We start from the raw sequence: 57,671 nt of genomic DNA, 5'->3' as shown, positions 1-57,671 counted from the left end.
GGCATTAGCTGAACACCCTCTGTCCAACCTGGGATTACACGGTTAAGTGGGAACGTTGCAGGTTCACCACGATCGTATGAGCTGTCGAACTGAGTACCGTCGATCAGAGTACCTTTGTAGTGTACTTGAACCGTATCAGTGTCTTTTGGCTTCTCACCTTCAGCTGGTGTCATTACTTGGTATAGAAGACCTGTATCTGTCTTCACTACGCCTTCTTGCTTCTCAAACTCAGCACGGAAATCATCGCCAGCTTTTTTCGCTTCAGCTGCTTTCTCAGCCGCTTGTGCTTGCATCTTTTCTGCAACACGCTTGTCTAGAGATTCTAGTGCTGCACGTGTTTCTTCTTCATTCAATTCAGCATTGCCTTTGAAGACGTCTTCGATACCTTTTAGTACCAAATCTTTGTTAAGATTAATGCCGATTTCGCTTGGCTTGTCGATGCTTGTGCTTAGGTAGTTAGCAAATGAAACACCGATTGCGTATGCCGCTTTGTCGTCGTCGGTTTTAAAGTGAACCGCTTTGCCGGTTTCTGCTTGAACTTGTTCTGCTTGAGGTGCGGTTTCTGTTTTAGTTTCTTCTTTCTGACAACCTACCGCTAGCATAACTGTTGCAGCAAGTAGCGACACTTTTAAAACTGATTTCATTAAATTCTCCCAATAATGGCTCTGCCATTGGTTGTTGTGCACAAATCTTCTATGAGACTAGTGAAGACAATCGTTATACCAATATACTAGCTATATGTCTTAAGACACAAACCGGATTATTAGATGTGATGCAAAGAATTTTTCATTTATTCCTATATTTAATTGTCATCACCACGTTAAATGGTTGCTTTTTCGCCGAGCGTGAAGTGCAGCGTTGGCCGATAGAACCTCAAGGTGCGACGAGCTTCGCACTTAGCAGAGATGGACGGTTTGCTCTGCTCTATTCTCAACAACGTCATTTGATGTTGTGGGACCTAGAGCAAAATGAACAACTAGCCAATCTGGGTGAACTCGATGCCGATGCCAATGTGGTTTCCCATATCCGCATATCTGACAATGGTCGCTACGCAATTACAGCAAGCCAAATGAACTTCGCAGTTTGGGACCTAGGCTGGACGCAATCCGAAGGCCTTTGGTCTATCTCTGATGCGCTCATTCGCGACGTTGATATCACCAGTAATGGTGAACAAGTTCTGCTTGGGTTATCCAACGGTAAAGCAATTTATGTCAACTTAGTCACCGGGCGTCGCATGGAGTTCCTTGCGCATCGTGAAAAAGTCAATTCCGTGGCCATTTCTCCTAATGGGCGCTTCGCCCTAACCGGAGGTAATGACTATAAAGCGTATCTGTGGGACACCGAAACCGGACAAGTACTACGAACCTTCGAACATGAACAACGAATTGTTCGCGTGGCCCTGCAAAGAGATGGAAAATTAGCAATGACATCTGATGGCGGAAACCAAGCGATTGTTTGGGATTTAAAAACTGGACAAGAAGTCACACAGTTGAGCAGTTGGTCACGCCAATTAATTTTCTCTACCGCACGATTTTCTGACGACGGGACTCAACTAGTCACAGGAAGCCCTTCTGGCCGTGTGTCAATATGGGATACTCAAACCGGAAAACGAATGAGTGGATTTGAAGTGGAGCCCAAAAAAGACACTCGCCCTCCCCGTGCGGTCGTGTATGATGCAGCCTTTGATTCAAAACAACGCGTAATTACTGCTACTTCAGCAGGTATTGCCCAAGCTTGGCAGTTAGAGAACGGATCATGACAGAAAAAATCATTCAGCAATTGGAAGCACGCATTAATGACTTAGAATGTCAGCTTGCGTTCCAAGAACAGACTATTGAAGATCTGAACGGCGCTTTATCGCAGCAACAACTGCAAATTACCAAGATGCTCGATCAGATGAAATATGTGGTAGGTAAAGTAAAAAATATGGACTCGTCGAATTTAGCCGATCCGTCAGAAGAAACCCCACCACCGCATTATTAAAATGCAGGCTCAAATAGCATAAAGCCCAGAACATGTTCTGGGCTTTGTTGTATTAATTACTTAAGAAGGTACTCAAGAGGAAGCTATTCGTCGGCGTAGATTTTAACGCTCAGCTCGCCTTGCGTATTAATGCCTGCTCGGTACATGCCAGAACTGTTCATCGCAAAGTGCATCTCACCTTTAGCATCAATGGCAATCAAACCGCCCTCTCCGCCCATCTGTTTGAGATCACCTTGGATAATGTGTTCACAAGCCGTATGAATATCTTCTTGTAAGTAACGCATACGTGCTGCAACGTCTTCCGCAACACGTTTACGAATAAAGAACTCACCGACACCCGTAGTGGAAACTGCCACAACGCCATTTTCGGCCACCGTACCACAACCAATCAGAGCCGAATCTCCGACTCGGTTGTATTTCTTATTCGTCACGCCACCCGTACTGGTGGCAGCGGCTAAGTTGCCTTGTTGGTCCAATGCCACCGCACCAACCGTACCGTGCTTACGGTCATCTGGGTAACGAGATTCCGACAAAGCAAACAGTCCTTTCTCACGCATAGACAGCAACTGCTCATAACGGCGATCAGTAAAGAAGTAATCTTGCTCGGTGTACTCATGGCCTTGCTCAAAAGCAAACGTCTCTGCGCCCTCACCCACCAACAACACATGATTGCTGTTTCGCATCACGTCACGAGCGAGTTCAATTGGGTTTCTGATATGACGAACACCTGCGACCGCACCTGCTGCAAGGTTTCGCCCATCCATCACAGAAGCGTCCATTTCAACCATTTCGTTGTTGGTCAGCACTGAGCCTTTACCCGCATTAAAGTTAGGAGAGTCTTCCAATACTTTCACTGCCGCTACGACTGCATCTAAGGCTTCACCGCCCGTTTCTAGAATTTGATGTCCCGCTTTTACCGCAGCTTCTAAATCCGCCAAGATGGATTGTTGCAGCTCATCGCTCATCTGTTCACGCAAGATGGTGCCTGCACCGCCATGAATGGCAATCGAGAAAGGTTTCGTCATCGCTTTGTCCAACTGTTATTCCTTGTATGGTTGGCACTACACCTTAGATAAACAAAAAGCGCAAGTTGAAACTCAACTTGCGCTTTTCAAAGCTTTGCTAGATAAGATTATCTAGTGAAGGAGCTTATGATTAGTGAGAACCACAGCTACCGCCGCCACAGCAGCCGCCTTCTTCTTCGTGATCGTGGTCATGATCGTGACCACCACAACAGCCACCACCTTGGTGGATGTGACCGTGTTCGATCTCTTCTGCTGTTGCTTCACGTGTAGACATAACTTCTACTTCGAAAGTTAGTGTTTGACCAGCTAACATATGGTTACCGTCAACAACCACTTCGTTGCCGTCAACTTCTGTTACTTCAACAGGGATTGGACCTTGGTCAGTGTCAGCTAGGAAGCGCATGCCCACTTCGATTTGCTCAACGCCTTGGAACACGTCCGCAGGAACGCGCTGTACTAGCGCATCGTTGTGCTCACCGTAAGCTTCTTCAGGAGCTACCGTAACTGAGAACTTGTCGCCAGCCACTTTACCTTCAAGTTCTTTTTCAAGACCTGTGATTAGGTTGTTGTGACCGTGAAGGTAATCTAGGGGTGCTTCTGCTGTTGATTGATCAACAACGACACCGTCTTCCATCATTACTTTGTATGCAAGGCTTGCAACAACGTTCTTTTCAATTTTCATACTAACTCCAGGGAGATTAATTGACTTAACCTGAATGGGGTTAAGTACTGAGATATCTGGGTGTATTATGGGGATCAATTATCGAAGTTCAATTACTCCGGCTTAAAAATTCCGATCATTTCCTGATCTGAGTGTTTATTTTTCTCTACAGATTGTGGTTTACGCTGCTCTGTAAACTCACACTCGACACACTCAACTAATTCGATGTTATTTTCAATCCACCAGCGCAGGGTATCTTGCTGGCTGCAATTTGGGCAGCTAGCGCCGGCAATAAAACGTTTCTTGATTTTCACGCTATTTCCTTAGCTTGAGTCTTGGCTCAAGTACTACTTCCAATGATTAGGTGACTGATGGTCGCTCTCCATTTCACGACCAAATATTTCTTCTAGCTCTTTGCGGGCCTCTTTCGCCCTTTGAGCTAATTTCTTATCTTCATTGTGTTGAGGCAATAAGTCCTTAAGCATAGCATTATCCAACTTGCGAAAATGTGCTTCTGCCCGCTTTGCTTGATAAGGATGCATACCCAGTTCTACGAGCGCTTGGCGACCGAGATCTAGCGCCCCTAAAAATGTTTCACGAGAGTAATTCTCTACACCATGACTCATTAACTGGTAAGCCTCGACACGGCTTCTTGCTCGAGCTAACAACTTAAGTTTCGGGAAGTGCACGCGACAAATGTCCACGATGGCCATCACCTCATCAGGTGAATCAGTACAAATAACCAATGCTTCCGCTTTATCAGCGCCAGCTGCCCTCAATAGGTCAATTTGTGTAGCATCGCCATAAAACACTTTGTAACCATACTTACGTAATAGGTGGATTTGGCTGGCATCACTTTCTAATACTGTCACTTTGATTTTATTGGCATACATTAAACGTCCGACGACCTGACCGAAACGTCCAAAGCCTGCAATGATAACGCGTGGTCGGCGATCCACGACTTTCGTGGTCATGCCCTCTTCTTCTTGATTCAGGGTATGAGCAAACCACTTCTTTTGTCCCATCAGCAAAAGAGGAGTCGTCACCATGGATAGACTGACCACCACCAACAGAAACGCCACTTGCTCTTTGGACAAAATGCCCTCTTGGCTCGCCGCGGTAAATATGACAAAGGCAAACTCACCGCCTTGGCTCAAAATTGCAGCCATACGGCTTCTCGCTTTGGCTCCGACACGGGCAGCTCTCGCCAATGCATACAAAACCAAACCCTTAACCACGACCAAAGCCACCACCGCACCGAGAATCTCTAAAGGGTGTAATGCCAATAACCCCAAGTTTACCGCCATGCCCACCGCAATAAAGAATAACCCCAACAACAGACCTTTAAATGGCTCGATAGCGATTTCCAGCTCATGGCGATACTCACTCTCTGCAAGCAAAACGCCTGCTAAAAAAGTCCCCAATGCCATCGAAAGGCCGAGCTTTTGCATCACGACCGAAATGCCAAGCACGACTAAAAGTGCAGCAACGGTAAAGAGCTCACGAACGCCGCTCATCACGACAAAACGAAATAGCGGACGTAGTAAAAAGTGACCACCAATCAACAGTGCTACCACACTGCCTAAAATAGTGAAGACATCCAACCAACTTCCACCACTATGCCCGCCTGCTAGCAAGGGCAACATCGCCAGCATCGGGATCACTGCAATATCTTGAAAGAGCAGCACCGCAAAACCAGATTGCCCCGTTTCGGTACCATTAAGCCCTTGCTCTTCAATGACTTTAAGCGCAATCGCCGTCGAGGACAGCGCCAACCCCATCCCGATCACCAAACTCACTTGCATGCTTACGCCAAACATACTGACGACACTACCAATCACGGCGGTCGTGACCACAACCTGCGCACCGCCTAAACCTAAAATCGGCCCTCGCATCTGCCACAATTTTTTAGGGTTTAATTCCAGCCCTATCAAAAACAGTAACAACACAACCCCAAGCTCGGCAAAATGCAAAATGGCATCAACGTCGCTAATTAAGCCAAGCCCCCATGGGCCAATCAACACACCAGCGAGTAAATAACCTAAAACCGAGCCAAGCCCAAGGCGCTGAGCAATCGGCACCGCAATAACCGCAGCCGAAAGAAAGACCACACTGCTTTGAAGAAACTCACTGGTGATCGCCATACTGACCTCCTCGATCTGCCGCTTGCCAGTTTTCAAGTGGGTTACTCAGCCATCCACGGTATAACTCGGCATGTTCGTAGCGTTCAATATCCGAAACATTTCTTGACCAATACAACACCAGAGGTTCAATCCAGTGCATTTGGCATAGAGCTGCCGTCAGTTCAAACGGTTGCAAGATTTGCTCAAGTGGGTATTTGTTGTACCCCTTCGCACTGAAGGCTTCTTCTTTACCACCTGTTGTAATGACACTGCGCCAGTATTTTCCTTCTAGCGCCGCACCTCCGCCAAACGCAAAGCCTTTACCTAACACTCGGTCTAGCCACTCTTTTAACAGGGCTGGACATGAATACATATAAAGTGGGTGGTGAAATACAATCACATCGTGAGCGAGTAACAACTCATGTTCGTAATTCACATCAATAAAGAAATCAGGATAAACACCGTAAAGATCGTGCACAGTGACGTGATCAAGCGACTGAGCTTTTTTTATCATCACTTGATTGGCAATCGAGTTATGTGGCTCTGGATGAGCATAAATGACCAGAACTTTTGGGAGAATAGACGGTGCAACAGCCAAATGGTCGTCCTTGTGGTTATTTTTATCCGTTATCAAATTGTTATACTTTTTTGTACAGCATAATGCAATTAAAGCGAATCAATCGACTTTTCCGGCCAATACCCCTACTATTCACCGCTAGATATATACCCAAGTGGCTTTAAAAACGATTGAAACCACTTCGCTATGTAACCAAGCAACGCGCACTGCGCAAAGTGAATGAAAACTTTATGATTACCTTCTCTGATATTCAGTTACTGCGTGGCGGTAAACCTCTTTTAGACCAAGCTTCTGCGACTATTCACCCTGGCGATAAAGTCGGTCTTGTGGGCAAAAACGGCTGCGGTAAATCAACGCTGTTTGCCCTACTGAAAGATGAACTGTCAATTGATGCTGGCTCATTTAGCCAGCCTCAACACTGGGAGTTGGCCTGGGTCGCACAGGAAACGCCTGCGCTAGAGCGCACTGCACTGGAATACGTCATTGATGGTGATCGCGAATACCGCGCTCTCGAAAAGCAGTTAGCAGAAGCAGAAACGCAGGACAACGGAACCCTAGTTGCCGAGATACACGGTAAAATTGAAACCATTGGTGGTTACAGCATTCGCGCTCGCGCGGCAGAACTGCTCGATGGTTTAGGGTTCAGCCAAGAGCAAATGAGTTGGAGTTTGACCCAATTCTCGGGTGGTTGGCGTATGCGTCTTAACTTGGCTCAAGCGCTATTGTGTCGTTCTGATCTACTGCTACTCGACGAACCAACCAACCACTTGGATTTGGACGCGGTAATGTGGTTAGAGCGTTGGCTACAAAACTACCCTGGCACGCTGATTCTGATCTCGCACGACCGAGACTTCCTTGATCCAATTGTTGGTCGCATCATTCACATCGAGAATCAGCAGCTGAACGAATACACGGGTAACTACTCGTCATTCGAAAACCAACGCGCACAAAAGATGGTGTTACAACAAGCGATGTTTGAAAAGCAACAGAAGCAGATGTCGCACATGCAAAGCTACATCGACCGCTTCCGTTATAAAGCATCAAAAGCACGCCAAGCCCAAAGCCGTATCAAAGCTTTGGAGCGCATGGAAAAAGTACTGCCAGCTCAATTCGATAACCCATTTAGCTTCCAATTCCGTGAGCCAGCTGCGCTGCCAAACCCAATCATGATGATGGATGAAGTATCTGCAGGTTACGGTGACAACCTCATCTTAGAGAAGATCCGCTTGAACTTGGTTCCTGGCAGTCGTATTGGTCTACTCGGCCGTAATGGTGCGGGTAAATCGACCTTAATCAAGCTGCTCTCTGGTGAACTTAACGCGCAAGGTGGTGACCTAACTTACTCACAAGGCGTGAAAATTGGTTACTTCGCTCAGCACCAGTTAGAAACGCTTCATCCTGAAGAAACGCCGCTGCAACACATGATGCAAATCGCACCCGATCAAACCGAACAGCAGCTACGTGATTACCTAGGTAGCTTTGGCTTCCAAGGTGACAAAGCACTAGAAAAAGTTGCGCCGTTTTCTGGTGGCGAAAAAGCCCGTTTGGTATTGGCTTTAATTGTGTGGCAAAAGCCAAACCTGTTGCTACTTGATGAACCGACCAACCACTTAGACTTGGACATGCGTCAGGCATTGACGATGGCACTGCAAACATTCGAAGGTGCGATGGTGATTGTTTCGCACGACCGCTATTTACTGCGCGCTACGACCGATGACTTGTATTTAGTGCATGATAGACAAGTTGCTCCGTTCGACGGTGATTTAAATGACTATTATAAATGGTTAACCGAACAACAAAGAGCGGAACGCAAAGAAGCGCAGGCTGCGCAGCCAAGCAAAGATACGGCCAACAGCGCAGCTGCGAAGAAAGAGCAAAAACGTCGCGATGCAGAGTTTCGAAAACAGACAGCGCCAATTCGCAAAACGCTGACACAACTAGAAAATAAAATGGATAAGTTAGGTGCTGCACTGGCCGAAGCTGAAGAACAATTGGCGGACAACTCACTGTATGCGGCCGAAAATAAAGCTAAACTTAACCAAGTGCTGGCACTTCAAGCTTCTAGTAAGGCTGAGCTCGAAGAAATTGAAATGGAATGGATGTCTGCTCAAGAAACATTGGAGCAGATGGAGCTAGAGTTTAATCAATGAGTAATCAACACGCTGAATACACACTCACCCTAGAACACCTTTGGCAGTTTAGTCTGCAATTTTATGGTGTGCGAGAAGTGAAAGAGGCGTGTTTATCATTACAGAACAATTATCACGGTAACGTGAACCTACTCCTGCTGCTCAGATGGCTCGATGAGCAGCAACTCATTTTCCAAGAAAAAGACTGGCCCTTGGTGCAAGACTGTCTAGGTAGAAGCGAAACTTTACTTCACTCCTTTCGCGACCTTCGTCGCCACCTTAAGTCTCAAGTCAATGACGCTTTGTATCGTGAGACCTTGCAGTTTGAGCTGCAACTAGAAAAGCAGCAACAAGCGGATTTGGTGGACTGCATTAACTCACTTGCACTACTCAAAAATGATGGTGACCCACTGACGTTGAGATACTGTCGTCAACTCGGTGGGGAGCATTTGCAGCAAGCCTTTGCTATTCCGGTGCCAAACATTCAACCACCAAAACGCCCATAAATCTGTAGAATACCTATAATCTTTATAAAGGATTATATTAATAAGTTCTTCAACGGACACCGAAGGACCGCATAAGAGCAGTTAGGTATGACACAATTTTTCGCAGCCGCCGGGATCAAAAACCCGCATCTCCAAACGCTTTTGCCGCGTTTTATTCGCAAAAAAGCGTTGTTTACGCCGATTTGGCAAACCCTCGATACATCCGATGGCGACTTTCTCGATCTCGCGTGGAGCGAGGACCCAACCCAAGAGCCTGCACAAAAAAAGCCGATTTTTGTTTTATTTCATGGGTTAGAGGGGTGCTTCTATAGCCCTTATGCCAATGGGTTAATGAATGCATTTGCTCAATCTGGATGGCTGTCGGTGATGATGCATTTTCGTGGCTGCAGCGGTAAACCAAACAAAAAAGCACGAGCTTACCACTCGGGTGAAGTGACGGATGCTCGTTACTTCCTAGAGCACCTTGAACAACGTTTTCCTGATAACCCCAAAGTTGCGGTTGGTATTTCTCTTGGCGGTAACATGTTGGCGAATTATTTAGCCCAATATAAAGACCACCCTATTTTGAATGCAGCGACTATTATCTCAGCGCCTTTAGACCTAGCGGCGTGTGCAAACCGTATTGAACAAGGCTTTTCAAAAGTGTATCGCCGTTACCTGCTTTCTTCACTGAAACGTAACGCGTTACAAAAGCATCATCTACTGCATGGTGAGCTTGCGCTGTCCTACAACTCAATAAAACGTGTCACACGGCTGTATGAATTCGATGATTTGATTACCGCACCATTGCATGGCTTTAAAGACGCACAAGATTATTACGACCAATGCTCTGGCTTAAGTAAACTACAGCAAATCACGCTACCCACACTGATCATCCATGCCAAAGACGATCCGTTCATGACCGATGATGTGATACCGAAGTTTGTTCTGCCAGATAATATTGATTACCGTCTCTTTGAGCACGGTGGCCATGTTGGCTTCCTGACAGGAACAGCGTTAAAACCTAAGTTTTGGTTGGAGGAAGCGCTGCCCGCGTATTACGAAAGTATCGCCGCAGATTACCTTTCTGCTGTATCCAAGCAACGAACGCAGTAAACTAGCCGCTCATCATAAAAGTTAGAGGTATTTATGATCATTCCATGGCAAGACATTGCGCCGGAAACATTGGAAAACTTAATTCGTGAATTCGTCTTACGCGAAGGAACGGATTACGGAACCGTCGAGGTTTCTTTGCATGACAAAATTGATCAAGTTAAAGCTCAATTGGAAAAAGGTGAAGCGGTTATCGTGTTCTCTGAGCTACACGAAACCGTCGATATTCAGCATAAAACAAAATTTTAGACCCTTCACATTTTACCGTATCCCACTCGATGACAAGGTATTGTTACGTGCTATAGTGGGATATCGACCGTGCAGTAGTAACTCTACTGCACATTACAGGTAAGTAATTTTCGACAAGGTTTGTCATGTCAGCTAAACACCCAATTATTGCGGTTACTGGTTCGTCCGGTGCCGGCACGACCACTACATCTGAAGCCTTCCGTAAAATGTTCAATATGATGAACGTTAAACCCGCATGGGTTGAAGGCGATAGCTTCCATCGCTTTACTCGCCCAGAAATGGACATCGAAATCCGCAAAGCCCGCGAGCAAGGTCGACACATTAGCTACTTTGGCCCACAAGCTAATGACTTCCCGGGATTAGAAGAGTTTTTCCGTAAGTTCGGGCATGACGGCACTGGCAGCGTGCGCCGTTATCTGCACACGTTTGACGAAGCGGTTCCCTACAATCAAATGCCAGGCACGTTTACACCGTGGCAAGACTTACCCGAAAACAGCGACGTTCTGTTTTATGAAGGGTTACATGGTGGCGTGGTCGATGGCGATGTTAATGTTGCTCAACATGTGGATTTCTTAATTGGCATGGTGCCGATTGTGAACTTAGAGTGGATACAAAAATTCGTACGCGACACTCGCGATCGCGGCCATTCGCGTGAAGCGGTAATGGACTCAATCGTGCGATCCATGGACGATTACCTCAACTATATCACTCCGCAGTTTTCTCGTACTCACATCAACTTCCAGCGCGTACCGACCGTTGATACTTCCAACCCACTTAATGCAAAAGGCATCCCTAGTTTGGATGAGAGTTTTGTGGTGATTCGCCTACGCGGTATCAAGAATGTCGACTTCCCATATCTGCTGGCCATGATTGATGGCTCATTCATGTCACGCCACAACACGATTGTCGTACCCGGCGGTAAGATGAGCTTTGCAATGGAGCTCATAGTTCGGCCTATCCTACAACAGCTCATCGAAACAGGGAAAATTGGCTAAAAACCTGCCTGCGAAGATGTTTACTTTTCATACCGTGATCATGTGCACAGTTTTGCTTACAAAATCTCAATCATGGCACGATTAAAATCAAGAAATCGTTTTCGAAAAAGGATACTATTTCTTACCGAAACACAAGAGAGCTTGCAGCATATAAAAAGTGCTCTTATTCTAGTAGGCCTAATTCAGGCTTAGCTAAAATATGGATAGCGCAAGCGTACCCTGCAGAGGAAGTGAGATATTATGGTTCTAGGTAAACCTCAAACCGACCCAACATTAGAGTGGTTTCTTTCACACTGTCATATTCATAAGTACCCTTCAAAGAGCACGCTAATTCACGCGGGCGAAAAGGCAGAAACTTTGTACTACATCGTTAAAGGTTCTGTTGCGGTTCTTATCAAAGACGAAGAAGGTAAGGAGATGATCCTTTCTTACCTAAACCAAGGAGACTTTATTGGTGAACTTGGTCTATTCGAGGAAGACCAAGAGCGCACAGCTTGGGTTCGTGCTAAATCTCCTTGTGAAGTTGCTGAAATTTCTTTCAAGAAGTTCCGTCAGCTTATCCAAGTAAACCCAGACATCCTAATGCGTCTTTCTGCGCAGATGGCTCGTCGTCTTCAAGTAACTAGCCAAAAAGTGGGTGACCTGGCGTTCCTAGACGTAACTGGTCGTATCGCTCAGACGCTTCTGAACCTTGCAAAACAACCAGACGCAATGACTCACCCAGACGGCATGCAAATCAAGATCACTCGTCAAGAAATCGGTCAAATTGTTGGCTGTTCTCGTGAGACAGTAGGTCGTATTTTGAAGATGCTAGAAGAGCAGAACCTAATCTCTGCTCACGGTAAAACCATCGTGGTTTACGGTACTCGTTAATCTCAAACTAGAGTGACACGAACAAAATTATAAAAGCCACCAATGGAAACATTGGTGGCTTTTTATTTGCTCATGACCAAATGAGATAGGGTGCAGCGAACACTAATGAGTAAGCTTAACAGGTTAACCCTAAAACTTAGCTATTCGTACTTTCAAAGATTTTGTCAGCTGAAGCGGCCACGAAACCTGGGTACAAATCACCATTTTCCATCGGATAGCGCTTAGCAAATTCATAAAACCCGCCAGGGATAATTTCAGTGCCTTCGCTAAAACGAACCGCTACTTTATCTGCCATGGTCGATGACTGCTCTAGCAACACCTCAGGAGTGCCCTTCACTTCACCACCATTTTCATTAATGGTAAACCCAGCGGTACGCAGATGATCGTTTACCTGCTTCACTTCTTCATATTCATTGAGCTGGTTAACGCTCACCGTGAAGTGGTTTGCTCCGTAACCATGCGCCGCAAGCCAAGATGCGTACTCACTTTCTTTAGCCAACGTTTGGTAATCAGCAAAGCTTAAATCCCACAAGCGTCCACCATGTAAGAATGCGCTATCATTCAGCTTGTCAGCATCGACTTGTGCCACCAAATTTTTCACAATCTCTTGTAGCTCAGACGAGCACTCTTCAACTTTTAGCTCACTAATAAAGACTTTAGGTTGCTTCGGATCTGGGTGCTCATAGTGCTTAGCAACCAGCTTTTTGCTTTCGAAAACGTAATCACCACACGCCTTGTAACCAATAGCTACAAATGGCTTAGCTAGAGTTTCAATACCAAGAGGCGCGATATTGAAGGTACGTAAAGCTATATGATCATTAATCAGAGGCTCATCTTCTTGAAGCAGCTGATGCACTTTAGCAGCCGAAGGGCAAAGACGTTGAATGTAATCTTGCCATAGCGATTCAAATAACACATCGGGCGTCATAACGACTCCTTGTTACGAGATGTAGAGTTTAAAGGTAAGCGGAAGTTGGCTGCTCGTTCACAACAAAAGTTGTCCAGAATAATGAACGAGCAACCATCAACCTGTGACGGTAAATGCCAGTCAGTCAACACGCTTTTCCGAGTCTTTGCTCACTTTTCGTGTTCTGCCAACGATCACTACAACCCATACCTAAATGATGCGCCGGCAAGGTGAGCCGCAATGCATAGTTGCGACTCTATTATTAAAACTTATAGCGCTACACCTGGACTCAATGTTGCAGGCAAGACAGTCTCTTGACCTTCCATTGATGCCATTGGGTACGCACAGTAATCTGCTGCGTAGTAAGCGCTTGGGCGCAAGTTACCCGACGCCCCCGGACCACCAAATGGCGCATCACCGCTTGCACCAGTGAGCTGGCGGTTACGGTTCACGATACCTGCACGAATGTGGTCAACGAAGTATTCCCATTCTTGGTCGTCGGTTGAGACCAAACCAGCAGATAAGCCAAAGCGCGTATCGTTTGCTAGCGCCACGGCTTTGTCTAACCCTTCGTAACGCACCACTTGCAGAAGTGGGCCGAAGTATTCTTCATCTGGTAACTCAGCAATGTTCGTTACATCAATGATGCCAGGAGAAACAAACGCCGCCTCTCCTGCTTTCGCTTCAATCAAGCTTTCACCGCCAAGAGACTGTAGATTAGCTTGTGCATCAAGAATAAACTTGGCTGCCGCGACCGAAATTTGCGGTCCCATAAATGGCGCAGGTTCTGCAAATGGTTGGTCTACGCGAATATTGCGTGTCGCTTCAACGAGCTTGGTGATAAGCGCATCGCCTTTTTCACCCAATGGCACATACAAACGACGAGCACACGTACAACGCTGCCCAGCACTGATAAACGCTGACTGGATGATGGTATAAACCGTGGCATCCAAATCACCATATTTATCAGAGATCACCATCGGGTTATTACCACCCATTTCTAGTGCGAGCATCTTGCCCGGTTGACCCGCAAATTGACGGTGTAATACATGCCCCGTATTTGCGCTACCCGTAAACAGTACGCCATCGATGCCTTTTGCGTCAGCGAGCGCGATACCAGTTTCTTTCGCGCCTTGAACAAGGTTAATCACGCCTTTCGGTAGACCGGCTTCTTCCCATAGCTTCATTGCCAATTCACCCGTCCATGGCGTTTGCTCAGACGGTTTGAAGACTACCGTGTTACCAGCCAGTAGCGCAGGCACAATGTGACCATTTGGTAGGTGGCCTGGGAAGTTGTAAGGACCAAACACCGCCATCACGCCCAATGGGCGGTGGCGCAATACGATTTGGTTGCCTGCTGCTTCACGGCTCGCCTCACCAGTGCGGTCATGATAAGCGCGAATCGAAATGGCAATTTTACCTGCCATGGCTGCAGCTTCAGTGCGCGTTTCCCAAATTGGCTTACCAGTTTCTTTGGCAATGACTTCGGCGATTTTTTCGCTGTTCTCTTTTACTTTCTCCGCAAAAGCCAACACGATTGCCTCACGCTCTGAAAATGGGCGCTTTTTCCAGTCAATAAACGCTTCACGCGCTGCAGATACCGCCTGGTTCACCTGCTCTGCCGTTGCACCTTTGCCTTGCCAGATCACTTCTTGGTTGTACGGCGACAGAGACGTAAATGCTTCACCCTGACCTTGTACCCATTCACCTGCAATCCAATGTGTCATTGTTTCTATCCTTAAATTCTGTCGTCTGTTACTGCGGAAGAAGGCGAACGAAATCCCCTTCTTCAACCGAAAGTGCATCCGCAACGTCTGGTGCAATCATCACGCTTTGTGTTTCTGCGTCATACGCCGCTTTAGTGACTGTCGCACGGAAGTTCTCGAAAGATGAATTACACATCAAGAAGTCTTGTGTGCTGGAATGTTCAGAGATTTTGACTTGCGCACGGAATGAATGACGTACCGACTCAATATTACGCAGATCACACTCAACCGTTGGACCACCGTCGAAGATGTCGACGTAGCCTCGGTTGGTAAAACCTTCACGCTCAAGCAGCTTCAGCGCTGGACGCGTGTTGTCATGTACTTGACCAATCACGGCTTGCGCTTCTGGGCTGAGCAGATTGATGTAAATAGGCAGTTTCGGCATCAAGTCGGCGATAAAGCCTTTCTTGCCGATACCTGTTAGGTAATCTGCAAGCGTGAAATCGATAGAGAAGAAATGCTCTTGGAGCCATTGCCAGAATGGTGAATTACCCTCGTCGTCTGAAACGCCACGCATCTCCGCAAAGATCGTTTCAGAGAAACGCTCTGGGTGCTCTGCCATCATTAGGAAACGACACTTCGACATTAGACGACCATTCAGACCTTGGCGGAATTTCTCACGCAAGAACAAGGTACAAATTTCGCTGTTACCCGTGTAGTTATTACCAAAAGTAAGCAGTTTAACGACGTTGTTAACGCCAAGCTTTGGCGACGAGTGCACAACTTTACTAATGTGATATGAGTAAAATGGGACATCCCAGCCGATAGATGCTTCGATTCCGGTGGTACCCGCAACCTCACCCGTTTCAGAGTCAAAGCCAACCATCAGGTAGCCTTCATCGCCTGGTTCTGCCACATCTGGCTTACCAAAGCTGTACTCTGAATGTTTGATTCGATTGGTTAACAGTTCTTCGTTAACCGGTAGAGATGTAAATCCGTGACCAGACTCCACCGCACAAGTGTGCAGTGCGTCGTAATCCGACATCGCGATAGGGCGAACTACTAGCATCAATACTCCCTCCAGATGCAAGAAGATCCTAACTATATTGTAGGAACAATTCCCCCATCAGAGATCCTTGACGGGGGTGTCTGCGTTGACGTTTAAACTGATATCGCGCTTAAACTAAAGTCGCAATCGCTTTATCCAGTTTCGCCAAGCCTTCTTCAATTTCTTGTTGTGTGATAACGAGTGATGGTGTGAAACGTACGACATTGGCACCCGCAACCAATACCATGAGACCTTGTTTACCTGCAGCAACTAGCACGTCACGCGCACGGCCTTGCCATTCTTCATTTAGTGCAGCGCCAAGTAATAGGCCTTGACCGCGCACTTCTGAGAAGATGTTGTACTTCGCATTGATCTTCTCTAGACCTTCACGGAACATTGCTTCGCGTTCTAGCACGCCAGCCAACACCTCTGGCTTAGTAACTTCATTTACAACCGCTTCTGCAACCGCACACGCTAGTGGGTTACCGCCATATGTAGAACCGTGAGTGCCCACTTTCATGTGCTCTGCCAATTTTGCTGTCGTTAGCATTGCACCGATCGGGAAACCGCCACCAAGTGATTTCGCAGTACTTAGAATATCTGGCGTGATACCTAAACCTTGGTAAGCGTAGAAGTTACCTGTTCGGCCATTACCAGTTTGCACTTCATCGAAGATCAGTAAGGCGTTGTGTTTGTCACACAGCTCGCGAACCGCTTGAGCGAACTCAGGCGTTGGTGGCACGATGCCGCCTTCACCTTGTAGTGGCTCCATCATGACCGCACAAGTACGATCAGACATGTGTGCTTGTAAAGCTTCGATATCGTTGTAAGGAAGGTGTGTCACGTCGCCTGGCTTAGGACCGAAACCGTCAGAGTATGCCGCTTGGCCACCAACCGTTACGGTAAAGAATGTACGACCGTGGAAACCTTGTTTGAATGCAATGATTTCAGATTTCTCAGTGCCATGAACGTCTGCTGCATAACGACGTGCCAGCTTCAAAGCGGCTTCGTTTGCTTCTGCGCCAGAGTTAGCAAAGAACACTCGCTCAGCAAAACTCACTTCTGTTAGCTTTTTCGCCAGACGAAGGGCTGGTTCGTTCGTCATAACGTTACTTAAGTGCCAAAGCTTGTTAGCTTGCTCTGTTAGTGCGTTTACCATTACTGGATGACAATGGCCAAGACAGCTCACTGCAATACCACCAGCAAAGTCGATGTATTCATTACCTTCCTGATCCCAAACACGTGAACCTTCACCTTTAACAGGGATCATTTCCATCGGGTTATAGCAAGGTACCATTACCTCATCGAATAAACCGCGCTCTACTTTAATTTCCGTTGTCATTGCACATTCCTTCTTGATACCGCATGCGTAGCAGATAAGCGAATTTAACCGGCTCTCTTTGCCAGCAAATAATGTTTTGCATTTAAGCTATTGCGGCATTGTATTTACATTTAATTAACCATTTCAATAGTGATTTATTCTTTTCGTTCTCGAAAGTAACTTCCATTAATCACTGCTTATGACTATTTATGCATCAAGAAAGTAAAATAGAGAAGGGATTTTTTATAAATGTTATGTAATACAGGGGATAGAAGGTTTAAAAAGACATGAATAGACAAAGAGACTCGAGAGAATCGCATAGTTTTGCAATCCGCTCACCTCAGCAAAAAGATGAATGATTTGTTAAGAAAAGTGATCGCGATCAGATCGCTTTGCGTGCTAAAAAGTTCGCAAGCAACTCGTGACCTTGCTCAGTTTTGATTGATTCTGGGTGGAACTGCACCGCATCAATTGGCAAGGTTTTATGTTGGTAACCCATTATTTCATCCATGCTTCCGTCAGGCAGTTCTGTCCATGCAGTCAGTTCAAACACGTCGGGTAAAGTACCGTTTTTCACCACAAGAGAGTGATAACGGGTTACCGTGAGTGGGTTATTCAGATTTTTAAACACACTACGACCGTTGTGACGAATTGGTGAGGTCTTACCGTGCATCACTTGTCGTGCACGTACCACTTCGCCCCCAAACACTTGCGCTATCGCTTGATGGCCAAGACAAACACCCAATATTGGAAGCTTACCAGCGAAGTGTTCTATCGCTTTCAGTGAAATACCTGCTTCGTTCGGCGTACATGGCCCTGGCGAGATCACCAAATGAGTTGGGTTGAGCGCCTCAATGCCTTGGATATCGATTTCATCGTTACGCACCACCTTTACGTCTGCACCAAGCTCGCAGAAGTATTGGTAAAGGTTGTAGGTAAAAGAGTCGTAGTTATCGATGATCAACAACATAAAGGGTCGGTTGCTCCAATCCGTTTTGGCAATGCTTACGTAGTGAATCGCCACGTTCGTGACAATCAAGGGCGGTATTTTGCTATACCAAGCAAGAAAGGCAAGTTTTTGCTGAATAAAAAGGCCAGCATAGGCTGGCCTTTGGTCTTTACAGCTATTTAGGAACTGTTTGTCAGAAAGTAAATTCGCTTAGCGGCGACGACGGAATAAGCCGAGACCTAGCAGCGCAAATAGCGCGCCAAAACCAAACGAACCACCATCTGAATCCTTCGACCCTTCTGTTCCAGTTTCAGTTTGCGTCATTGAAACATCACGAACAGAGCTAAACTTCACGATATTACCTGTCGAGTCAGTCACTTTCTCTTCTAACTGATAATTACCTTGCTCTGGCGTTTGTTCAAACTCAATATTCACGCTACGCGCATCAATATCAGCTTGAACTAAGGTTTGGCTAGCCGAGTAAGCTTTCGTATCGCTGCTTGCCGCAGCCGCTTGTGTGGATGGCGTTAAGTTCACCGTAACAATATCACCTACAACCGCCGTTGGTGGTAAACGGACATCGACGGCTAAGTTGTCACCTGCTTTCGGTAAATCGATGTCATCATCTGGTAAATCAATCGCGATGATCACTGGATCGTGGTCAGAGGCAGAGAACGCATCTTTGTACTTCGGCATATCACCTGTGTACTTGCTGCTGTATTCGAACAAGTTACTCTCTAGTGAGTTGATGTGCCAATCTTCAATTGCTACCACTTTTTGCGCTAGGCTACTGCTTGCCAATGCGTGGTCCAAATTACCCAGCTCGCCCGAATAGGTGTAAGAAAACGTATCAGTGCCGTGCAGCAACGTGTTTAAGTTGTGCAGACCGTAACCTTTTTCAATTTTGGTCTTCTCTACTTGAAGTTCACCATCACCAATGGTTGTGTAAGCAGCAGTATAAATGTCACGGCCGTATTTCTCTTTCGAGTAATCAGTCAGTGTCAGAAGTGGGTCTTCCATGCCATAAGCATTGAGGTCGCCCATGAGCAATACATCGCCTTTCACCTCTTTCAACGCTTCACCCACTGCGTGCGCAGCAGAAACGCGGAAGTTGTTACAGTTGCCTTGCAGATCCTCTGGCTCAGAATCTTCTACACCAGCAATCCACTCTTCAATACACTCAGAGCCTTTCGACTTAAAGTGGTTTACGACAATAGACAAATCTTCACCCGTCTCTTTCACCGTAAAGGTCTGAAGTAGACTGTGGCGTTGGTACTTATCGTAAGCAGGGTTACTTTCTGTGCCCTCTTTACGAGTAATTGTGTTTTCTGCAATGTGCTGCTCTGGCGTGATGATCACTTTTGCAGCGTCTTTTGGCGTTACTGCGTTAGCACGATATAAAATCGCCACCATGATCGCATCACTGCCAAAGTATTCGTCTTGGTATTTGTCTTGCTCTTCGATTTCGACATACGTGTAATGATCTTCAGCGTCATCAATCTCAGCATTTAGGGCATCAACTAAGTTTTGGATAGCACTGCCATCACCAAAGCCGTTGTTTTCCACTTCCATCAAACCAATAACGTCTGCGTCCATCTTGTTCATCGCCGCAACGATTTTCGCTTGCTGGATCAGGAATTCGTCTAGATTAGTCGCACCACGGTTTTGTCCGGTTGGGTTTTCATGACCACTGTCAGCCACGGAGTTGAAGTAGTTCAGTACGTTGAAGCTTGCAATACGCAAATCTGAGTCCGCAATCGCTGGGGCATCTTTACGAGCCACGTCGAAGCCTTCACCTGAAGTCACGAAGTTGGTGTTATCAACTTCATTGGTCGCAATCAGGCGGTATTCGTTGTAGCTGTAAGCCACGACGCCCTGCAGACCCTCTACTCGCGAACCAAGGCGAATGTGCTGCTCAGAAGAGCCATCTTGGTCTGCATCTTTTGCAAAATCTGGGTAGTAAGGGATTTGGCCGTTTGGTGCTTTGCCATCAGATTCTAGGTATACGCGGTTCGCTGCGTTGTCTTTTGCTAGCTCAAAGGCTGCATCGCTCTCTGCTGCGTGCAATTGAGTCGGCTTAAACAATGGCGCTTCATGAGACAACATCATGTTGTTACGACGTGAATCGTAGTCGTAAGAGAAGTTGCGAGTTACAAACAAGTCACTTGCCGAAGTTAGTTCAACTTGCATGCCTTCATGACGCTCTAGCGCATCACGTAGTGTTTCACCTTCTTTGATAACAAGATCGGTAACTCGAGGAATATCCGATGTGCCTGTTTTCACATAGCTGTTAGCATCAGAAGCTAGCTGAGTATTGCTGTAGTACTCTTGAACTTTACCTTTCACACAAACAACGTCACCAGCTTTCAGCGCCATGTCTGCCGCGTCAGTATGAATGAACAAACCTTCTGAGGTCTTGTCGTTGTTGTCGCTTTCTAATGCTTGTAGGTAGAAACCTTTGGTTAGGCCAGTGGTAACAGCAGTCACGACACCAGTTACGAAATGATCTTCGTCAGTAATGTATGGGTAACCATCAATGAATGGAGACGTATCGCCTTCACCTTGAATATCTTGGATGGTAGTGAAGTTAGGTTGCTGACCGTCGACTTCACAAGCGAATGGTGCTGGTGGCTCAGTCGCATTTAGCTCACCAAGGCCGTCAATGTTGTCTTTCTCAAATGCCGTCCACTGAGATGCATCATAAGTAGCAGAAGGGGTTAGTGCATCACTGTTACGAACTAATGTGGTGTCTTTACCAAAATCTACGTCACCCATCACACCGATGATGTCGTGCACTTCACCATCTTTAAGCAGTGCGATCGGGTCGTCACCGTTAAAGTTCGCAACGCTTTTATCTGTGATATCCGAGACAGCTTTGATGGTATCGCTCGCGTCACCATGCGCCAGTACATACACTTGGTTAGCTTGTAGCGTCACTTGGCTAAGGTCGAATGTGCTACCCCAAGTACCACCACCGTTTGATGATTTCGCCAACTCGTAGCCAGTGAGTGTCACCGCAGTATCACCCGTATTAGCGATCTCTACCGCTTTATTATAAGCGCCGCCTTCTACGTATTGGGAAATAATAATCTCTGCGTTCGCGTTTGCACTAAGTGCACTGGCGATGGTTAATGCGAGTATTGAGGGTTTGATTAACGTGTCCATTGTCGTACCTGATATTTATGTAAATGCAAACTTAGCTCTGATTAGAGCCTGCCATTTGCGTCTACTATCAGGTTTATTTATGAAATAAATAAGAATGAGTAATTAAAGCCGTGAAATGAATCACATGTGAATATAAGAAAATATGCCAGAGCATCCCATTCAAACATTTTTTGTAATAAATACAGAGCGCTATTGATAAACAAGTCAGAATTTAGATTGATTACTCAGTTTACTTTTTCACTTCATGTTAAGGAGTAGAAAATACATCACTTGTTGAGTGGCTTATTAACCCAACCGTTCCTATTACAAATAAAAAATATAATTAGTCACTAATTTAGAATGCTTTAATTTTCACTTGCATCACTGTTCAAGCCCAAGAATCTATTACTCGCTTCGCTCTCTCTTATACAGGCCCCTCATACTTCAAAGTTTTCATGATTTATTCAATAACTTTTCATTACTCACTAGCTAAAAACATACACAAAAGATATAACACCTGCGCGAGACAATAAGATCTCATTAGCTGTAAACCCAGGAACGACAAATGAAAAAAATTCAACGCAGTGTGCTAGCTCTCTCCCTACTTGGCTTGATAGCGGGGTGTCAGTTGACCGCCAGTGAGCCACTTCAACCTACGGCGAATCAAGACATCATCGAATCAGCCAAAAATGAACTGGATGGTATTGAAGAGCTAGAAGTCAGTGACGAGGGTGTTATTACCTTTACTCAGCGTCTAAGAACGCCAGGAACCTACTGGATTCCAGCGAGAATTAAAGAACTCAGCTACGATATATCATGCGTACAGCTTAGTTACTTCATTGATAGAGGCATGGTTGTGAAGTCTGCCTTTCTAGGGGCTCGAGGACGTGTTGAATATTACGACATGGAACGCTGTATGAAAGACACACCATTTCAGTAATACAGGCATAAAAAAAGCCCCACCAAAGTGGAGCTTTTTCGTATTCGTTCTTAGCAACTATGGGCGAGCTACAAAACCTACTGCTTCGTATGCTTTCTTAAGCGTTTCAGCCGCTCGTGCCGAGGCTTTCTCAGCGCCTTGCTGCATTACCTCGTCCATGTAAGCACGATCAGCGCGAATACGGTGATATTCTGCTTGAATTGGCTCAAGCATTGCTACAACTGCCTCACCAACATCTTTCTTAAATGGGCCATACATTTCTACGCCTTGGTACTTCGCTTCAATCTCTTCGAAGCTCATGCCTGTCGCCGCGGAGTACAGACCCATTAGGTTAGCAATGCCCGCCTTGTTCTCGATATCATGACGGATACTTGGTGGCGTTTCGGTATCGGTTTGCGCTTTGTTGATCTTCTTAAGGATCGACTTAGGCTCTTCCAGCAGCGTGATAACGTTCTTACGGTTGTCATCAGATTTAGACATCTTCTTCGTTGCATCTTGAAGGCTCATTACACGCGCATTTACTGTCGGAATGTAAGGCTCTGGAACTTGGAAGATTGGCTGCTCTGGCGAGTAAATATTGTTGAAACGCGTTGCGATATCGCGCGCTAATTCTAGATGTTGCTTCTGGTCACTGCCTACAGGTACTTGGTGTGCACCGTAAAGCAAAATGTCAGCCGCCATCAACACCGGGTAGTCAAATAGACCGACGTTTACGTCATTCGCGTAACGTGCCGATTTGTCTTTAAACTGAGTCATACGGCTCAGCTCACCCATTTGAGTGTAGCAGTTAAGAAGCCAACCTAATTGAGCATGCTCTGGTACATGTGACTGAACAAATAGCGTGCTCTTCTTCGGGTCAACACCAACTGCCAGACAAATTGCCAGTGCGTCTAGAGTTGCTTCATGCAGCGCTTTAGGGTCCTGACGAACCGTAATCGCGTGAAGGTCTACCACACAATATTGGCAATCATAATCGTCTTGCATCTGCTGCCATTGACGTAGAGCACCCAAGTAGTTACCGATACTTAGTTCACCTGAAGGTTGAACACCACTCAATACAATGGGTTTGCTCATTAGAATGATTCCTTTGACTTCTTAATCTAATTAAATGAAAAAAACCGTGCAGTAATAGGTGCACGGTTTACTCAGTGTACTCATTAACGAGTATTTTGGAAGCTCTTTTGTAGCCGTTATGCAGAAACCGCTACAACGTCCAATAATTCTGCCAAACTGTCAGCGACGAAATCTGGATTTGATGCTGAAATAGGTTCACCGTGGTTGTAACCATATGTCAGACCAAATGAGGCACAGCCTGCATTCTTTGCTGCGAGAATATCGTTTTTCGAGTCGCCAACCATCAGCATTTCACTTGGTTGGATTTGGTGCTTTTCCATTAGCCAGTTCAATGCTACTGGGTTTGGTTTTTTCTCTGGGAATGCATCACCGCCAAGGACATCAACGAAGTATTTTGCGATGTCGTGCTTTTCCAAAACGTCAGGCACAAACTTTGAAGGTTTGTTGGTCACCAACGCCATAACAAAGCCCGCTTTGTGCAGCTCTGCTAGTGTCTCTTTTACCGTTGGGTAAAGATGACTTAGCTTGTGACCGCTTTGCTCGTAGTAATCATCAAACAATACACGCGCTTTAGCACGAAGCTCTTCACTCAGCTCCGGGTTGATGGTCAGGCTTTGGCTTAATGAGCGACCAATAAGCACGTCTGCGCCGTTACCCACATAATCACGAACTTGTTCTTCTGAAACCGATGGAAAGCCAAGCGCCTGTACCGCTTGGTCTGCCGCGACAGCTAGATCTGGCACGCTATCAAGCAAAGTACCATCTAGATCGAAGGCGATGAATTTAATGTCTTGTTGAGTCATAACTTCCCTGAGGATTTTTATTTATAAATAGGTGAAAACGACAAAGGATGGCACCCCATCCTTTGTTTTTATCATTATGTCTGATTCTACAGTAACTGTTTGTTTCGTCGTTACTTTGCAGCAATACGCTGACGAACTGCCTCAAACAAACAGATGCCGGATGCCACAGATACGTTCAAGCTTGAAACGCTACCAGCCATTGGGATCTTAATCAAATCGTCGCAGGTTTCACGAGTCAGACGACGCATACCATCACCTTCTGCCCCCATTACGATAGCAAGGGGTCCAGTCAGTTTTGCTTGGTAGATGTCGTGCGTTGCTTCGCCCGCAGTACCAACAAACCAGATGCCTTTCTCTTGCAATGTACGCATAGTACGAGCCAAGTTAGTCACTCGGATCAATGGCACGACTTCAGCTGCACCACAAGCCACTTTGCTTACGGTTGCGTTCATCGGTGCAGAACGATCTTTCGGTACGATGATCGCCGCAGCACCTGCCGCATCTGCGTTACGTAAACACGCACCAAGATTGTGTGGATCGGTCACTCCGTCTAACACTAATAGCAGTGGTGATTCGTGCTGCGCCAGGATGTCATCTATATCGTTCTCATTCAGCTGCTTCGCTGGTTTCACACGAGCGATGATGCCTTGGTGATTTGCACCGCGCGCTTTGTCATCCAAGGTTTTACGTGTCATCTGCTGAATAAAAACACCACAAACCTGAAGATCATTTAGGATTGGCATTAGGCGATCATCTTGACGACCTTTTAAAACGTACGCCTCGATAAAACGCTCTGGTTCGCGCTCCAATACCGCCTTCACTGCGTGAATGCCGTAGATAAATTCGTTACTCATTGTTTAACCTGTTGTTCTGGTCGTATTGCCTGCGCCAACCAAGTTTGAACTAAGTTGGCGCTTCAACCTACTGCGCTTCTTTTTTAGTGCGCTTGGTTTTCTTCGGCTTACTGTGCGGCTTCTTTTTACGTGCTTTTTTCACTTTAGGCTTCTCGTTGCCTTCAGCGTCACCACGTTTTGGGCCATTACGCTTACTCGTTGCGCCCGTTTCTTCTGGGCGTTTAGTTGGCTCTATCGCAGGAACTGCACGAGCCGCGCCACCTTCCTTCGATGAAGAGCGAGTCGCAGCGCGTTTTTTATCTTTCGCTTTGCGTTTTGCTTCCGCTGCGCGTTTCTTCGCAGTCTTACCTTCGCCGCGTAGCTTACGACTTGTTTCGACCAATTCAAAGTCAATTTGCTTATCATCGAGGTTAACAGCCAGTACTTTTACTTTTACTGCATCACCTAAGCGGTAGATGTTACCGAAACTTTCACCAATAAGTCGTTGACCAATCGGGTCAAATTGATAGTAGTCGTTCGCAAGGGTAGAAATATGTACCAAACCATCGATGTGCAAATCCGTTAAACGTACAAAGAAGCCAAAGCTAGTGACATTAGCAATAACACCGTCTAGTTCGTCACCGACGTGGTCTTGCATATATTCACACTTCAGCCAATCCGCAACATCACGTGTTGCATCATCAGCACGGCGCTCTGTCATCGAACATTGTTCGCCGTAAAAATCCATGTCGTCAAACGAGTAATGATAGCCACCTGTTGGTGTCCAGCGATCTTGATTACGACCTTCTTCTTTAGCAATCAGATACTTGATTGCACGGTGAAGTAACAAGTCAGGGTAACGACGAATTGGCGACGTAAAGTGTGCATAGCGTTTCAATGCCAACCCAAAGTGCCCCGCGTTATCTGCGTTGTATACCGCTTGCTTCATTGAGCGTAGCAGCATGGTCTGAATCAACTCTTGATCTTGACGCCCGGAGATTTGACGTGCGAGATCAGCATAGTCCGTTGGTGAAGGCTCTAAACCACCTTTTAGCTCAAGACCAAGTTCACTTAAGAAGTCACGGAAACCTTGCAGACGTAATTCACCTGGAGATTCGTGGATACGATAAAGCGCGGGCTCTTTCGTTTTTTCTACCAGCGATGCCGAAGCAATGTTGGCTAAAATCATACATTCTTCGATGATCTTATGCGCGTCATTACGAATTACTGGCTCAATGCTTTCGATTTTACGTTCCGCATTGAAAATAAATTTGGTTTCAACGGTTTCAAATTCGATTGCACCGCGTTGATCTCGTGCTTCTTTCAGCACTTTGTACATCTTGTGCAACTCTTCTAGATGAGAAACAAGCGGCTGGTAGCGCTCACGTAGTTCTTCATCCCCTTCTAGAATCGCGCTCACTTTGCTATATGTGAGACGAGCGTGCGAGTTCATCACCGCCTCGTAATGCTTGTAACCAGACAGCTTACCTGTATCGGAAATGGTCATTTCGCACACCATACACAAGCGATCTACTTGCGGGTTAAGCGAACATAGACCGTTCGACAGTACTTCTGGCAACATTGGCACAACTTGCGAAGGGAAATATACTGAGTTACCACGATTGATCGCTTCTTTGTCCAACGCAGAGTCAGGACGAACGTAGTAACTGACGTCAGCAATCGCTACCCATAAACGCCAACCACCTTCTTTGTTCTTTTCACAGTAAACGGCATCATCAAAGTCTCGTGCGTCTTCGCCGTCAATGGTCACTAGTGGCAAATCACGTAGATCCACACGACCAACTTTCGCTTCTTCTGGTACTTCTTCGCCTAAGTTTTCGATTTGTTTATCGACGGCTTCTGGCCATTCGTGAGGGATTTGGTGTGTACGAATCGCAATTTGTGTTTCCATACCTGGTGCCATGTTTTCACCAAGGACTTCAACCACTTTACCCATCATGCCGCGTGAGCGTGAGCCACGATCAGTAATTTCAATTACGACTACGTTACCCATGCGTGCACCCGCTTTGTGCTCATTTGGGATCAGGATATCTTGGCTGATACGCGAGTCATCTGGGACAACATAGGAGTATCCATATTCAAGGAAGAAACGACCAACGATTTGATCATTGCGCTCCTCTAGCACACGCACCAAACGTCCTTCACGGCGGCCGCGCTTGCTGTTGTCTGTCGGTTGCACTAAGACAAAATCACCGTGGATGATGTTCTTCATCTGATGGTGCGGTAACAGAATATCATCATCCTTGCCGACGCTGCCTTCTGGACGTACCCAACCATGGCCATCACGATGACCAATCACGTAACCTTTCACCATTTCAAGTTTTTCAGGCAATGCATAGCACTGACGGCGGGTAAACACCAGTTGGCCATCTCGCTCCATCGCACGTAGCCGACGACGCAACCCTTCGTATTGCTCTTCGCCCTCAAGCTTTAGTGCCTCAAACAAGTCGTTACGATTCATTGGAACGCCCGCTTGCTCTAGAAACTCGATGATAAACTCTCGGCTTGGAATTGGATTTTCGTAATTTTTGGATTCACGCTCTGCAAAAGGATCGTTTGGAATATTGTCTGACATAGGCACGCCTATCTAGCAAGGAAGGTATATGGCTAGTATATCTGAGTCTCTCGATAAGCTACAGAATTGCTTTGAAAAAAGAATGATCGAGATCGACTCTAGGCATGCAAATGAGTTAAGGACGAGCCAGCAAGATCAAAAGTTCAGAATTGTCACTGAGCAAGGATTCAATCGTGCAGTCATCCAACTCCGCCAGAAAGGCACTTTTTGCTTTCGCCAATTTATCTTTGAGGCGGCAAGCAGGGGTAATATGGCAAAAATCCACACCACAGTTGACTAAATCTAACGGCTCTAAATCGCGCACAACACCACCGACTGTGATTTCAGACGCTGGCTTCATCAGCCGGATACCACCGTTTTTTCCGCGCACGGTATGGACATAACCCAACTGCCCTAACCGATTGATAACTTTAACCATATGGTTGCGCGACACACCAAATAAATCCGTCACTTCGGTAATGCTGGTTAACTCATCTTCCGGCAACGAAGCCAAGAAAATTAAGGTTCTCAACGCATAATCAGTGAAACTAGTTAACTGCATATTCTCTCCCAAAGTGCGACTCAATAACCCGCTGGTGATGCTAAAACCCCAAACTTGAGCTATCGATAAAAGTGTAAATCTTTTCTTGATCGAAAGATACATTTGAGATACAACTTTAAACATGCATTATAAATACAACTTAAAGTAGGAAGCCCTTATGCTCAGCAATCAAACTATCGAGATCGTCAAAGCGACCGCACCACTCATCGCCGAAACAGGACCAAAACTGACCGCGCACTTTTACGAGCGTATGTTTACTCATAACCCTGAGTTGAAAGATATTTTTAACATGAGTAACCAGCGTAACGGCGATCAGCGTGAAGCATTATTCAACGCTATCTGTGCCTATGCTGCCAATATTGAAAATTTGCCAGCTCTGCTTGGCGCAGTAGAGAAAATTGCGCATAAGCACACGAGCTTTTTGATCACAGAAGATCAGTACCAAATCGTTGGTAAGCATTTACTTGCGACAATCGATGAGCTTTTTAATCCAGGTCAAGAAGTGTTGGATGCTTGGGCTGAGGCTTACGGCGTACTTGCGAATGTATTTATTCAGCGCGAAGAACAAATTTACCAACAAAATGAAGCTTTGGAAGGCGGCTGGCGCGGTCTACGCGAATTTGAATTAGTCGATAAAAAGATTGAGAGCGAACACATTTGCAGCTTTGTGTTCAAGCCAACCGATGGCCAAAAAGTGGCGCCGTATAAACCGGGACAATACCTTGGCATCTACATCAACAGTGACCAGTTAGAAAACCAAGAAATTCGCCAATATAGCCTGTCTTCTGCGGTCCAAGAGAACACCTACCGTATCTCAGTAAAACGTGAAGAAGGCGGAAAAGTGTCGAACTACCTGCACGATAGCCTGAACATTGGCGAAAAAGTGCAGCTTGCGGCCCCTGCCGGTGATTTCTTTATGGATGCCGAACCACAAACACCCGTTGTTCTAATTTCTGCTGGTGTGGGACTTACTCCAACGCTGTCAATGCTAGAAAGTCTCTCAGCACATCAAGCACCTGTAACTTGGGTTCATGCAACAGAAAATGGCCAACAGCATGCTTTCAAGCAACACGTAAACCAACTCGTTGCAGAAAAAGAAAATATGAACGCGTTCGTTTGGTATAACCAACCAACGGCAGAAGACAAGCTAGGCGAAGACTTCCACTTCACGGGCTTTGTCAATCTGTATGAAATTGAAGCTGCATTAAAGCAAGATAACGTGCAGGTATACTTCTGTGGTCCTGTAGGATTTATGCAGCACGTAGCGAAACAGCTATTAGAACTTGGCGTACCAGAAGAGCAATTCCATTACGAATGCTTCGGTCCACACAAAGTGGTTTAAGCGCTACCAACTATCGGGAAAACAACAAAGCCCACGTGACGTGGGCTTTGTTGTATGAAGTTGTTTGCAATATTGAAGCGTTACCAAAAGGTGTCTCGCCGTTTAGCTCGAGCAATAACGTTTTGTGGCATGCGCTGTTCAAGGCCGTTTCTCAATACAGTTATGCGCTTATGCTGCCGCTTATCTGCTGTGACAGAGTTATATAGCCAACGATACGCATCTTCGTAATCGAGTGGACTGCCATAATCACGTAAAAGCAACTCGGCCAGATGAATACGCGCGTTTAGGTTTCCCATTGACGCAGCTTCTCGCAAATATGGAATTGCACGTTCTTTATCTTGCTGTACTAAAGTGCCACGCGAATAGTATCGGCCAATCTGCTCTAGTGCAGCTGGTAACCCCTGATGCGCTGCATTTTCGATGTAGTAAAGACCCAGTTCGACATCTTGCTCGACACACACCCCCCAAGCCAACATATCTCCGTACAGAAATTCATAAGCGGGTAAGTTAATTCGAGTCGCACGAGCTACGATATCCTCCACCAGCTGGCAGTTATCAGCGCGCACACGTTGTAAGTGCTTATTTTGCTCAATAAGCTTTATCAGCTCTGCTTCGGTATAGATCGGAACTGGTGCCCCCACATCAGCAACATTGGCTTTCACTGTGGTAGCAACCAAGGTCAACAACAGTGAAGCAGCCACTGTTCGTAACTTCATAAACGTACCCTTAAGGTATCTAAGAAACCAAAGATCGGTGAAGGATCTCCTCTGCTTGATAACCTTATCGGCAAAAAACAGCTAAGCTTTAGACAATTTTTGCCTCTGATTTAGGCTCAGCGGCAAAAGCTTGCCATATGAGAGTCACGCTGTTTTTGTTCAGATACAAAAAAGCCGACCAGAAGGTCGGCTTTTGCAATCTTTAACGGCTATCAATTAAGCTTCGAATGGGTGAACTTTGATGATAGTTTCGTTACGGTCAGGACCTGTAGAGATGATGTCTACTGGAACGCCAGTTAGCTCTTCAATACGCTTGATGTAGTCAAGAGCGGCTTGTGGTAGAGCATCTAGTGACTTAGCACCAAATGTGTTCTCAGACCAACCAGGCATTGTTTCGTAGATTGGCGTTGCTTTTTCGAATGCTTCAGCAGCCATCGGAGAAACTTCTAGCACAGAGCCATCTTCCATCTTGTAACCAGTACAGATTTTTAGCTCTTCTAGACCATCTAGTACGTCTAGTTTAGTTAGACAGAAACCAGATACAGAGTTGATTTGGATTGCACGACGCATAGCAACAGCATCGAACCAACCTGTACGACGTAGACGACCAGTTGTCGCACCGAACTCGTGGCCAACTTCACCTAAGTGCTTACCAATTGGATCTTGCTTATCTAAACCGTCGTATAGTTCAGTCGGGAATGGACCAGCACCAACGCGAGTACAGTACGCTTTTGCGATACCCAAGATGTAACCGATGTGACGAGGACCAAAACCAGAACCTGCAGCAACACCACCAGCAGTCGTGTTAGAAGACGTTACGTACGGGTAAGTACCGTGGTCGATATCAAGTAGTGTACCTTGTGCACCTTCGAACATGATCTTGTCGCCGCGCTTACGTGCTGCGTCTAGTTCGTCAGTTACGTCGATAACCATTGACGTTAGTAGTTCAGCGTAGCCTTTAGCTTGCTCAAGTACTTCTTCGTAGCTTACTGGCTCCGCTTTGTAGAAGTTAACTAGTTGGAAGTTATGGAACTCCATGACTTCTTTTAGCTTCTCTGCGAAAGTCGCCATATCGAATAGGTCGCCAACGCGTAGACCGCGACGAGCAACTTTATCTTCGTATGCTGGACCGATACCACGACCAGTAGTACCGATAGCTTTTTTACCGCGAGCGATTTCGCGAGCTTGGTCCATTGCAACGTGGTAAGGAAGAATTAGCGGACATGCTTCAGAAATGAAAAGACGCTCGCGTACTGGAATACCGCGCTCTTCAAGAGGCTTCATTTCTTTAAGTAGAGCTTCAGGTGATAGTACAACACCGTTACCGATAACACATTTTACGTTATCGCGAAGGATACCTGATGGAATTAAGTGAAGAACGGTTTTTTCACCGTCAATTACGAGAGTGTGACCTGCGTTGTGACCGCCTTGGTAGCGTACCACGTATTTTGCATCTTCAGTTAAAAGGTCTACGATTTTACCTTTACCTTCGTCACCCCATTGGGTGCCTAGAACGACTACGTTATTTCCCATCTTTCCAAGTCTGATTGCTAGTTAAAAATGGATTCTAGCACCGAATCACGCTTCTTGCAGTCATTTTTTGTTCACAGAGTTGCTACCAGAATGTCATCTTGCCGCTTTGTTCATTTTGAAATCAGCATATCACTGATAGTATTTAGCTTTCTCTATTCGACTGGAAAGCGCTATGTCTGAATCCATATGGTTGGCGATTGGGCTCGTCTTGATCGTGGAAGGCATTGGGCCACTGATTGCTCCTAACGGTTGGCGGAATATGGTGGCTCAATTAAGTGAACAACCCAACAATCAGCTACGACGCATCGGTGGTTGCCTAGTAGTTGCTGGAGCCGTAATCGCCATCATGATGAGCTAGCACTTAGCATCAGATACAAAAAAGGCTCCCTAAGGAGCCTTTTATTTCAATGAGAAGCGGAGATTATTTCTCCATGCTGCCCTTCGACTGGTTCATGTATTGGAAGAACTCACTCTTCGGATCAAGCACCAGAATATCGCTCTTAGAGCTGAAGGACTTCTCATACGCACGTAGCGAGCGTAGGAAGCTAAAGAACTCAGGGTCTTTGTTGTACGCTTCAGCATAAATCTTCGCAGCTTCAGCATCCGCCTCACCTCGTGTCACACGCGCAGTTTTATCAGCTTCAGCTAGAATAGTTGCTACTTCTAGTTCTGCTTGAGCACGAATAACTTCCGCTTTTTCACGACCTTGAGAACGGTGCTTACGAGCAACGGACTCACGCTCCGCACGCATACGACGGTAGATAGACTCACTGATTTCATCAGGCAGGTTGATTTTCTTCATTCGGAAATCAACGACACGAACACCCAAGTCTTTCATTGCGCTTTCACGCGTGTCTTTCAATACTTCAGACATGATTAGGTCGCGTTCACCATCAATCTCAAGCGCCTCACGAGCCGCTTCAGTTGCGACAACATCGGCACTTGCGTCTTCTGGTAGCACATCATCGTTACGTGGACCAGATACGATCTGTTTGATTTCACGAGCACCGATTTCAGAACGAAGCACGTCCGTCACTTTACGCTCAAGTAGTGCCTCTGCCGTTAGCGAGTTACCACCGCCAGTCGCGAGGTAGTAGCGACCAAAATCTTCAATACGCCACTTCACGTAGGTATCAATGATAACGTCTTTTTTCTCAGACGTTACGAAACGGTCTGCACGGCCATCCATTGTTTGGATACGTGCATCAAGTTGTTTCACACGGTCAAACAAAGGCATCTTGAAATGCAGACCAGGCTCGTAAATTCGAGTGATGTCGTTGTTGTCTTTCAAGACACGACCAAATCGAACCACGATACCGCGCTCACCTTCAGGAATCACAAACAAAGACATCAACATTAATGCCAGTGCGATTACCAGTACAGGGATCATTAACTTACGCATTCTTAGTATCTCCCTTGACGTGAACCTGTTGAACGAGACTGCGAGTTCGAAGTGTCTTCTTGTGTACGATCAGACTCAAGTTGAATTTGATCATAGGTTGAAGATGACTTCGATTTACGTTTGGTATCTGCTTTGCCCTCTTGTCCCGCCAACTTATCAATTGGAAGGTAAAGAAGATTGCCGCTTGATTCCGAGTCAATCAACACTTTCGAAGTGCTTGAGTACACCTCTTCCATTGCGTCAATGTACAGACGATCACGCGTTACACCAGGCGCTGCTTGGTATTCTGGTAGTAGTTTTTCGAACTGTGCTACCTGACCAAGAGCCTCGTTAGTGACACGCTCATTGTAACCTTGTGCTTCTTTCTTCAAACGCTCTGCACGACCCGTTGCCTTAGGCAAGATTTCGTTCTTGTATGCTTCAGCTTCACGAATGAAACGCTCTTCATCCTCACGTGCTGCGATTGCATCATCAAACGCATCTTTCACTTGCTCTGGTGGACGAGCAGACTGGAAGTTCACATCAACAAGTACCAGACCCATATCATAGCTATCAATGATTTGGTTCAGTGTTTCTTGCGTAGTTTGACGAATTTGCTGACGACCACTGGTTAGAATGCTATCCATCAATGAGTCACCAATTACTGCACGTAGTGCAGAATCCGTTGCTTGACGCAAGCTGTCGTCTGCATTGGTTACACGGTACAAGTATTTGTATGGGTCAGTCACTCGGTACTGAACATCCATCGCAACTGTTACAACGTTTTCATCTTTAGTCAGCATTAGACCAGATGCACGTAGTGAACGAATCGCTTGTACGTTTACCGCTTCGTACTCATCAATAAAGCGAGGACGCCAGTTAAGACCTGGGTCTACGATACGATCGTATTTACCTAAACGCAGTACAACACCACGCTCTGCTTCACCGATGGTGTAAAAACCAGCGAAGAACCAAACTGCAACAGCAATCAGAGCAATCACGCCAAAGCCAATTGCACTACCACCACCGCCGCCGATTGGAGAACCACCGCCGCCTTTTTTACCAAACTTGCCGCCCAGCTTTTGACTCAGTTTGTTGAACACTTCATCTAAATCTGGCGGACCTTGATCTCGGCCACCAGGACGCTGGCCACCACGATTATTATTACCCCAAGGGTCATTATCGCGGCCATTGTTGCCGTTGTTATTTCCAGGCTCATTCCACGCCATTAGAAAGCTCCATCATTTGATATGACGTTATACTGTAGCAGTCCTTTAAGTGACTATAAAGCCAGTCAAAACTGCCCCTTCTCTTTTTTCAAGTCTAGACCAATCTACTTGCTGCATTCGAATATCGATCAACAAGTTACCATCCTGGTCATATTCCTCACGTTGAATACACTTCATTTGGAAGAAGGTACTACGGAATCGTCCTTGATACTGTGGAGGAATTCGCAACTGATGCTCGACCATTTGTGACGCCAGACGTTCCGTCAGCGCCTCAAACAGGACATCAATGCCCAACCCATCCATTGCTGAAACCCAAACTGCGCGAGGTACGCCTTCCTCGTCTCGTTCTATACGTGGTTTCTGCGAATCTAGATTGTCGATTTTGTTCATGACAACCAGAGTCGGCACTTCATGCGCGTCGATCTCTTCTAGTACTTCATGAACAGCTTGAATATTCTCACGAAAACGCTCATCACTGGCATCAACAACATGTAACAAAATGTCAGCTTCTTGCGTTTCCTGCAAGGTTGCCTTGAAGGCCGCAACCAAGTCGTGTGGCAAATGTCGAATAAAACCAACCGTGTCTGCCAAGATGGCAGGACCAACATCTGCTAACTCTATCTTACGTAAAGTCGGGTCCAAAGTAGCAAATAATTGATCAGCCGCGTACACGCCAGCTTCTGTAATACGGTTGAAGAGTGTCGACTTACCCGCGTTGGTGTAACCCACAAGTGAAACCGTTGGGATTTCAGCTCGATTTCGGGCGCGGCGCCCTTGTTCACGCTGCTTCGCTACTTTGTCTAAGCGTCGCAGGATGGCTTTGATTCTGTCACGCAATAAGCGACGGTCGGTTTCCAGCTGGGTTTCACCCGGGCCACGTAAACCGATACCACCTTTCTGCCTTTCAAGGTGCGTCCAACCACGAATCAAACGAGTAGAGATATGACGAAGTTGAGCCAGCTCTACCTGTAGCTTACCTTCGTGTGTTCGAGCTCGTTGAGCAAAGATATCGAGAATAAGACCAGTGCGGTCGAGAACTCGACATTGGCACAGTGCTTCGAGGTTACGTTCTTGGGCAGGAGAGAGGGCGTGATTAAAAATCACAATTTCGGCACCCGTTGATTGTACCGCTGTAGCAATCTCTTGGGCCTTACCCTCTCCGACATAGTATTTCGGGTGTGGGGATTGACGACTACCAGTTACCACTTGTAGCGCCTCTACCCCAGCAGAAGAAACCAGCATTTCGAACTCAGCCAGATCTTCCCATTCACCTTCTTGCGTGAAGTTGATATGAACAAGTACGGCTCGCTCACCGGATTCATAACGGTCAAACAAGCAATCAACTCCTTATTTTAAAAATACTCGATGAAGAATTAATCTTCTGATTTCTCTTGTGGACGCTCACCTTGTGGACGTTCACCGCTGTGATGGCTCACTGGACGAGCCGGCACAACTGTTGAGATCGCGTGCTTGTACACCATTTGGTTAACAGTATTCTTCAGCAGGATCACAAATTGATCGAATGATTCGATCTGACCTTGTAGTTTAATACCATTCACAAGGTAGATAGATACCGGGATACGCTCACGACGTAGCGCGTTTAGAAATGGGTCTTGTAGAGATTGCCCCTTAGCCATTTTTATTTTCCTTATTTAATTTGTAGTTGTAATTATTTAGCTAGTGGTGCAATGCAAAAGATACGGCTTTTGCATCTGAGCTAAACGAATCAAAAATGCACTCTAAGTAATTAGCAGCATAGTATAAAAACCGCCAACAACAGATCCTTTGAGAGTGCGTTCACGCAAAAACGATCACATTATACACAGCTATGTCAATCAGATGCTATTGCTTCCGACATCGTTTCTAATGCCTGTTCAATGTTCTCGCTATCCAACCAAGTTAAATCATCCCAGCTGCGTAACCAGGTGATTTGACGCTTGGCCAATTGACGAGTCGCGCATACGCCACGAAATACCGCTTCGTCACGTGTACACTCCCCATCTAAATACTCCCACATCTGTCGGTAACCGACGCATCGTATGGAAGGAAGATCGGGGTGAAGATCTTTTCGCGAATGTAACGCTTTCATTTCTTCTTCAAAGCCCGCTTCCATCATCTTCTCGAAACGGAGTTCAATCCGACGGTGAAGTTCTGCCCTATCCTTGGGAGCTATTGCAAACTGCTTGACTCGGTATGGTAGGCTTTCACCTTTCGTTTGAGTCAATTCAGTCAAAGTTTTACCTGAAATGCGAAAAACTTCCAATGCCCGAGATAAACGTTGGGGATCATTGGGATGGATTCTCGCGGCTGACACAGGATCAACCTCTTTGAGTTCATCGTGCAACACTGACCAACCTTTAGTCAATGCCTCTTGTTCAATTTGCTGACGAATTTCAGGATTTGCAGCAGGAAGTGGTGATAAACCTTCAAGTAACGCCTTGTAATACAGCATTGTTCCACCCACAAGAAGTGGAATTTTTCCTTCTGCAACAATATCATCCATCGCTTTCAATGCATCTCGACGAAAGTCGGCGACAGAGTAAGATTCACTTGGATCCAAAATATCTATCAAGCGATGAGGCGCCAAACTTAACTCTTTTTCATCCGGTTTCGCCGTACCGATATCCATCCCTTTGTAGATCAAAGCAGAATCAACACTGATGATCTCAATCGGAAATTTTTGACGAAGACGAATCGCCAGCTCAGTTTTGCCTGATGCAGTTGGCCCCATTAAAAATAGCGCCAAAGGTAGTTTATCTGTCATGGTTTTAATTTGGCTATCGTGGCAGAGAAATCAACAGCGGATACGAATTTTGTATCTTCTAATGGCAATTGACCATGTCTTAGCTGTTCAAGTTCCGCAATAATTTGAATGGCTTCAGAAAAAGTATAGTGACTCTTCACTGTCGTGACCTGTAATGCGAGCCAATCTATCAACTCAGACAGCATCTGAGCCGCTGCTATACCTTCGTTCACACAAGATTGCGCGTAAGATAACAGATCTGGTACTAAATTTTGTAAGTTTTGTTGACGCAGCGGAGCTGGAACGCCCATCACCATTAAGGCGTGCTCGTTTCTCGCTTTCAATTGAATACCAAGCAATGCCAAATCTTGTTGATAATCTTGGGCCAGTCTCACTAATTCGGCCTCTAACTTAATAGATAGAGGAACAAGCAGAGGTTGTGCCTTAAGTGCACCATCGCTTGGAGTGAGCTGGCCTTTTACACGATAAAATTCTGCTCTAGGTAACGAGACTAACGCCGCCCCACTGTCACTGCCCATCAAAACAAATTGTTCATCGACCACCATCAGCGCTTTGCCTAATGCAGTAATCGATGGCATTGATGTGTGCGAAGTTATCGTTTGGGGCGCTATTGGAGTGACTGCCTGAGCCTCAAACTCTGGCGTTTTCAACAGCTCGTGATAAGCGCGTACTTCTTGTTTAGTTGGCGCTGGTTCTACGTGGCGCTCTTTACTGTGACTTGGCTTTGGTGCGGGTTTGGATTCCACCCAATCATTACGTTTGAATGACTCCACTACGCGCGCCTCTCGCACGGAGGTTTCACTAGGACCGCTATTACGAGGCTTCACTTCATAATCACTGCGTCCAGGATAAGCCGGTGTACTCTCTATCGCTTGATAAACCCGTTCTGGTACTGGTGAAGATGCTGGCTCTTGTACTTTTTCAGGCTCTGGCGAATGCTCAATCTCTTCAGACTCAGTCGGTTCCACGCGATGAAATGCCGATTCATTCACCTGTGGTTTATCAATCACGGCGCTTTGTGAAAGTGCATCCGTCAAAGCTTGATAGATGAAATCATGCACCAAACGAGCTTGGTGGAAACGCACTTCATGCTTAGCAGGGTGAACATTCACATCTACTTGGTGCGGATCTAGCTCAATAAAGAGCACATACGCAGCAAACTGATCTGGCTTTAAGCTCATTTCATAGCTTTGACGAATCGCGTGATTGATTAATTTGTCACGCATCATTCGGCCATTCACATAGCAATATTGTAAATCGCTTTGCTGCCTTGCTCCCTCTGGTGTGGTAATCCACCCATGTAACTTTAACCCTTGATGCTCAAGCTCGATTCTGAGCATATGCCGCACAAACGCATTACCGCAGACAGCAGCAATACGCTTTTCGGTTTGAAGCTGATTTTTCGCCGCGCGATATTGACGGATGATCTTGCCGTTATGACGCACATTGATGGTGACATCAAAGCGGCTTAACGCAATGCGTTTCAATAACTCATCAATATGAGCAAATTCGGTTTTCTCCGTACGAAGAAACTTGCGACGCGCTGGAGTATTAAAAAATAAGTCCAACACCTCAACAGTCGTGCCAATCGGGTGCGCTGCTGGCTTAAGCTTCACCTGCATATCACGCCCTTCGGAGTAGGCACTCCAGGCTTCTTCTTGTGCCGCAGGACGCGACGTGAGCGTCAAACGCGAGACTGAGCTAATACTGGCTAACGCTTCACCGCGAAAACCTAGACTCATAATGGCTTCGAGATCATCTAAGGTATGTATCTTAGATGTCGCATGACGACTGAGCGCTAAGCCGAGTTCATCTTTCGCGATACCTTTTCCGTTATCACGAACACGAATCAGCTTTGCGCCTCCTTTCTCGATATCGATATCGATTCGAGTTGCGCCAGAATCAAGACTATTTTCAACCAGCTCTTTAATCACAGAAGCAGGTCTTTCGACCACTTCCCCTGCGGCGATTTGGTTTGCAAGTCTGGCTGGCAAAATTTTAATCGTCATAATGAGTTAGGAGCTCACCTACTTGTTTGGAATGATCAGGACTTGCCCAACCGCTAGCTGATCAGAGCGTAAGTTATTCGCTTTACGAATGCTCGATACGCTAACGCCGTATTTGGACGCTATTTTGCCAAGGAACTCACCCCGAGAAACCTTGTGCTTACGAATCGGTTTATCTTTTACCGCGACCGTTATCTTCAACTTTTGCCCTACCCACAAGGTATCTGACTTCAAGTTATTCTCTCGGCGGATATCTGAAACCTTCACTTTATAGTGATTCGCAATCTTACCTAAGAACTCACCAGACTTAACCTTGTGCGTAATGGTTTCTGTCTCAACAGTAATCGGTTTACTTGGCACTTTAATCGTACCAGCAGAAGGAATGTTGAGCTTCTGACCAATTGCCAAGCCTGTCGACTTCAAGTTGTTTGCCGACATCAGCGCTTTAGAGCTAAGCCCATATTTGTTCGCGATCACCGATAATGACTCGCCACGCTTTACAATATGTACCATTGGCTTCGCTGAAGGCGAGAACACCGTACCCTCTGGTGGGTTATCTTTTAAGTACTTGACGACCGCCTTAGTGATAGCCTGAGCTAACTTATCTTGGTGCGCTCGTTGAAACAGTAAACGCTCTTCTGTTGGGTTAGAAATAAAGCCCGTTTCCACTAGCACAGACGGAATCTGTGGAGAGCGTAAAACCGCAAGGCTGGTGTTGATCGGTTTGGTGTTATGCAGGTGCGCAACACGTCCCATCTCACCTAGGATTTCTGTTGCCAGTTTATAGCCTTCTTTTTGTGAATGACTAAACTGCAAGTCCAACAAAGTTTGGTTCACGTTACGATCTTTTGTCTTCGTGAAGAACGCATTACCCGAGCCGCCCAATAACTCAGACTGTTTCTCATGGTTCTCGACCCAACGAGCAATTTCGGTATTTGCACGACGAGTATTTAGTACGAAGACCGATCCACCGCGAGGCTTCGGTGAAGTAAACGCATCTGCGTGAATGGAAATCAGCAAGTGCGCATCATTTTCACGAGCAATCGCGACACGACGGTTTAAGTTTACAAAATAATCTCCCGTACGAGTCATGCGCGTTTTAATACCAGGAGTCGCATCGAGCTGAGCAGCAATTTTTCTTGAGATACTCAATACCGCATCTTTCTCGTACTTACGACGTGAAGGGCCAATAGAGCCAGGGTCTTCCCCACCGTGACCAGGGTCGATAACAATTAACACTTCTTGAGCTCGTTGAACTGAACTCATGTCTTTGCTGGCCGCCGCTGGCTTACTCGGTTTAGAGGTCGATGCCTTCTTACCGTGCGGTAAATCAATCACCAAGCGGTGACCATACTGCCCACCTGGTGTTGGGCTTAATTTAAATAATTCCGCTTGAACGCTCTTTTTTAGTTCAAACACCAAACGATAAGTGCCCTTCTCTGGAGGCGAGCTTTTTCGTACCAGTTTTAAAACAGGGCTATCCGTAACAGTAACAGGCAGTTTGGCCTGCATCGTCGTGCTTTTTAAATCCACGACAAGGCGATCCGGCCCTGATAAAGAGAAATAGGAATAGTCAGCTTCCGAGCCTAAATCGATGACAACACGTGTTTCATCAGGTGAAGGCCAAACTCGAAAACTCTTAACGACGTTAGCAAATGCTAAATTGGGGATGAGAAGGAGAAAAGTGGCGACAAACGTCGCCACTACTCTAAAATTTGAAAAACTCAACATAGCTCCAATCGACTGAGTAACTGCACACCATAATCATTATTAGCTGTTAGTTCGGCTACACGTTGCTCACCTTGGTAGCGAATGTTTACATCAAGATCCGGTTGTGGCAGTAAGCCATGCCCTTTTTCAGGCCATTCAACCAAGCAAATCGCATCGTCTGTGAAATAGTCTCGAATACCCATAAACTCAAGCTCTTCAGGATCCGCAAGACGATAAAGGTCGAAGTGATATACTTGCCACTGATCCAACTGGTACGGTTCGACTAGAGTATAAGTTGGACTTTTCACGTTACCTTGATGACCAAGAGCACGGACAAAACCACGACTAAAGGTTGTTTTACCTGCACCCAAATCACCATGCAGATAAATTGTGGTTTGCTGGGAACAAAGCTGAGCCAAAGCGGTGCCTAGTGCAACCGTTTCATGCTCATCTTTTAAATTGAATTGTTTCGTGCTCATTGATGCTTCTCTAACTAATGATCGTTGACTATATAAAAATCAAAAGAACAGGAATAGTAAACCGTGTTGGTTTTGAGAGACAAGCTTTCAAATGTCATATGTGCGAAAAAAGTATCCAATAAACGGTATCTTAATCATCTTAGTATCGACCTAGATTTAGAATATATGCAAATGACGTCAATAAGCAGTATTCACAACATCAAAAACGTACCTAACTGGGTAGCACCAAAGCCAGAGATCCGTTAAGATCCGCCCCCCTTTATTCCGGTGGTTAACATGAACTACGAACAACTCGCACAACAAATCAAAGTTTGGGGAAAAGAACTCGGCTTCCAAAAAGTTGGGATCTGCGACGTTGATCTGAGTGAACATGAAGCAGCACTACAAAAATGGCTTGATGCAGGCTATCACGGCTCAATGGATTGGATGGCTCGTCACGGTATGATGCGTGCTAGACCCCATGAGCTACTCCCGGGAACCGTTCGTGTTATCAGCGTCCGGATGGACTATCTGCCACCAGAGGCTCAATTCGCTTCGAACCTCGCGAATAAAAGTCATGCCTATATTAGCCGCTACGCACTAGGGCGCGATTATCACAAGCTCGTCAGAAAGCAGCTAAATAAGCTCGGCAAACTTATTGAACAAGAGGTTGGTCAATATGGTTACCGACCTTTCGTTGATTCCGCACCAATATTAGAGCGACCTCTCGCCCAAAAAGCGGGCTTAGGTTGGACCGGGAAACATTCCCTGATTTTAGATCAAGACTGTGGATCGTGGTTCTTTTTAGGTGAACTACTTATCGACTTACCACTACCCGTTGATGAGCCAAGCGTTGATCAGTGCGGTAAATGCAAAGCATGCATTACATCATGCCCAACACAAGCCATCGTTGAAGACAAAGTTGTCGATGCCAGGCGTTGTATCTCTTATCTCACCATCGAGTTCGGTGGCGTGATTCCTGAAGAGTTTCGAAAGCCAATGGGTAACCGCATTTATGGTTGTGACGACTGTCAATTGGTTTGCCCATGGAACCGCTACGCCGACATAACGGAGCAAGATGATTTCCACCGTCGTGACAGTTTCAAAAACCCTGACCTCGTCGACATGTTTAACTGGGATGAAGCGACTTTTCTAAAAAATATGGAAGGCTCCGCTATCCGTCGTATTGGTCATATACAGTGGCTACGTAACATCGCTGTCGCACTTGGTAATGCAGAATATAGTCAGCGAATCATAGATGCGCTGGAAAGTCGGCAAGGTGAAAATAAATTACTTGATGAGCACATTAAATGGGCTTTGACAGAGCAACTGAATCAACTCCCCACTGAGAGTAATTCATCTATAGAGACGAAAAAGCAACGCTTAATAAGGATAGTCGAGAAGGGACTGCCGAGAGACGCATAGAGCGTAGTCTATATGCAAGAGATTGAAAGTACTTTTGCATGTTCAATTCATGACCTTGTTCTCAATTTTGTAATGTGGAAAAAAATTTGAGATTCAAGAAAAACAAGCTAGCAGAAAAAAGTTAAACACAGCTCGGAGAAATGACTAGGATCAAAAAAATACCAGTTAATGATCGTATTTTAACGTACTCGATCCGACAAAAAACTTATTTTTTCTTTATATAACAAAGATTTAATTGATATTTCTTTGTTGTTTCCACTTCACTTTAGAGAAAAGATCTTTCTTCCCCATCATAAAAAGTCAAGCTAAAAACACTTTATCAACCAACTTATCCACAGAACGACGTATGTGGATAACTCTGTTAATTAAAGTAGATAAAACACGCGAAGCCTCATCATACTTGTACGTCAGCCGATTCATATCGTGTTTTAAACACAAACGAAATCGTCCGACATCATATGATGCGGATAAAAGTTTAGCTTTTGGGGATTCATGCTTCGCAGCATTATGAAAAGAGCGATGTGATTGGTTGCGAGAAGCAGGCGTTGAATCAAGCGGCGCATCCGTAGACGACTTAACAATTGTATACTAAATAAGTACTCAATCTATCGTCTTGTATTTGGTTGCGGGGGCCGGATTTGAACCGACGACCTTCGGGTTATGAGCCCGACGAGCTACCAAGCTGCTCCACCCCGCGTCCGAGTGCTTCATCTTCGTTGATGATGAAGGCTTTGCTTTCATTTATAAAAAGAAACTGGAGCGACACACGAGGTTCGAACTCGTGACCTCAACCTTGGCAAGGTTGCGCTCTACCAACTGAGCTAGTGTCGCCTTGTGTCACCGTTAAGCACGATAAAGGCTATATATTGGAGCGACACACGAGGTTCGAACTCGTGACCTCAACCTTGGCAAGGTTGCGCTCTACCAACTGAGCTAGTGTCGCATTTTGTCACCGTTGAGCACGATGAGGGCTATATATTGGAGCGACACACGAGGTTCGAACTCGTGACCTCAACCTTGGCAAGGTTGCGCTCTACCAACTGAGCTAGTGTCGCATATTAACAGCAGTCGCTATTAATGGAATTTGGTTGCGGGGGCCGGATTTGAACCGACGACCTTCGGGTTATGAGCCCGACGAGCTACCAAGCTGCTCCACCCCGCGTCCGTATTGTGTCACCGTTGAGTACCGTGAGAACTATATAACTGGAGCGACACACGAGGTTCGAACTCGTGACCTCAACCTTGGCAAGGTTGCGCTCTACCAACTGAGCTAGTGTCGCATTGGTTGCGGGGGCCGGATTTGAACCGACGACCTTCGGGTTATGAGCCCGACGAGCTACCAAGCTGCTCCACCCCGCGTCCGTATTGTGTCACCGTTGAGTACCGTGAGAACTATAAAACTGGAGCGACACACGAGGTTCGAACTCGTGACCTCAACCTTGGCAAGGTTGCGCTCTACCAACTGAGCTAGTGTCGCATTGGTTGCGGGGGCCGGATTTGAACCGACGACCTTCGGGTTATGAGCCCGACGAGCTACCAAGCTGCTCCACCCCGCGTCCGTATTGTGTCACCGTTGAGTACCGTGAGAACTATGAAACTGGAGCGACACACGAGGTTCGAACTCGTGACCTCAACCTTGGCAAGGTTGCGCTCTACCAACTGAGCTAGTGTCGCATTGGTTGCGGGGGCCGGATTTGAACCGACGACCTTCGGGTTATGAGCCCGACGAGCTACCAAGCTGCTCCACCCCGCGTCCGTATTGTGTCACCGTTGAGTACCGTGAGAACTATGAAACTGGAGCGACACACGAGGTTCGAACTCGTGACCTCAACCTTGGCAAGGTTGCGCTCTACCAACTGAGCTAGTGTCGCATCAACAACGTTTCCGCTGTTTAGGGCTGCGAATTATAAGAGCATTTTTTTGTGATGCAAGTCCTTCCTTCAAAAAAACTTTATTTTTTTACTGAACGACGAAAAAGCAATCAAAAGCGATATAAATTACAACAATTTGGATCGCAACCTTAACAGTTAAATCTTGAAAATAGTACCTCGATAGTACTTAAGTTCTGCGATGGACTCACGAATGTCGTCCAAGGCCAAATGTGTTCCCTGTTTTGTGAACCCATTTAGCACCTCAGGTTGCCAGCGACGTGCTAGTTCTTTAAGAGTACTAACGTCAACATATCGGTAATGGAAGAACTCTTCCAACTCAGGCATATGCTTGTATAAAAAGCGACGATCCTGCCCAATGCTGTTACCACATATTGGCGACGCCCCTTTTGGCACCCATTTTTCTAAAAATTCAATGGTTTGTGCGACTGCGTCTTGTTCTGAGATTTGACTGTTTCGAACGCGCTCCACCAAACCGCTTGCCGTATGCGTATTAGTACACCAGTCGTCCATTTTCGCCAGTTCTTCTTCCGGCTGATGAATCGCTAACACTGGACCTTCAGCCAAAATATTTAGTTCGCTATCCGTGACAATAGAAGCAATTTCGATGATTTTGTGCGTTTCAGGATCAAGCCCTGTCATCTCTAAATCAACCCAAATTAGGTTTTGATCGCTAAAGGACATGGTTACGCCGCCTATTTGTTTATCGATAAAAGAGGTACTATACCTCAAAATACGAGAAACACGATACTCATACACGGAGCCAAGAGTACGGCTCAACCATTTGAGTAAATTCACATAAAGTACAGAATTGTGGCAAAGAAGAAAAAGTTAACCAAAGGTCAGGTGCGACGCGTACGTAGCAACCAACAAAAGCGTTTGAAGAAGCAAGAAGATTCCATCCAGTGGGATGAAAACATGCTAGGCGCCAGCAAGCAAGGTCTCGTGATCACTCGTTTTGGTCAGCACGCGGACATTGAAGACCTTGAAACAGGCGAAATTCAACGCTGTAACCTCCGCCGTGGTATTGAGTCTCTAGTATCTGGCGATCGTGTTTTATGGCGCGAAGGATTGGAGTCTATGGCGGGCATCTCTGGTGTTGTTGAAGCGGTAGAACCTCGCTCTTCAGTGCTCACTCGTCCAGATTATTACGATGGCCTAAAACCCGTTGCAGCCAATATTGATCAAATGGTCATTGTCTCTTCGGTATTACCAGAGCTATCGCTAAATATTATTGACCGCTATCTCGTTGCATCAGAAACACTGAATATTGCGCCATTGTTGGTCTTAAATAAAGTCGACCTTCTAGAAGCCGATGATCGTGCAATGTATGAAGAATGGCTCAAAGAATATGAACGCATTGGCTATAAAGTGCTTCTGGTCAGCAAGAAGTCTGGAGAAGGCATTGCTGAACTAGAAACCCTGCTGCGTGACCGAATTAATATCTTTGTTGGTCAATCAGGCGTAGGGAAATCCAGCTTAGTCAACGCGTTAATGCCGGAACTAGAGAGCGAAGTGGAAGAAGGCGAAGTCTCTGAGAACTCTGGCTTGGGCCAACACACCACGACGGCTGCACGTTTATACCACATTCCAACGGGTGGCGATTTGATCGACTCACCTGGAGTACGTGAATTTGGTCTTTGGCATTTGGAAGCAGAAGAAGTAACAAAAGCATTCGTTGAATTTCGACCATATTTAGGCGGTTGCAAGTTCCGAGATTGTAAACACAATGATGACCCAGGCTGCCTTCTACGCGAAGCTGTCGAGAACGGGGAAATTAACGAAACTCGCTTTGAAAACTATCATCGCATTTTGGAAAGCATGGTTGAAAACAAAGCAAATCGTCAGTATTCACGTAATAAAAAAGCCGATCTGTAATTGAGTTAAGGCTGTAACTGTGTAAAAAGTCTTCACCTAATACTGACAAGCAAATTAAATTTCAGTAACATCACGCGCCCTAAAGCGCGAATCTAACAGAAGTATCGGAATTAAAGATGGACAAGTTTAAAGTTGGACTGCAGTACTGGATCCCACAACACGGCCTCACTCGCCTAATGGGTAAACTGGCTTCAGCAAAAGCTGGCGGTCTAACAACAGCAGTTATTCGTTGGTTTATCAAACAATACAATGTGAACATGGATGAGGCGAAGCACTCAGATCCTAAGCATTTTAAAACGTTCAACGAGTTTTTCGTTCGTGAGCTAAAAGAGGGCGCACGCCCAATTTCTGAAGGCGAAAACGTCATCACTCACCCAGCCGACGCTTGTGTTAGCCAATTTGGCCCTATTGAAGATGGTCAACTTATCCAAGCAAAAGGTCATCACTTCTCAGCACAAGAATTGCTGGGCGGTGACGCGAATTTAGCGGACGAATTTAAAGATGGTTCTTTTGCCACATTGTATCTATCTCCGCGCGATTACCACCGTGTACACATGCCATGTGACGGCACTCTGCGCCAAATGATTTACGTACCAGGTGACCTGTTCTCAGTAAACCCTCTGACAGCAGAAAACGTACCGAACCTATTTGCACGTAACGAGCGTGTGGTGTGTATCTTCGATACTGAGTTTGGTCCAATGGCACAGGTGCTTGTTGGTGCGACAATTGTTGGTAGCATTGAGCAAGTATGGGCTGGCACTATCACTCCGCCTCGTGGAAACACTGTCTACAAATGGGATTACCCAGCAGAGGGTGACAAGGCCGTGATCTTGAAAAAAGGCGAAGAGATGGGCCGCTTCAAACTGGGTTCTACTGTTATTAACCTGTTTGCCAAAGACGCGATTGAGTTTGACGCAAGCATGGAAAACGGTAAGCCAACCGTTATGGGCACACCTTACGCCTTGAAAAAATAAGTAAAACACCGTTAAAGAGCCCTTTATTAAGGGCTCTTTTTATTGATAAAAAGCAAAACTCCGTTCGAAATTTAGCCTCTATTTCTCAAACTCATACCTGCCTCTAAGACCCTCATTCCACAATCAATTATCCTGCGCTTAGAATGAATATTTAGAGGGGCAGCCAATGCCAAAGATGAGTGTAAACACGTTGGCGAAATTGCTGGTGTGCTTTTTAATTCCGCTCGGTGTTTTGATGATACCGATCGATGCTATTCCTATTGACGATCTCACTTTAATTCAGCATCGCCTGTTAGCTATTTTTCTTCTTGCTGCCCTACTTTGGGTTCTCGAGCCGGTTCCCGTTTTTGCTACGTCCATTCTTATTATCGCTCTTGAACTGATCATGATATCGGATAAAGGTTTGCATCTATTTCGCAATCCACCAGCGGGGCATGATTTAGGAGAGTTAATTGCTTACACCGATATTTTCTCGGCCTTCTCTTCACCGATCATTATTCTTTTTATGGGTGGTTTTGCTCTCGCGATTGCGGCTTCCAAATACGAGCTCGACAACAACCTCGCCCGAGTACTATTAAAACCATTCGGCACCCAACCTAAGTTCATCATGCTGGGCTTGATGTTAATTACCGCCGTTTTTTCAATGTTTATGTCCAATACTGCCACGACCGTGATGATGCTAGCCCTGCTTGGCCCCATCGTCGCTTCAGCACCTAAAGGGGATTTAGGGATTAAAGCACTGGTGTTGTGTATTCCAATTGCCGCGAATACAGGCGGCATTGCGACTCCGATAGGCACGCCACCTAATGCGATAGCGCTTCAATATCTCACTGGAGAAAACGCGATAGACTTCCTATCGTGGATGACAATGGGTCTACCATTTGTGTTGGTACAACTCACTGTAGCTTGGTTCTTGTTGCAAAAGCTGTTTCCGTCTAGCGAACCAGAAATGAAACTAAAGCTAGATGGTACATTCAAAAGGAGCTGGCGTGCGATCGTCGTCTACATCACTTTTGCACTAACCATTTTGCTTTGGATGACAACGAAAGTGCATGGCATGAATACATACGTTGTCGCGATTATCCCACTAGCAGTGTTCACCTTAACGGGCATTATGGGCAAAGAAGAACTCAAGCTGATTAACTGGGATGTTTTATGGCTAGTTGCCGGTGGTATAGCAATTGGCATTGCCTTAGACAAAACGGGCTTAGCCGAAGCATTAGCGCACGCCATTGATTACAGCCTGCTATCACCATTTGCCGTAGTTTTAGCCCTATCAGTAGTGTGTTGGTTAATGGCGAACTTTATGTCTAATACCGCAACAGCAAACTTATTGATGCCTATTGCTGCCGCTATTGGTACATCAATGCCAAGCCTTATTGCGGTTGGTGGCCTACAAGGTTTACTGGTTGTCGTCGCCTTCTCCGCATCACTTGGCATGATCTTACCGGTTTCCACACCACCAAACTCTTTGGCTTATTCAACAGGCCTCATCGAGAGCAAAGACATGGCGAAAGTGGGGCTGATTCTTGGTTTGATTGGTCTATTTATCGTGTATGGCGCAGTTCTGGTGCTGTTTTAATCGATAAGCTCCGTGACAGAGCTTGTTGTCATGGAGCTGTTCGCCAACTATTGCCCTTGCAGAGCCGCTTTTACATCCATTAAATTTCGTGCATATTAAGACTCCTCTACTCTACAAGGACGTCGACACATCATGGGTTACGAATGGCTTGCTTTATGCGCCGCTTTTCTGTGGGCAGTTTCTAGCCTAATTTCGGTCATTCCTGCACAACACCTAGGCGCATTTTCTTACAGCCGCTGGCGTATGGGCTGCACAGCCGTGATCTTATCAACAATGGCCTGGATAACTGGCGGCTGGTTAACGGTTTCTTGGGAACATGTAACGCCAATGATGGCCTCAGGACTGATTGGTATTTTTATTGGTGATACCGCTCTATTCGCGTGTTTGAATCGTATGGGGCCAAGACAGGCCGGGTTACTATTCTCTTGCCACGCCGTGTTCTCTGCCATCTTGGGCTACTTCTTATTTAGCGAAGTCATGACCACAATAGAACTACTGGGCGCATCATTGGTATTTAGCGGCGTGGTGATGGCGATATTCTTTGGCCGAAGAGGTCAAGTGAATAACGTCTTGGAAGACATTAAAGGTAACATCTGGGTAGGTATTGGACTTGGCTTAACCGCAGCAATGTGCCAAGCATTGGGCGGTATCATCGCCAAGCCAGTAATGCAAACCAGTATTGACCCAGTTGCGGCTTCTGCTATTCGAATGATCAGTGCCTTTTTCGCCCACAGCATGTTGTTAATTCTAGGGGTCAAAGTCGCTCGCTCGACGCAACACATTACTTGGCGCGTATTTGGTATTACTGCACTTAATGGTTTCTTGGCGATGGCCGTCGGCATGACGCTAATCTTATACGCACTGCAAGAAGGAAATGTAGGTATGGTTGCACTGCTATCTTCAACCACGCCAATTATGTTGCTACCACTGCTCTGGATTTACACGAAACGCCGACCAAACCGATTTGCATGGTTGGGCGCAGCCCTAGCTGTGATTGGTGCGGGCATATTGGTTCAGTAACCTTACAGACCAGCCCTTACTGCCAGATACAAAAAAGCCCGAGTTTAAACTCGGGCTTTTGTCATTCGGAGCCGTTAGTTAATCATTTAACTAGTACTTCACCCGTCATTTCTGCTGGGATTTCTAGACCAGCTAGAGAAAGCATGGTTGGTGCAAGGTCAGACAGTTTACCGCCTTCTTTGAATTCAACCGCTTTGTCACCTACATAGATTAGAGGTACTGGTAGGTTAGTGTGAGCAGTGTGGATGCCGCCAGTTTCAGGGTCGATCATCATTTCTGCGTTACCGTGGTCCGCAGTGATCAATAGTTGACCGCCAACTTCTTTGATTGCTTCAACCACTTTACCCACGCTTTCATCTAGAGCTTCGATTGCTTTCTCAGCCGCTTCATAAACGCCAGTGTGACCAACCATATCTGCATTCGGGTAGTTACAGATGATGGTATCGAACTTACCTGATTTGATAGCCGCAACCATCTTCTCTGTTAGTTCTGGAGAGCTCATTTCAGGCTGCATGTCGTACGTTGCAACTTTTGGAGAAGCAACCAACTGACGCTCTTCGCCTTCGAATTCGTTCTCAACACCACCGTTGAAGAAGAAAGTCACGTGTGCGTATTTCTCTGTTTCAGAGATACGTAGCTGAGTTTGACCTTGTTTAGATAGCCACTCACCGTAAGTGTTTTCTAGAGACGCAGGTGGGAATGCGATAGCTAGAGGGATATCAGCCGCGTATTGAGTCAGCATCACAAAGTTGATTGCTGGGAATACTGCACGCTCAAAGCCGTCAAACGCAGGAACGAATGCACGAGTGATTTGACGTGCACGGTCAGCACGGTAGTTCATGAAGATAACCGCATCGCCATCTTGCATGATTGCGTCTTCTTGACCTTCCGCTTTGATAGCTGTTGCTTTAACGAATTCGTCGTTTTCTTCACGAGCGTAAGCCGCTTCTAGACCTGCAACTGCCGTTTCTGCTGTGAACTCAGCTTTAGCTTGAGTTAGAAGATCGTAAGCAACTTGGACGCGATCCCAGTTGTTATCACGGTCCATTGCGTAGTAACGACCTACTAGAGAAGCAACGCGGCCTTTACCTAGTTTCGCAAATAGGTCTTGGAAACGTTGTAGTGAGTTTTCAGCACTACGTGGTGGTGTGTCACGGCCGTCTAGGAAGCAGTGTAGGTAGATTTTCTCTGCGCCACGCGCCGCTGCCATTTCAACTGCAGCGTAAATGTGGTCTTCGTGAGAGTGAACACCGCCTGGAGACATCAGGCCCATGATGTGTACTGCTTTTTCAGCTTTCACAGCAGAGTCGATTGCTTCAACTAGCGCAGGCGTTTGTTCGAACTCACCATCCGCAATTGATTTAGTGATACGAGTCAGGTCTTGGTATACAACGCGGCCTGCACCAATGTTAGTGTGACCAACTTCAGAGTTACCCATTTGACCATCAGGAAGGCCAACATCCATGCCTGAAGCAGAGATTAATGTGTGTGGGTTATTCGCAATCAGAGCATCCATTACTGGTGTTTTCGCATTCGCAATTGCGTTACTTGCTGTGTCTTCACGGTAACCGTAACCGTCAAGGATAACTAGAGCCAGTGGCTTCTTAGCTGACATAGTGATGACCTCATCAAATTTAAGTAACTTTTGGCGTAGGGCCTCGCTGCCCTATCTAACCTTGAAACAAAACTAGCGTAATTTTACTACACTTTTTAACCAAAACTGTAGGTTAAGATCAAATAATGTTTGCGATTTATTGTTGCTATCTTACAAGTTAAGCGAACAACGAGTCAGTGCCGACAAACGTGTTCCACAAGCATAGTCATTTCTAATACGCTTTGTACACCCCAGTCTAAGTTCGGTTTTCTTACGCTTCTCATTCTTATTTTTGCACTTGAAACAGTGCTAATTTAAAGCAACATCAAACAAGATGGGTTAATACCTATTGTTCTCTTTTCTCAGTAAAACAGAAGTCACTTAAACCGATAAGTCCAATAGGCCAAAGCAATCAAGCTACCAGAGCGAAATGTACGGATAGTAAGGGCATAAAGGGTTTATAGAGATCTCAATTATTCGTTAGAAAATTTTAACCCTCTCGCCTAAGAGCCGTAACCTCGCTATACTCCTGCTTTATTTTTCCGCCAACAGCGTAAGAGCTCAAGACATGCAAGAGTACATTGAATTTTTCCAACAGAACATGATTCTATCTTTGGTTTGGGTAGGTCTTCTTGTCGCCTTTATCATGAACATCGTGAAATCAGCGACAGCCGCATACAAAGAAATCAACGTAAACCAACTGACTCATCTTATGAACCGTGAAAACGGCGTTGTAGTGGATATCCGTACCAAAGACGAGTTCAAAAAAGGTCATATCACCGACTCACTTCACATTTTACCGTCAGACATCAAAGCGGGTAACTTGGGTAGCCTTGAAAACCACAAATCAGACCCAATCATTGTTGTATGTAAGACAGGACAGACCGCTCAAGAAAGCGCAAACCTACTAGTAAAAGCTGGCTTCGAAAACGTGAGCCTACTAAAAAATGGTTTGATTGCGTGGAACGAAGCGAACCTGCCGTTAGTTCGCGGTAAGAAGTAGGAACGTGGCAAGAACGAAAGTTCGCGTTTAAACGCGCTTTTACCAAGCCTCGCGGACAAAAAACTGAGCAAATTGAAAGCAGTTGGAGCACTAAGTTGTGACGCTTTGCACGTAATACACGCTTCATCTAGTCAAGGTAGATTGGCTCAGTTAGTCTCAGGACATACCAGTTTTCTGAGCTTAGACGTTTCTAGGCTCAACAAATATTGATTTAAGGATTAAAAAATGGCTGAAGCAGCACCTCAAGACGCACAACAAAACTTCGCAATTCAACGCATCTTCCTAAAAGACGTTTCTTTTGAAGCGCCGAACTCTCCAGTAATTTTCCAGAAAGAGTGGAACCCAGACGTTAAACTAGACCTAGACACTCAAAGCCGTGAGCTTGGTGAAGGCGTTTACGAAGTTGTTCTACGCCTAACCGTTACTGTGAAGAACGAAGAAGAGACTGCGTTCCTATGTGAAGTTCAACAAGGTGGTATCTTCACTGCTGAACAAATGGAAGCTGGTCAACTTGCACATTGCCTAGGCGCATTCTGCCCGAACATCCTATTCCCATACGCTCGTGAAACTATCTCAAGCCTAGTCGTTAAAGGTACGTTCCCTCAACTGAACCTAGCGCCAGTAAACTTTGACGCGCTATTCATGAACTACCTACAACAGCAAGCTCAACAAGGCGAAGCTGAAGCGTAATTCACGTTTTATAAGTGACGAATAGCCACAGTGCTGACGTCACCGACTCAAATAAAATGCACAGAGCGTCTACCATTCGATGCAATGTGCATTTTTTATTTCTGACAAAAGTTCCTAGTTCCTAATCGCCAGAAGGCGTAAAATTTGACGATTAGGAACTAGATTCTACTAGTAGCAAGACAATTAGGCGGTAGCATGACACAAGCAAATACAAACAATGCTTACGGTAAAGACATCGCAATGACTGTGATTGGCGCAGGCTCATACGGCACCTCTTTGGCAATCTCACTCGCTCGTAACGGCGCGAACGTTGTCCTTTGGGGACACGAGCCAGAGCACATGGCTCGCCTAGAAGCAGACCGAGCTAACCATGCCTTTTTACCAGGTGTTGATTTCCCTGAAAGCTTGATCATTGAATCGGATTTAGAAAAAGCCGTTCAAGCAAGCCGAGATTTGTTGGTTGTGGTTCCAAGCCATGTCTTTGGCATCGTGCTAAACAGCTGTAAACCATTCTTGCGCGAAGACTCTCGCATCTGTTGGGCAACCAAAGGGCTTGAACCTGAAACGGGGCGCCTGCTGAAAGACGTCGCTTATGACATTATCGGTGAAAACTACTCACTAGCAGTATTGTCTGGCCCAACGTTTGCGAAAGAGCTCGCAATGGGTATGCCGACTGCAATCTCTGTTGCGTCTCCAGATTCTGAATTTGTTGCGGATCTACAAGAAAAAATCCACTGTAGCAAAACCTTCCGCGTATATGCCAATAGTGACTTTATTGGTATGCAATTGGGTGGCGCTGTGAAAAACGTTATTGCGATTGGTGCGGGTATGTCTGATGGTATCGGTTTTGGCGCCAATGCCCGTACTGCATTAATTACTCGTGGCTTGGCTGAAATGAGTCGCCTTGGTGCTGCGCTGGGTGCACAGCCAGAAACCTTTATGGGCATGGCGGGTTTAGGCGATCTTGTCCTGACATGTACCGATAACCAATCACGTAACCGACGCTTTGGCTTGGCATTAGGCCAAGGTAAAGACGTTGATACGGCTCAAGAAGAAATTGGTCAAGTGGTTGAAGGTTACCGCAATACAAAAGAAGTATGGCTACTTTCTCAACGTATGGGTGTTGAGATGCCGATAGTTGATCAAATTTATCAAGTATTGTATCAAGGAAAAGATGCGCGCTTAGCAGCGCAAGATTTACTTGCTCGTGACAAAAAAGCCGAAGGAAAGTAGCAATCTACCGCCCTTTGCAGCTCATCTGAGAAAAATTGAAGTTGTCGGGTCACGGAAGAACCACTCTGGATATTGAGAATGAAACACTGCGAAAAACAAAAAGTCTGGAACAAAATTGTCTCAGAAGCCCGTGAAATGTCAGAACAAGAGCCTATGCTGGCGAGCTTCTATCATGCCACCATTATCAAGCATGAAAGTTTGTGTGCCGCTCTGAGTTATATTCTGGCTAACAAATTGAACACCGCTTCCATGCCAGCGATGGCTGTGCGTGAAGTGGTTGAAGAAGCCTTTGCGGCTGATCCAACCATCACTGACGGCGCGGCTTGTGATATTTGTGCCACGGTCAATCGCGACCCTGCTGTTTCAATGTACTCAATGCCCTTGCTGTACCTAAAAGGCTATCACGCCCTGCAAGGCTACCGAGTAGCAAACTGGCTGTGGAAGCAAGGTCGTCACGCTCTTGCGACTTACCTACAAAATCAGATTTCGGTAGCATGTCAGGTCGATATCCACCCTGCAGCGCGCATTGGTAGTGGTATCATGCTCGACCATGCAACAGGCATCGTGATTGGTGAAACTGCCGTGGTCGAAAACGACGTGTCTATACTGCAAGATGTCACCCTTGGTGGTACTGGTAAAGAGTGCGGTGATCGTCACCCGAAAATTCGCGAAGGCGTAATGATCGGCGCTGGTGCAAAGATTCTTGGCAATATCGAAGTCGGTGAAGGCGCGAAAATCGGATCTTGCTCTGTGGTATTGCAAGCCGTGCCTCCTCACACAACGGTGGCTGGCGTGCCTGCAAAAATCGTCGGACGTCCAAAAACAGACAAACCCTCTCTCGATATGGATCAAGGCTTTAACGGCAAGTCGCAAAGCTTTATCCATGGAGATGGTATTTAATCGTCAACAAACCTTTTTGACAACAACGTGGTAGGTAACTCTCAAGTGCGAAAACAAAATCACCCTGTTCTACGCTCGGCTATTTTATTAACTTGTGCTTTATCTGCCACTTATCCCATTACCTCCTCTGCTGTGAGTCAGCAAGAGCTCAAAGGCGTATCCAGTGAGATAAGCCGTCAGCGCAAATCGCTCTCTTCCCAAGAAAAGCAGCTCAATGAGTTACAGAAATCACTAAAAGATCAAGAGCTTGGTATTTCTAAGCTTGAGCGTGAAATACGACAAACCAAGTCTAACCTCGCACAAGCAGACAAAAACATAGAAAACCTGGAAGAGAAAATTGCCTTGCAAGAAGCACAGCGTCAAGAGCAAGAAGAAGAACTCAAACAGCTGCTGCAAACGTATTACGTAACCGAGCGAGCGAAGGCCAATGGTCACTTGTTAAATCAAGGTGTGGAAGAAGACCGCATGAGCCAATACTTCCAGCATTTAGCTAAAGCACGTGCTGAAGTGATTGATGCGATCACCAAAATAACCCAAGAATTAGCGCACAACAAAAACCAGCTCGAGCTAGAAAAAGAGCAAATCGAGACTCTGCTCAAGCAGCAATCCGAAAAACGTACAGCGCTAGCGAGTACACAATCCAAGCGTAAGCAAACCCTGAATAAAATTCAGAGCAGTATCAAGAATGACAAACGCTACTTAGCCGAGCTGCAACGCAACGAAACCCGTTTAAAAGCAGAGATCGCCAAAGCAGCGAAGCGTAATGCGGTGCCAATGGACGGACTCGGCAAACAGCGCGGTAAGTTGCCTTGGCCACTCAAAGGCAGTGTGTTACACAACTTTGGTACGCGACAAACTGGGCAGGTAAACTGGAAGGGTATGGTGTTGTCTGCCAACTATGGTCAACAAGTGAAAGCCGTTTATCCTGGTACTGTCGTATTTGCTGAGTATCTGCGCGGATACGGTTTAGTGGTACTGCTCGACCACGGAAAAGGTGACATGACCCTCTATGGTTACAACCAAGCGTTAACTAAAAAAGAAGGCGATCGAGTCACCGCCGGCGAAGTGATTGCTCTCGCGGGTGATACGGGTGGTCAAGACAGGCCATCGCTGTACTTTGAAATTCGTCGTAATAGTGAAGCGCAGAATCCGAAATCTTGGTTAAAACGCTGATTATCTGACTCATCGACTTATAATAAAAAAGGAGCCACTCGGCTCCTTTTTTGCATTCATATTTTGGAAAATGCTATGCGTAGTAGGTTTCTACCGCATCAATAAAAGCATGCACATCATCTTTGCTTAACGCGTTGATTCCTGCCGCCGCCTCTCGCCCCCCACCTGTCGGGAACTGACCACACACGGCCACGGCACCTTGTTTATTGTTTAACGGGGCACGAAGTGAAACCGTATAAGTCCCATCTGCATTTTCAGTAAGTACCGCATGCGCAGAGTCAGGGTTTTGGTTTGCCAGCCAGTTGCCATAAACACCACTGATTCGGCGTGATGCCGCCGTGTTTGGTAACTCAAACAACTTCAGCTTACCACTCTCATGCATGGCAGGCACTGCGAGAGCCGCCTCCATGTCTTGTTGGTAAGCCGATTGCAATTGGTAGTATGGCGAGGCCTTATCTTCAATAGCTTCAAATGGCGACGTGTACTTCAGCAAAGCTCGGTACAGCTCCGCAGGATGAAAGTGTAAATCTTCGACCTTCGATCCGTAGCCGTTGTAGTTAATTAAAGTACCCAGCTCTTTTAGCTGCTCTTTCTGTTGCTGCGACAAGCCCGCGTTATTCGCTAACTCATCGGCTTTAGCAATCATGTTATCGCCATAAGCCGCCGTAATCGCCCAGTCATGAAAACGCCCATCAAGCAACTTATCGACAATCAACGCCGTGCACATGTTGGCATCGAGATCGATGTGCGCATCCAAATTACCATGCTGAGGAATGTCGCCCGCTTTGTGATGATCGGCGTAAAAGACGTGCGCGCCTTGAGCCAAAGCTTGCTCTAGACCTGCCATGTTCTTTTCCATCGAAATGTCTAACACAGTCAGCTCATCACCCGCTTGCACGTCTACTTTTTCCACCAGCTTGATGTCGCGCTTTACACCGGTTATTAACTGGGCATCGACAGGATCAGCCAAACGCAATTGTAGAAGAGCAATGATGCCATCAGCATCACCATTAAAAATGTCGTAATTCATGGGGCGATAGTTCCTTTATCGAGAATCTTATCCCTGCAAGGGTTTTTAGCGTATGGGACTATTGTG

Annotated in this window: 51 protein-coding genes and 12 tRNA genes (1 of these 63 running past the window's edge); 21 read left to right on the top strand and 42 right to left on the bottom strand. The window is 46.1% G+C overall.

Annotated features, from left to right (window positions below):
* On the bottom strand, positions 1-644 hold the 5' portion of the coding sequence (fkpA, locus tag J4N40_RS01680; RefSeq protein WP_017821751.1) for an FKBP-type peptidyl-prolyl cis-trans isomerase. Its footprint begins 139 nt before the window's first position; the window shows 644 of its 783 coding nt (coding positions 1-644); the start codon lies at positions 642-644; its stop codon lies off the left edge, out of view.
* 128 nt (positions 645-772) lie between these two features.
* On the opposite strand from fkpA, the gene J4N40_RS01675 reads away from it, so the two are divergent.
* Together J4N40_RS01675 and J4N40_RS01670 are read left to right on the top strand one after the other, a co-directional pair.
* Complete coding sequence (locus J4N40_RS01675) at positions 773-1,759, top strand: WD40 repeat domain-containing protein (RefSeq protein ID WP_005381457.1); 987 nt, start codon at positions 773-775, stop codon at positions 1,757-1,759.
* On the top strand, positions 1,756-1,983 hold the full coding sequence (locus J4N40_RS01670; RefSeq protein WP_005381455.1) for a SlyX family protein: 228 nt from the start codon (positions 1,756-1,758) through the stop codon (positions 1,981-1,983). The genes J4N40_RS01675 and J4N40_RS01670 overlap by 4 nt, the downstream gene beginning before the upstream one ends.
* Before the next feature lie 83 nt (positions 1,984-2,066).
* Here the strand turns inward: J4N40_RS01670 and J4N40_RS01665 are convergent, their stop codons facing one another.
* From J4N40_RS01665 to kefG, 5 genes are all read right to left on the bottom strand, one after another.
* Positions 2,067-3,008 (bottom strand): isoaspartyl peptidase/L-asparaginase family protein, encoded by a 942-nt coding sequence (locus tag J4N40_RS01665; protein ID WP_053307404.1) that lies wholly within the window; start codon positions 3,006-3,008, stop codon positions 2,067-2,069.
* 130 nt (positions 3,009-3,138) lie between these two features.
* On the bottom strand, positions 3,139-3,690 hold the full coding sequence (slyD, locus tag J4N40_RS01660; RefSeq protein ID WP_005381451.1) for a peptidylprolyl isomerase: 552 nt from the start codon (positions 3,688-3,690) through the stop codon (positions 3,139-3,141).
* A gap of 92 nt (positions 3,691-3,782) precedes the next feature.
* Positions 3,783-3,983 carry a YheV family putative zinc ribbon protein gene (locus J4N40_RS01655; RefSeq protein WP_005381449.1) on the bottom strand — a complete coding sequence of 67 codons (201 nt, stop codon included), beginning with the start codon at positions 3,981-3,983 and terminating at the stop codon, positions 3,783-3,785.
* 33 nt (positions 3,984-4,016) lie between these two features.
* Positions 4,017-5,813 (bottom strand): glutathione-regulated potassium-efflux system protein KefB, encoded by a 1,797-nt coding sequence (kefB, locus tag J4N40_RS01650; protein ID WP_053307379.1) that lies wholly within the window; start codon positions 5,811-5,813, stop codon positions 4,017-4,019.
* A complete protein-coding gene (kefG, locus tag J4N40_RS01645; RefSeq protein WP_005381444.1) occupies positions 5,797-6,390 on the bottom strand; it encodes a glutathione-regulated potassium-efflux system ancillary protein KefG in 594 nt (197 codons plus the stop codon). Before kefG ends, kefB begins: the two co-directional genes overlap by 17 nt.
* Positions 6,391-6,599: 209 nt before the next feature.
* Here kefG and J4N40_RS01640 point away from each other — a divergent pair, with 209 nt between their 5' ends.
* The 6 genes from J4N40_RS01640 to crp all read left to right on the top strand — a co-directional run bounded on the left by J4N40_RS01640 (position 6,600) and on the right by crp (position 12,213).
* Positions 6,600-8,519: an ABC transporter ATP-binding protein gene (locus tag J4N40_RS01640; protein ID WP_042523641.1), complete on the top strand. Its 1,920-nt coding sequence runs from the start codon at positions 6,600-6,602 to the stop codon at positions 8,517-8,519.
* On the top strand, positions 8,516-9,004 hold the full coding sequence (locus J4N40_RS01635) for a TIGR02444 family protein (protein WP_033907158.1): 489 nt from the start codon (positions 8,516-8,518) through the stop codon (positions 9,002-9,004). Before J4N40_RS01640 ends, J4N40_RS01635 begins: the two co-directional genes overlap by 4 nt.
* Before the next feature lie 87 nt (positions 9,005-9,091).
* Positions 9,092-10,099, top strand: a complete 1,008-nt coding sequence (locus J4N40_RS01630; RefSeq protein WP_033907159.1) for a hydrolase — start codon at positions 9,092-9,094, stop codon at positions 10,097-10,099.
* 33 nt (positions 10,100-10,132) lie between these two features.
* Entirely contained in the window at positions 10,133-10,345 is a 213-nt protein-coding gene (locus tag J4N40_RS01625) for a YheU family protein (RefSeq protein ID WP_005381436.1), read from the top strand.
* A gap of 125 nt (positions 10,346-10,470) precedes the next feature.
* A complete protein-coding gene (locus J4N40_RS01620) occupies positions 10,471-11,340 on the top strand; it encodes a phosphoribulokinase (protein ID WP_005381434.1) in 870 nt (289 codons plus the stop codon).
* A 240-nt stretch (positions 11,341-11,580) separates the two neighbouring features.
* A complete protein-coding gene (gene crp / locus J4N40_RS01615; protein ID WP_005381432.1) occupies positions 11,581-12,213 on the top strand; it encodes a cAMP-activated global transcriptional regulator CRP in 633 nt (210 codons plus the stop codon).
* Positions 12,214-12,349: 136 nt separating this feature from the next.
* On the opposite strand, the gene J4N40_RS01610 is transcribed toward crp, so the two are convergent.
* The 6 genes from J4N40_RS01610 to J4N40_RS01585 all read right to left on the bottom strand — a co-directional run bounded on the left by J4N40_RS01610 (position 12,350) and on the right by J4N40_RS01585 (position 21,309).
* On the bottom strand, positions 12,350-13,141 hold the full coding sequence (locus tag J4N40_RS01610) for a DUF1338 domain-containing protein (protein WP_053350708.1): 792 nt from the start codon (positions 13,139-13,141) through the stop codon (positions 12,350-12,352).
* Between the two features lie 248 nt (positions 13,142-13,389).
* Entirely contained in the window at positions 13,390-14,847 is a 1,458-nt protein-coding gene (astD, locus tag J4N40_RS01605; protein WP_005381424.1) for a succinylglutamate-semialdehyde dehydrogenase, read from the bottom strand.
* A 28-nt stretch (positions 14,848-14,875) separates the two neighbouring features.
* The gene (astA, locus tag J4N40_RS01600) at positions 14,876-15,895 is read right to left on the bottom strand and encodes an arginine N-succinyltransferase (protein WP_005381422.1); all 1,020 of its coding nucleotides are present in this window, start codon (positions 15,893-15,895) and stop codon (positions 14,876-14,878) included.
* Positions 15,896-16,004: 109 nt separating this feature from the next.
* Positions 16,005-17,216: an aspartate aminotransferase family protein gene (locus J4N40_RS01595; protein WP_005381420.1), complete on the bottom strand. Its 1,212-nt coding sequence runs from the start codon at positions 17,214-17,216 to the stop codon at positions 16,005-16,007.
* 361 nt (positions 17,217-17,577) lie between these two features.
* Complete coding sequence (locus J4N40_RS01590) at positions 17,578-18,165, bottom strand: aminodeoxychorismate/anthranilate synthase component II (RefSeq protein ID WP_053303043.1); 588 nt, start codon at positions 18,163-18,165, stop codon at positions 17,578-17,580.
* A 189-nt stretch (positions 18,166-18,354) separates the two neighbouring features.
* Positions 18,355-21,309: an ExeM/NucH family extracellular endonuclease gene (locus tag J4N40_RS01585; protein ID WP_115386343.1), complete on the bottom strand. Its 2,955-nt coding sequence runs from the start codon at positions 21,307-21,309 to the stop codon at positions 18,355-18,357.
* Between the two features lie 544 nt (positions 21,310-21,853).
* Here J4N40_RS01585 and J4N40_RS01580 point away from each other — a divergent pair.
* Positions 21,854-22,228, top strand: coding sequence for a hypothetical protein (locus J4N40_RS01580; RefSeq protein WP_005381401.1), 375 nt, complete (start codon positions 21,854-21,856; stop codon positions 22,226-22,228).
* Positions 22,229-22,285: 57 nt separating this feature from the next.
* Here J4N40_RS01580 and trpS read toward each other — a convergent pair whose 3' ends face one another.
* The 5 genes from trpS to nsrR all read right to left on the bottom strand — a co-directional run bounded on the left by trpS (position 22,286) and on the right by nsrR (position 28,075).
* The gene (gene trpS, locus J4N40_RS01575; RefSeq protein WP_005381398.1) at positions 22,286-23,302 is read right to left on the bottom strand and encodes a tryptophan--tRNA ligase; all 1,017 of its coding nucleotides are present in this window, start codon (positions 23,300-23,302) and stop codon (positions 22,286-22,288) included.
* A 116-nt stretch (positions 23,303-23,418) separates the two neighbouring features.
* A complete protein-coding gene (locus J4N40_RS01570; protein WP_005382834.1) occupies positions 23,419-24,105 on the bottom strand; it encodes a phosphoglycolate phosphatase in 687 nt (228 codons plus the stop codon).
* Between the two features lie 110 nt (positions 24,106-24,215).
* Positions 24,216-24,959 carry a 23S rRNA (guanosine(2251)-2'-O)-methyltransferase RlmB gene (rlmB, locus tag J4N40_RS01565; protein WP_250654341.1) on the bottom strand — a complete coding sequence of 248 codons (744 nt, stop codon included), beginning with the start codon at positions 24,957-24,959 and terminating at the stop codon, positions 24,216-24,218.
* A 67-nt stretch (positions 24,960-25,026) separates the two neighbouring features.
* A complete protein-coding gene (rnr, locus tag J4N40_RS01560; protein WP_115386344.1) occupies positions 25,027-27,534 on the bottom strand; it encodes a ribonuclease R in 2,508 nt (835 codons plus the stop codon).
* A 115-nt stretch (positions 27,535-27,649) separates the two neighbouring features.
* Positions 27,650-28,075 (bottom strand): nitric oxide-sensing transcriptional repressor NsrR, encoded by a 426-nt coding sequence (gene nsrR / locus J4N40_RS01555; RefSeq protein ID WP_005381392.1) that lies wholly within the window; start codon positions 28,073-28,075, stop codon positions 27,650-27,652.
* Between the two features lie 157 nt (positions 28,076-28,232).
* Here nsrR and hmpA point away from each other — a divergent pair, with 157 nt between their 5' ends.
* Positions 28,233-29,417 carry an NO-inducible flavohemoprotein gene (hmpA, locus tag J4N40_RS01550; RefSeq protein WP_115386345.1) on the top strand — a complete coding sequence of 395 codons (1,185 nt, stop codon included), beginning with the start codon at positions 28,233-28,235 and terminating at the stop codon, positions 29,415-29,417.
* Positions 29,418-29,497: 80 nt separating this feature from the next.
* On the opposite strand, the gene motX is transcribed toward hmpA, so the two are convergent.
* Together motX and J4N40_RS01540 are read right to left on the bottom strand one after the other, a co-directional pair.
* Positions 29,498-30,133 carry a flagellar protein MotX gene (gene motX / locus J4N40_RS01545; protein WP_005381388.1) on the bottom strand — a complete coding sequence of 212 codons (636 nt, stop codon included), beginning with the start codon at positions 30,131-30,133 and terminating at the stop codon, positions 29,498-29,500.
* A gap of 216 nt (positions 30,134-30,349) precedes the next feature.
* Positions 30,350-31,666, bottom strand: coding sequence for an adenylosuccinate synthase (locus J4N40_RS01540; RefSeq protein WP_005381385.1), 1,317 nt, complete (start codon positions 31,664-31,666; stop codon positions 30,350-30,352).
* 172 nt (positions 31,667-31,838) lie between these two features.
* Between J4N40_RS01540 and J4N40_RS01535 the strand changes: the two genes are divergently transcribed.
* Entirely contained in the window at positions 31,839-32,024 is a 186-nt protein-coding gene (locus J4N40_RS01535) for a DUF2065 domain-containing protein (RefSeq protein WP_005381383.1), read from the top strand.
* A 63-nt stretch (positions 32,025-32,087) separates the two neighbouring features.
* Here the strand turns inward: J4N40_RS01535 and hflC are convergent, their stop codons facing one another.
* The 8 genes from hflC to tsaE form a co-directional block, all read right to left on the bottom strand.
* Complete coding sequence (gene hflC / locus J4N40_RS01530) at positions 32,088-33,068, bottom strand: protease modulator HflC (RefSeq protein WP_005381382.1); 981 nt, start codon at positions 33,066-33,068, stop codon at positions 32,088-32,090.
* A 2-nt stretch (positions 33,069-33,070) separates the two neighbouring features.
* Complete coding sequence (gene hflK, locus J4N40_RS01525; protein ID WP_005381381.1) at positions 33,071-34,276, bottom strand: FtsH protease activity modulator HflK; 1,206 nt, start codon at positions 34,274-34,276, stop codon at positions 33,071-33,073.
* 45 nt (positions 34,277-34,321) lie between these two features.
* Positions 34,322-35,611, bottom strand: a complete 1,290-nt coding sequence (hflX, locus tag J4N40_RS01520; RefSeq protein ID WP_005381380.1) for a ribosome rescue GTPase HflX — start codon at positions 35,609-35,611, stop codon at positions 34,322-34,324.
* A 38-nt stretch (positions 35,612-35,649) separates the two neighbouring features.
* Positions 35,650-35,913 (bottom strand): RNA chaperone Hfq, encoded by a 264-nt coding sequence (gene hfq, locus J4N40_RS01515; RefSeq protein WP_005381379.1) that lies wholly within the window; start codon positions 35,911-35,913, stop codon positions 35,650-35,652.
* 194 nt (positions 35,914-36,107) lie between these two features.
* Positions 36,108-37,040, bottom strand: coding sequence for a tRNA (adenosine(37)-N6)-dimethylallyltransferase MiaA (miaA, locus tag J4N40_RS01510; protein WP_005381378.1), 933 nt, complete (start codon positions 37,038-37,040; stop codon positions 36,108-36,110).
* Positions 37,037-39,049: a DNA mismatch repair endonuclease MutL gene (mutL, locus tag J4N40_RS01505; RefSeq protein ID WP_025768795.1), complete on the bottom strand. Its 2,013-nt coding sequence runs from the start codon at positions 39,047-39,049 to the stop codon at positions 37,037-37,039. The genes miaA and mutL overlap by 4 nt, the downstream gene beginning before the upstream one ends.
* Positions 39,050-39,067: 18 nt before the next feature.
* A complete protein-coding gene (locus J4N40_RS01500; RefSeq protein WP_005381374.1) occupies positions 39,068-40,777 on the bottom strand; it encodes an N-acetylmuramoyl-L-alanine amidase in 1,710 nt (569 codons plus the stop codon).
* Positions 40,771-41,235, bottom strand: a complete 465-nt coding sequence (tsaE, locus tag J4N40_RS01495; RefSeq protein ID WP_005381372.1) for a tRNA (adenosine(37)-N6)-threonylcarbamoyltransferase complex ATPase subunit type 1 TsaE — start codon at positions 41,233-41,235, stop codon at positions 40,771-40,773. The genes J4N40_RS01500 and tsaE overlap by 7 nt, the downstream gene beginning before the upstream one ends.
* A gap of 276 nt (positions 41,236-41,511) precedes the next feature.
* On the opposite strand from tsaE, the gene queG reads away from it, so the two are divergent.
* Positions 41,512-42,639 carry a tRNA epoxyqueuosine(34) reductase QueG gene (gene queG, locus J4N40_RS01490; RefSeq protein ID WP_065274931.1) on the top strand — a complete coding sequence of 376 codons (1,128 nt, stop codon included), beginning with the start codon at positions 41,512-41,514 and terminating at the stop codon, positions 42,637-42,639.
* A gap of 620 nt (positions 42,640-43,259) precedes the next feature.
* On the opposite strand, the gene J4N40_RS01485 is transcribed toward queG, so the two are convergent.
* From J4N40_RS01485 to orn, 13 genes are all read right to left on the bottom strand, one after another.
* Positions 43,260-43,336, bottom strand: a tRNA-Met gene (locus J4N40_RS01485).
* 58 nt (positions 43,337-43,394) lie between these two features.
* Positions 43,395-43,470, bottom strand: a tRNA-Gly gene (locus J4N40_RS01480).
* A gap of 36 nt (positions 43,471-43,506) precedes the next feature.
* A tRNA-Gly gene (locus J4N40_RS01475) sits at positions 43,507-43,582 on the bottom strand.
* Between the two features lie 36 nt (positions 43,583-43,618).
* Positions 43,619-43,694: transfer RNA gene (locus J4N40_RS01470), tRNA-Gly, on the bottom strand.
* 30 nt (positions 43,695-43,724) lie between these two features.
* Positions 43,725-43,801: transfer RNA gene (locus J4N40_RS01465), tRNA-Met, on the bottom strand.
* Between the two features lie 42 nt (positions 43,802-43,843).
* Positions 43,844-43,919 (bottom strand) — tRNA-Gly (locus tag J4N40_RS01460).
* A gap of 2 nt (positions 43,920-43,921) precedes the next feature.
* Positions 43,922-43,998 (bottom strand) — tRNA-Met (locus J4N40_RS01455).
* Between the two features lie 42 nt (positions 43,999-44,040).
* Positions 44,041-44,116: transfer RNA gene (locus J4N40_RS01450), tRNA-Gly, on the bottom strand.
* Between the two features lie 2 nt (positions 44,117-44,118).
* Positions 44,119-44,195: transfer RNA gene (locus J4N40_RS01445), tRNA-Met, on the bottom strand.
* 42 nt (positions 44,196-44,237) lie between these two features.
* Positions 44,238-44,313: transfer RNA gene (locus tag J4N40_RS01440), tRNA-Gly, on the bottom strand.
* A gap of 2 nt (positions 44,314-44,315) precedes the next feature.
* A tRNA-Met gene (locus tag J4N40_RS01435) sits at positions 44,316-44,392 on the bottom strand.
* A 42-nt stretch (positions 44,393-44,434) separates the two neighbouring features.
* Positions 44,435-44,510, bottom strand: a tRNA-Gly gene (locus tag J4N40_RS01430).
* A gap of 156 nt (positions 44,511-44,666) precedes the next feature.
* Complete coding sequence (gene orn, locus J4N40_RS01425) at positions 44,667-45,212, bottom strand: oligoribonuclease (protein ID WP_017635574.1); 546 nt, start codon at positions 45,210-45,212, stop codon at positions 44,667-44,669.
* Positions 45,213-45,341: 129 nt separating this feature from the next.
* Between orn and rsgA the strand changes: the two genes are divergently transcribed.
* From rsgA to J4N40_RS01405, 4 genes are all read left to right on the top strand, one after another.
* Positions 45,342-46,406 carry a small ribosomal subunit biogenesis GTPase RsgA gene (gene rsgA, locus J4N40_RS01420; protein WP_005386419.1) on the top strand — a complete coding sequence of 355 codons (1,065 nt, stop codon included), beginning with the start codon at positions 45,342-45,344 and terminating at the stop codon, positions 46,404-46,406.
* A 116-nt stretch (positions 46,407-46,522) separates the two neighbouring features.
* On the top strand, positions 46,523-47,380 hold the full coding sequence (gene asd, locus J4N40_RS01415; RefSeq protein ID WP_005381465.1) for an archaetidylserine decarboxylase: 858 nt from the start codon (positions 46,523-46,525) through the stop codon (positions 47,378-47,380).
* 166 nt (positions 47,381-47,546) lie between these two features.
* Positions 47,547-48,962, top strand: a complete 1,416-nt coding sequence (locus J4N40_RS01410; RefSeq protein ID WP_115386346.1) for an SLC13 family permease — start codon at positions 47,547-47,549, stop codon at positions 48,960-48,962.
* A 132-nt stretch (positions 48,963-49,094) separates the two neighbouring features.
* The gene (locus J4N40_RS01405) at positions 49,095-49,982 is read left to right on the top strand and encodes a DMT family transporter (protein ID WP_017635571.1); all 888 of its coding nucleotides are present in this window, start codon (positions 49,095-49,097) and stop codon (positions 49,980-49,982) included.
* A gap of 82 nt (positions 49,983-50,064) precedes the next feature.
* Here the strand turns inward: J4N40_RS01405 and gpmM are convergent, their stop codons facing one another.
* Entirely contained in the window at positions 50,065-51,597 is a 1,533-nt protein-coding gene (gene gpmM / locus J4N40_RS01400; protein WP_005386416.1) for a 2,3-bisphosphoglycerate-independent phosphoglycerate mutase, read from the bottom strand.
* Positions 51,598-52,144: 547 nt separating this feature from the next.
* Between gpmM and J4N40_RS01395 the strand changes: the two genes are divergently transcribed.
* The 5 genes from J4N40_RS01395 (at position 52,145) to J4N40_RS01375 (ending at position 56,575) form a co-directional block, all read left to right on the top strand.
* Complete coding sequence (locus J4N40_RS01395; protein ID WP_005386415.1) at positions 52,145-52,579, top strand: rhodanese-like domain-containing protein; 435 nt, start codon at positions 52,145-52,147, stop codon at positions 52,577-52,579.
* Positions 52,580-52,804: 225 nt separating this feature from the next.
* Complete coding sequence (gene secB, locus J4N40_RS01390; protein ID WP_005386410.1) at positions 52,805-53,269, top strand: protein-export chaperone SecB; 465 nt, start codon at positions 52,805-52,807, stop codon at positions 53,267-53,269.
* Between the two features lie 195 nt (positions 53,270-53,464).
* The gene (gene gpsA / locus J4N40_RS01385; protein WP_005381474.1) at positions 53,465-54,502 is read left to right on the top strand and encodes an NAD(P)H-dependent glycerol-3-phosphate dehydrogenase; all 1,038 of its coding nucleotides are present in this window, start codon (positions 53,465-53,467) and stop codon (positions 54,500-54,502) included.
* Positions 54,503-54,580: 78 nt separating this feature from the next.
* On the top strand, positions 54,581-55,402 hold the full coding sequence (cysE, locus tag J4N40_RS01380) for a serine O-acetyltransferase (protein ID WP_005381475.1): 822 nt from the start codon (positions 54,581-54,583) through the stop codon (positions 55,400-55,402).
* A 27-nt stretch (positions 55,403-55,429) separates the two neighbouring features.
* Positions 55,430-56,575 (top strand): murein hydrolase activator EnvC family protein, encoded by a 1,146-nt coding sequence (locus J4N40_RS01375; protein ID WP_005381476.1) that lies wholly within the window; start codon positions 55,430-55,432, stop codon positions 56,573-56,575.
* A 73-nt stretch (positions 56,576-56,648) separates the two neighbouring features.
* Here J4N40_RS01375 and J4N40_RS01370 read toward each other — a convergent pair whose 3' ends face one another.
* Complete coding sequence (locus J4N40_RS01370) at positions 56,649-57,605, bottom strand: acetyltransferase (RefSeq protein ID WP_042523718.1); 957 nt, start codon at positions 57,603-57,605, stop codon at positions 56,649-56,651.
* Positions 57,606-57,671: the final 66 nt, after the last annotated feature.

The sequence above is a fragment of the Vibrio sp. SCSIO 43097 genome (assembly GCF_023650755.1).
Taxonomy (GTDB): domain Bacteria; phylum Pseudomonadota; class Gammaproteobacteria; order Enterobacterales; family Vibrionaceae; genus Vibrio; species Vibrio alginolyticus.
The sequence above is the reverse complement of the archived record's forward strand: the minus strand, read 5'-3'. Positions and strand labels throughout refer to the sequence as shown.

Bases quoted from the DNA above. Each gene is read 5' to 3' on its own strand.
- J4N40_RS01590 (WP_053303043.1), bottom strand. From the start codon at position 18,165: ATGTTGTTGATCATCGATAACTACGACTCTTTTACCTACAACCTTTAC.
- queG (WP_065274931.1), top strand. From the start codon at position 41,512: ATGAACTACGAACAACTCGCACAACAAATCAAAGTTTGGGGAAAAGAA.
- rnr (WP_115386344.1), bottom strand. From the start codon at position 27,534: ATGTCAGACAATATTCCAAACGATCCTTTTGCAGAGCGTGAATCCAAA.
- gpsA (WP_005381474.1), top strand. From the start codon at position 53,465: ATGACACAAGCAAATACAAACAATGCTTACGGTAAAGACATCGCAATG.
- astD (WP_005381424.1), bottom strand. From the start codon at position 14,847: ATGACACATTGGATTGCAGGTGAATGGGTACAAGGTCAGGGTGAAGCA.
- J4N40_RS01625 (WP_005381436.1), top strand. From the start codon at position 10,133: ATGATCATTCCATGGCAAGACATTGCGCCGGAAACATTGGAAAACTTA.
- J4N40_RS01395 (WP_005386415.1), top strand. From the start codon at position 52,145: ATGCAAGAGTACATTGAATTTTTCCAACAGAACATGATTCTATCTTTG.
- J4N40_RS01665 (WP_053307404.1), bottom strand. From the start codon at position 3,008: ATGACGAAACCTTTCTCGATTGCCATTCATGGCGGTGCAGGCACCATC.
- J4N40_RS01675 (WP_005381457.1), top strand. From the start codon at position 773: ATGCAAAGAATTTTTCATTTATTCCTATATTTAATTGTCATCACCACG.
- nsrR (WP_005381392.1), bottom strand. From the start codon at position 28,075: ATGCAGTTAACTAGTTTCACTGATTATGCGTTGAGAACCTTAATTTTC.
- hfq (WP_005381379.1), bottom strand. From the start codon at position 35,913: ATGGCTAAGGGGCAATCTCTACAAGACCCATTTCTAAACGCGCTACGT.
- trpS (WP_005381398.1), bottom strand. From the start codon at position 23,302: ATGAGCAAACCCATTGTATTGAGTGGTGTTCAACCTTCAGGTGAACTA.
- J4N40_RS01370 (WP_042523718.1), bottom strand. From the start codon at position 57,605: ATGAATTACGACATTTTTAATGGTGATGCTGATGGCATCATTGCTCTT.
- gpmM (WP_005386416.1), bottom strand. From the start codon at position 51,597: ATGTCAGCTAAGAAGCCACTGGCTCTAGTTATCCTTGACGGTTACGGT.
- miaA (WP_005381378.1), bottom strand. From the start codon at position 37,040: ATGACAGATAAACTACCTTTGGCGCTATTTTTAATGGGGCCAACTGCA.
- astA (WP_005381422.1), bottom strand. From the start codon at position 15,895: ATGCTAGTAGTTCGCCCTATCGCGATGTCGGATTACGACGCACTGCAC.
- tsaE (WP_005381372.1), bottom strand. From the start codon at position 41,235: ATGAGCACGAAACAATTCAATTTAAAAGATGAGCATGAAACGGTTGCA.
- J4N40_RS01630 (WP_033907159.1), top strand. From the start codon at position 9,092: ATGACACAATTTTTCGCAGCCGCCGGGATCAAAAACCCGCATCTCCAA.
- J4N40_RS01635 (WP_033907158.1), top strand. From the start codon at position 8,516: ATGAGTAATCAACACGCTGAATACACACTCACCCTAGAACACCTTTGG.
- cysE (WP_005381475.1), top strand. From the start codon at position 54,581: ATGAAACACTGCGAAAAACAAAAAGTCTGGAACAAAATTGTCTCAGAA.
- J4N40_RS01610 (WP_053350708.1), bottom strand. From the start codon at position 13,141: ATGACGCCCGATGTGTTATTTGAATCGCTATGGCAAGATTACATTCAA.
- mutL (WP_025768795.1), bottom strand. From the start codon at position 39,049: ATGACGATTAAAATTTTGCCAGCCAGACTTGCAAACCAAATCGCCGCA.
- hflC (WP_005381382.1), bottom strand. From the start codon at position 33,068: ATGCGTAAGTTAATGATCCCTGTACTGGTAATCGCACTGGCATTAATG.
- asd (WP_005381465.1), top strand. From the start codon at position 46,523: ATGGACAAGTTTAAAGTTGGACTGCAGTACTGGATCCCACAACACGGC.
- kefB (WP_053307379.1), bottom strand. From the start codon at position 5,813: ATGGCGATCACCAGTGAGTTTCTTCAAAGCAGTGTGGTCTTTCTTTCG.
- slyD (WP_005381451.1), bottom strand. From the start codon at position 3,690: ATGAAAATTGAAAAGAACGTTGTTGCAAGCCTTGCATACAAAGTAATG.
- J4N40_RS01640 (WP_042523641.1), top strand. From the start codon at position 6,600: ATGATTACCTTCTCTGATATTCAGTTACTGCGTGGCGGTAAACCTCTT.
- J4N40_RS01670 (WP_005381455.1), top strand. From the start codon at position 1,756: ATGACAGAAAAAATCATTCAGCAATTGGAAGCACGCATTAATGACTTA.
- J4N40_RS01405 (WP_017635571.1), top strand. From the start codon at position 49,095: ATGGGTTACGAATGGCTTGCTTTATGCGCCGCTTTTCTGTGGGCAGTT.
- J4N40_RS01595 (WP_005381420.1), bottom strand. From the start codon at position 17,216: ATGACAACGGAAATTAAAGTAGAGCGCGGTTTATTCGATGAGGTAATG.
- J4N40_RS01535 (WP_005381383.1), top strand. From the start codon at position 31,839: ATGTCTGAATCCATATGGTTGGCGATTGGGCTCGTCTTGATCGTGGAA.
- J4N40_RS01540 (WP_005381385.1), bottom strand. From the start codon at position 31,666: ATGGGAAATAACGTAGTCGTTCTAGGCACCCAATGGGGTGACGAAGGT.
- J4N40_RS01570 (WP_005382834.1), bottom strand. From the start codon at position 24,105: ATGACTCAACAAGACATTAAATTCATCGCCTTCGATCTAGATGGTACT.
- motX (WP_005381388.1), bottom strand. From the start codon at position 30,133: ATGAAGTTACGAACAGTGGCTGCTTCACTGTTGTTGACCTTGGTTGCT.
- hflK (WP_005381381.1), bottom strand. From the start codon at position 34,276: ATGGCGTGGAATGAGCCTGGAAATAACAACGGCAACAATGGCCGCGAT.
- secB (WP_005386410.1), top strand. From the start codon at position 52,805: ATGGCTGAAGCAGCACCTCAAGACGCACAACAAAACTTCGCAATTCAA.
- J4N40_RS01620 (WP_005381434.1), top strand. From the start codon at position 10,471: ATGTCAGCTAAACACCCAATTATTGCGGTTACTGGTTCGTCCGGTGCC.
- hmpA (WP_115386345.1), top strand. From the start codon at position 28,233: ATGCTCAGCAATCAAACTATCGAGATCGTCAAAGCGACCGCACCACTC.
- rlmB (WP_250654341.1), bottom strand. From the start codon at position 24,959: ATGAGTAACGAATTTATCTACGGCATTCACGCAGTGAAGGCGGTATTG.
- J4N40_RS01410 (WP_115386346.1), top strand. From the start codon at position 47,547: ATGCCAAAGATGAGTGTAAACACGTTGGCGAAATTGCTGGTGTGCTTT.
- orn (WP_017635574.1), bottom strand. From the start codon at position 45,212: ATGTCCTTTAGCGATCAAAACCTAATTTGGGTTGATTTAGAGATGACA.
- J4N40_RS01500 (WP_005381374.1), bottom strand. From the start codon at position 40,777: ATGTTGAGTTTTTCAAATTTTAGAGTAGTGGCGACGTTTGTCGCCACT.
- crp (WP_005381432.1), top strand. From the start codon at position 11,581: ATGGTTCTAGGTAAACCTCAAACCGACCCAACATTAGAGTGGTTTCTT.
- J4N40_RS01585 (WP_115386343.1), bottom strand. From the start codon at position 21,309: ATGGACACGTTAATCAAACCCTCAATACTCGCATTAACCATCGCCAGT.
- J4N40_RS01580 (WP_005381401.1), top strand. From the start codon at position 21,854: ATGAAAAAAATTCAACGCAGTGTGCTAGCTCTCTCCCTACTTGGCTTG.